The 57,483-nt window shown below is 58.8% G+C and carries 51 protein-coding genes (2 of these 51 cut by a window edge); 27 read left to right on the forward strand and 24 right to left on the reverse strand.

Features of this window, described 5'->3' with window-relative positions; genetic code table 11:
• Positions 1-245, forward strand: partial view of a DUF2623 family protein gene (locus tag ACEQFP_RS03695; protein ID WP_005283322.1) — the 3' portion only. It extends 40 nt beyond the left edge of the window; only the last 245 of its 285 coding nucleotides appear in the window; its start codon lies off the left edge, out of view; the stop codon is at positions 243-245.
• 95 nt (positions 246-340) lie between these two features.
• Entirely contained in the window at positions 341-769 is a 429-nt protein-coding gene (locus tag ACEQFP_RS03700) for a molybdopterin-binding protein (RefSeq protein ID WP_005283325.1), read from the forward strand.
• Positions 770-839: 70 nt separating this feature from the next.
• Here ACEQFP_RS03700 and ACEQFP_RS03705 read toward each other — a convergent pair whose 3' ends face one another.
• From ACEQFP_RS03705 to ACEQFP_RS03725, 5 genes are all read right to left on the reverse strand, one after another.
• On the reverse strand, positions 840-2,207 hold the full coding sequence (locus ACEQFP_RS03705; protein ID WP_005296749.1) for an APC family permease: 1,368 nt from the start codon (positions 2,205-2,207) through the stop codon (positions 840-842).
• Between the two features lie 608 nt (positions 2,208-2,815).
• Entirely contained in the window at positions 2,816-4,168 is a 1,353-nt protein-coding gene (gene yegD, locus ACEQFP_RS03710; protein ID WP_005296752.1) for a molecular chaperone, read from the reverse strand.
• Positions 4,169-4,201: 33 nt separating this feature from the next.
• Entirely contained in the window at positions 4,202-7,210 is a 3,009-nt protein-coding gene (locus ACEQFP_RS03715; protein ID WP_370546917.1) for a diguanylate cyclase domain-containing protein, read from the reverse strand.
• Between the two features lie 165 nt (positions 7,211-7,375).
• Entirely contained in the window at positions 7,376-8,818 is a 1,443-nt protein-coding gene (locus ACEQFP_RS03720) for a magnesium transporter MgtE N-terminal domain-containing protein (protein WP_279508669.1), read from the reverse strand.
• Between the two features lie 131 nt (positions 8,819-8,949).
• Positions 8,950-9,135, reverse strand: coding sequence for a YfgG family protein (locus tag ACEQFP_RS03725; protein ID WP_005296757.1), 186 nt, complete (start codon positions 9,133-9,135; stop codon positions 8,950-8,952).
• Between the two features lie 306 nt (positions 9,136-9,441).
• On the opposite strand from ACEQFP_RS03725, the gene ACEQFP_RS03730 reads away from it, so the two are divergent.
• The 3 genes from ACEQFP_RS03730 to proY all read left to right on the forward strand — a co-directional run bounded on the left by ACEQFP_RS03730 (position 9,442) and on the right by proY (position 15,203).
• Complete coding sequence (locus ACEQFP_RS03730) at positions 9,442-11,676, forward strand: EAL domain-containing protein (protein WP_370546916.1); 2,235 nt, start codon at positions 9,442-9,444, stop codon at positions 11,674-11,676.
• 672 nt (positions 11,677-12,348) lie between these two features.
• On the forward strand, positions 12,349-13,668 hold the full coding sequence (brnQ, locus tag ACEQFP_RS03735; RefSeq protein WP_035602175.1) for a branched-chain amino acid transport system II carrier protein: 1,320 nt from the start codon (positions 12,349-12,351) through the stop codon (positions 13,666-13,668).
• Positions 13,669-13,811: 143 nt separating this feature from the next.
• Entirely contained in the window at positions 13,812-15,203 is a 1,392-nt protein-coding gene (gene proY, locus ACEQFP_RS03740) for a proline-specific permease ProY (RefSeq protein WP_005283365.1), read from the forward strand.
• A gap of 73 nt (positions 15,204-15,276) precedes the next feature.
• On the opposite strand, the gene ACEQFP_RS03745 is transcribed toward proY, so the two are convergent.
• Together ACEQFP_RS03745 and ACEQFP_RS03750 are read right to left on the reverse strand one after the other, a co-directional pair.
• On the reverse strand, positions 15,277-15,543 hold the full coding sequence (locus tag ACEQFP_RS03745) for a hypothetical protein (RefSeq protein WP_005296766.1): 267 nt from the start codon (positions 15,541-15,543) through the stop codon (positions 15,277-15,279).
• 131 nt (positions 15,544-15,674) lie between these two features.
• Positions 15,675-16,952, reverse strand: coding sequence for a mechanosensitive ion channel family protein (locus ACEQFP_RS03750; RefSeq protein ID WP_005296769.1), 1,278 nt, complete (start codon positions 16,950-16,952; stop codon positions 15,675-15,677).
• Positions 16,953-17,202: 250 nt separating this feature from the next.
• Between ACEQFP_RS03750 and malZ the strand changes: the two genes are divergently transcribed.
• Entirely contained in the window at positions 17,203-18,993 is a 1,791-nt protein-coding gene (gene malZ, locus ACEQFP_RS03755; protein WP_097364060.1) for a maltodextrin glucosidase, read from the forward strand.
• 67 nt (positions 18,994-19,060) lie between these two features.
• Here malZ and ACEQFP_RS03760 read toward each other — a convergent pair whose 3' ends face one another.
• Both ACEQFP_RS03760 and ACEQFP_RS03765 read right to left on the reverse strand, forming a co-directional pair.
• On the reverse strand, positions 19,061-19,663 hold the full coding sequence (locus ACEQFP_RS03760) for a peroxiredoxin C (protein ID WP_005283378.1): 603 nt from the start codon (positions 19,661-19,663) through the stop codon (positions 19,061-19,063).
• Between the two features lie 256 nt (positions 19,664-19,919).
• The gene (locus ACEQFP_RS03765) at positions 19,920-20,501 is read right to left on the reverse strand and encodes an ACP phosphodiesterase (RefSeq protein ID WP_005283381.1); all 582 of its coding nucleotides are present in this window, start codon (positions 20,499-20,501) and stop codon (positions 19,920-19,922) included.
• A 163-nt stretch (positions 20,502-20,664) separates the two neighbouring features.
• Between ACEQFP_RS03765 and queA the strand changes: the two genes are divergently transcribed.
• The 11 genes from queA to pgpA all read left to right on the forward strand — a co-directional run bounded on the left by queA (position 20,665) and on the right by pgpA (position 30,808).
• Positions 20,665-21,738: a tRNA preQ1(34) S-adenosylmethionine ribosyltransferase-isomerase QueA gene (queA, locus tag ACEQFP_RS03770; RefSeq protein WP_005283385.1), complete on the forward strand. Its 1,074-nt coding sequence runs from the start codon at positions 20,665-20,667 to the stop codon at positions 21,736-21,738.
• 143 nt (positions 21,739-21,881) lie between these two features.
• Positions 21,882-23,018, forward strand: a complete 1,137-nt coding sequence (gene tgt / locus ACEQFP_RS03775; RefSeq protein ID WP_005296778.1) for a tRNA guanosine(34) transglycosylase Tgt — start codon at positions 21,882-21,884, stop codon at positions 23,016-23,018.
• A 138-nt stretch (positions 23,019-23,156) separates the two neighbouring features.
• Positions 23,157-23,489, forward strand: coding sequence for a preprotein translocase subunit YajC (yajC, locus tag ACEQFP_RS03780; RefSeq protein WP_005296781.1), 333 nt, complete (start codon positions 23,157-23,159; stop codon positions 23,487-23,489).
• Between the two features lie 27 nt (positions 23,490-23,516).
• Positions 23,517-25,373, forward strand: a complete 1,857-nt coding sequence (gene secD, locus ACEQFP_RS03785; RefSeq protein ID WP_005296784.1) for a protein translocase subunit SecD — start codon at positions 23,517-23,519, stop codon at positions 25,371-25,373.
• 10 nt (positions 25,374-25,383) lie between these two features.
• Positions 25,384-26,352, forward strand: a complete 969-nt coding sequence (secF, locus tag ACEQFP_RS03790) for a protein translocase subunit SecF (RefSeq protein ID WP_005283397.1) — start codon at positions 25,384-25,386, stop codon at positions 26,350-26,352.
• A 281-nt stretch (positions 26,353-26,633) separates the two neighbouring features.
• Complete coding sequence (gene nrdR, locus ACEQFP_RS03795; RefSeq protein ID WP_005296787.1) at positions 26,634-27,083, forward strand: transcriptional regulator NrdR; 450 nt, start codon at positions 26,634-26,636, stop codon at positions 27,081-27,083.
• Positions 27,084-27,118: 35 nt separating this feature from the next.
• Entirely contained in the window at positions 27,119-28,225 is a 1,107-nt protein-coding gene (gene ribD / locus ACEQFP_RS03800; RefSeq protein ID WP_097364693.1) for a bifunctional diaminohydroxyphosphoribosylaminopyrimidine deaminase/5-amino-6-(5-phosphoribosylamino)uracil reductase RibD, read from the forward strand.
• An 87-nt stretch (positions 28,226-28,312) separates the two neighbouring features.
• Positions 28,313-28,783 carry a 6,7-dimethyl-8-ribityllumazine synthase gene (ribE, locus tag ACEQFP_RS03805; RefSeq protein ID WP_005283409.1) on the forward strand — a complete coding sequence of 157 codons (471 nt, stop codon included), beginning with the start codon at positions 28,313-28,315 and terminating at the stop codon, positions 28,781-28,783.
• A 21-nt stretch (positions 28,784-28,804) separates the two neighbouring features.
• Positions 28,805-29,224 carry a transcription antitermination factor NusB gene (gene nusB, locus ACEQFP_RS03810; RefSeq protein WP_005283412.1) on the forward strand — a complete coding sequence of 140 codons (420 nt, stop codon included), beginning with the start codon at positions 28,805-28,807 and terminating at the stop codon, positions 29,222-29,224.
• Between the two features lie 110 nt (positions 29,225-29,334).
• The gene (gene thiL / locus ACEQFP_RS03815) at positions 29,335-30,306 is read left to right on the forward strand and encodes a thiamine-phosphate kinase (RefSeq protein ID WP_005283415.1); all 972 of its coding nucleotides are present in this window, start codon (positions 29,335-29,337) and stop codon (positions 30,304-30,306) included.
• A gap of 1 nt (position 30,307) precedes the next feature.
• Positions 30,308-30,808 (forward strand): phosphatidylglycerophosphatase A, encoded by a 501-nt coding sequence (gene pgpA / locus ACEQFP_RS03820; RefSeq protein ID WP_005283418.1) that lies wholly within the window; start codon positions 30,308-30,310, stop codon positions 30,806-30,808.
• 82 nt (positions 30,809-30,890) lie between these two features.
• On the opposite strand, the gene dxs is transcribed toward pgpA, so the two are convergent.
• The 3 genes from dxs to xseB all read right to left on the reverse strand — a co-directional run bounded on the left by dxs (position 30,891) and on the right by xseB (position 33,980).
• Complete coding sequence (dxs, locus tag ACEQFP_RS03825; protein WP_396463889.1) at positions 30,891-32,756, reverse strand: 1-deoxy-D-xylulose-5-phosphate synthase; 1,866 nt, start codon at positions 32,754-32,756, stop codon at positions 30,891-30,893.
• 72 nt (positions 32,757-32,828) lie between these two features.
• Positions 32,829-33,734 carry a (2E,6E)-farnesyl diphosphate synthase gene (ispA, locus tag ACEQFP_RS03830; protein ID WP_047060285.1) on the reverse strand — a complete coding sequence of 302 codons (906 nt, stop codon included), beginning with the start codon at positions 33,732-33,734 and terminating at the stop codon, positions 32,829-32,831.
• A 3-nt stretch (positions 33,735-33,737) separates the two neighbouring features.
• Complete coding sequence (gene xseB, locus ACEQFP_RS03835; protein ID WP_005283425.1) at positions 33,738-33,980, reverse strand: exodeoxyribonuclease VII small subunit; 243 nt, start codon at positions 33,978-33,980, stop codon at positions 33,738-33,740.
• 211 nt (positions 33,981-34,191) lie between these two features.
• Between xseB and thiI the strand changes: the two genes are divergently transcribed.
• Entirely contained in the window at positions 34,192-35,640 is a 1,449-nt protein-coding gene (thiI, locus tag ACEQFP_RS03840; protein WP_005283428.1) for a tRNA uracil 4-sulfurtransferase ThiI, read from the forward strand.
• Here thiI and ACEQFP_RS03845 read toward each other — a convergent pair.
• The 7 genes from ACEQFP_RS03845 to panE all read right to left on the reverse strand — a co-directional run bounded on the left by ACEQFP_RS03845 (position 35,637) and on the right by panE (position 40,846).
• Positions 35,637-36,392: an energy-coupling factor ABC transporter ATP-binding protein gene (locus tag ACEQFP_RS03845; protein WP_097364058.1), complete on the reverse strand. Its 756-nt coding sequence runs from the start codon at positions 36,390-36,392 to the stop codon at positions 35,637-35,639. The two genes, thiI and ACEQFP_RS03845, sit on opposite strands and share 4 nt — an antisense overlap.
• Positions 36,370-37,140: an energy-coupling factor transporter transmembrane component T gene (locus ACEQFP_RS03850; protein ID WP_098143369.1), complete on the reverse strand. Its 771-nt coding sequence runs from the start codon at positions 37,138-37,140 to the stop codon at positions 36,370-36,372. Before ACEQFP_RS03850 ends, ACEQFP_RS03845 begins: the two co-directional genes overlap by 23 nt.
• Positions 37,140-37,745, reverse strand: a complete 606-nt coding sequence (cbiM, locus tag ACEQFP_RS03855; RefSeq protein WP_396463891.1) for a cobalt transporter CbiM — start codon at positions 37,743-37,745, stop codon at positions 37,140-37,142. The genes ACEQFP_RS03850 and cbiM overlap by 1 nt, the downstream gene beginning before the upstream one ends.
• Positions 37,732-38,214 (reverse strand): hypothetical protein, encoded by a 483-nt coding sequence (locus ACEQFP_RS03860; protein WP_396463892.1) that lies wholly within the window; start codon positions 38,212-38,214, stop codon positions 37,732-37,734. The genes cbiM and ACEQFP_RS03860 overlap by 14 nt, the downstream gene beginning before the upstream one ends.
• Before the next feature lie 73 nt (positions 38,215-38,287).
• Positions 38,288-39,073, reverse strand: coding sequence for a DUF4198 domain-containing protein (locus tag ACEQFP_RS03865; RefSeq protein WP_109579145.1), 786 nt, complete (start codon positions 39,071-39,073; stop codon positions 38,288-38,290).
• A gap of 305 nt (positions 39,074-39,378) precedes the next feature.
• The gene (gene yajL / locus ACEQFP_RS03870) at positions 39,379-39,969 is read right to left on the reverse strand and encodes a protein deglycase YajL (protein WP_005283450.1); all 591 of its coding nucleotides are present in this window, start codon (positions 39,967-39,969) and stop codon (positions 39,379-39,381) included.
• A complete protein-coding gene (panE, locus tag ACEQFP_RS03875; protein ID WP_005283454.1) occupies positions 39,929-40,846 on the reverse strand; it encodes a 2-dehydropantoate 2-reductase in 918 nt (305 codons plus the stop codon). Before panE ends, yajL begins: the two co-directional genes overlap by 41 nt.
• A gap of 200 nt (positions 40,847-41,046) precedes the next feature.
• Here panE and ACEQFP_RS03880 point away from each other — a divergent pair, with 200 nt between their 5' ends.
• Complete coding sequence (locus ACEQFP_RS03880) at positions 41,047-41,538, forward strand: YajQ family cyclic di-GMP-binding protein (RefSeq protein ID WP_005283457.1); 492 nt, start codon at positions 41,047-41,049, stop codon at positions 41,536-41,538.
• A gap of 25 nt (positions 41,539-41,563) precedes the next feature.
• Here the strand turns inward: ACEQFP_RS03880 and ACEQFP_RS03885 are convergent, their stop codons facing one another.
• Genes ACEQFP_RS03885 through ACEQFP_RS03895 form a run of 3 tightly spaced genes read right to left on the reverse strand, consistent with a single transcriptional unit; the run spans position 41,564 to position 45,086 of the window.
• The gene (locus tag ACEQFP_RS03885; RefSeq protein WP_068869970.1) at positions 41,564-42,961 is read right to left on the reverse strand and encodes an MFS transporter; all 1,398 of its coding nucleotides are present in this window, start codon (positions 42,959-42,961) and stop codon (positions 41,564-41,566) included.
• Between the two features lie 23 nt (positions 42,962-42,984).
• Positions 42,985-44,466, reverse strand: a complete 1,482-nt coding sequence (ampG, locus tag ACEQFP_RS03890; protein ID WP_005296821.1) for a muropeptide MFS transporter AmpG — start codon at positions 44,464-44,466, stop codon at positions 42,985-42,987.
• 41 nt (positions 44,467-44,507) lie between these two features.
• The gene (locus ACEQFP_RS03895) at positions 44,508-45,086 is read right to left on the reverse strand and encodes a lipoprotein (RefSeq protein ID WP_005296824.1); all 579 of its coding nucleotides are present in this window, start codon (positions 45,084-45,086) and stop codon (positions 44,508-44,510) included.
• A 417-nt stretch (positions 45,087-45,503) separates the two neighbouring features.
• Here ACEQFP_RS03895 and bolA point away from each other — a divergent pair, with 417 nt between their 5' ends.
• The 8 genes from bolA (at position 45,504) to ACEQFP_RS03935 (ending at position 55,621) form a co-directional block, all read left to right on the forward strand.
• Complete coding sequence (gene bolA / locus ACEQFP_RS03900) at positions 45,504-45,830, forward strand: transcriptional regulator BolA (RefSeq protein ID WP_005283468.1); 327 nt, start codon at positions 45,504-45,506, stop codon at positions 45,828-45,830.
• A gap of 469 nt (positions 45,831-46,299) precedes the next feature.
• Entirely contained in the window at positions 46,300-47,601 is a 1,302-nt protein-coding gene (tig, locus tag ACEQFP_RS03905; RefSeq protein ID WP_005283471.1) for a trigger factor, read from the forward strand.
• 230 nt (positions 47,602-47,831) lie between these two features.
• Positions 47,832-48,452, forward strand: a complete 621-nt coding sequence (clpP, locus tag ACEQFP_RS03910; RefSeq protein WP_005296829.1) for an ATP-dependent Clp endopeptidase proteolytic subunit ClpP — start codon at positions 47,832-47,834, stop codon at positions 48,450-48,452.
• A gap of 183 nt (positions 48,453-48,635) precedes the next feature.
• On the forward strand, positions 48,636-49,907 hold the full coding sequence (clpX, locus tag ACEQFP_RS03915; protein WP_005283476.1) for an ATP-dependent protease ATP-binding subunit ClpX: 1,272 nt from the start codon (positions 48,636-48,638) through the stop codon (positions 49,905-49,907).
• Between the two features lie 224 nt (positions 49,908-50,131).
• A complete protein-coding gene (lon, locus tag ACEQFP_RS03920) occupies positions 50,132-52,486 on the forward strand; it encodes an endopeptidase La (RefSeq protein ID WP_005296832.1) in 2,355 nt (784 codons plus the stop codon).
• 215 nt (positions 52,487-52,701) lie between these two features.
• The gene (gene hupB / locus ACEQFP_RS03925; protein ID WP_005283482.1) at positions 52,702-52,974 is read left to right on the forward strand and encodes a nucleoid-associated protein HU-beta; all 273 of its coding nucleotides are present in this window, start codon (positions 52,702-52,704) and stop codon (positions 52,972-52,974) included.
• 282 nt (positions 52,975-53,256) lie between these two features.
• Positions 53,257-55,137, forward strand: coding sequence for a peptidylprolyl isomerase (ppiD, locus tag ACEQFP_RS03930; RefSeq protein ID WP_370546912.1), 1,881 nt, complete (start codon positions 53,257-53,259; stop codon positions 55,135-55,137).
• A 142-nt stretch (positions 55,138-55,279) separates the two neighbouring features.
• Positions 55,280-55,621: a helix-hairpin-helix domain-containing protein gene (locus tag ACEQFP_RS03935; protein WP_068869968.1), complete on the forward strand. Its 342-nt coding sequence runs from the start codon at positions 55,280-55,282 to the stop codon at positions 55,619-55,621.
• Positions 55,622-55,659: 38 nt separating this feature from the next.
• Here the strand turns inward: ACEQFP_RS03935 and queC are convergent, their stop codons facing one another.
• The gene (gene queC, locus ACEQFP_RS03940; RefSeq protein WP_005283491.1) at positions 55,660-56,349 is read right to left on the reverse strand and encodes a 7-cyano-7-deazaguanine synthase QueC; all 690 of its coding nucleotides are present in this window, start codon (positions 56,347-56,349) and stop codon (positions 55,660-55,662) included.
• Between the two features lie 48 nt (positions 56,350-56,397).
• On the reverse strand, positions 56,398-57,483 hold the 3' portion of the coding sequence (locus tag ACEQFP_RS03945; RefSeq protein ID WP_370546911.1) for an SgrR family transcriptional regulator. Its footprint extends 627 nt past the window's final position; 1,086 of the gene's 1,713 nt are visible here — the last part of the coding sequence; its start codon lies beyond the right edge, outside the window — the gene reads right to left on this strand; the stop codon is at positions 56,398-56,400.

Genomic DNA, 57,483 nt, shown 5'->3' on the forward strand with positions numbered 1-57,483 from the left:
AGTGTTACGAACCCTGCGCTGTTGGCGATATGCAACGCTATTGTTTGGATTACCGGCGTGGTTATGTCTGTGGCTTTGCGTATAGCTTAGGAAAACGCATCGATGATCGCTATCTGGCGGCGTGTCGAGCGGGGGAGTTGGCGCGCCAGTACGGTCTCGCACGCGAGGCGATCGCCGAGTTTTTCCTCAGCGGTGAAGATAGCCAGTTGCAGCGTTACTACTACCATGGCTATGAGCGAAACTGATCCAGATCGTACTCTGCGGTGATGCTCTTCCTCTCTCTCGCCGCTCTCTGGTAGGCTAGCCGGGTCCATATAGTCTGATTCGAAAGGAGAAGAACATGAGCGTATCGGCTCGCAATCAGTTGCAGGGAACCATTTCAGCCTTAGCAGAAGGTGCGGTCAACGATGAGGTGGAGTTGACGCTGGAAGGGGGGGAGAAGCTCGTCGCCGTGGTGACCAGCGCCAGCCGTGAGGCGATGGGCCTCGCTCAGGGCAAAGAGGCGATCGCCCTGATTAAGGCGCCTTGGGTGGTATTGGCGTCGGAAACCTGTGGATTGAAATTCTCGGCGCGTAACCAGTTTGCCTGTGCGGTGACCGCGTTGCAGCACGGTGCCGTGAATACCACCGTCGAGTTGACCAGCGATAGCGGGCTGCGCCTGGTGTCGATCATCACCAATGAGAGCGCCGATAGCATGGCGTTGCGTCCGGGGAGCCGGGTCATCGCCTTGGTGAAAGCCTCGAGTGTCCTGCTGGCGGTGCGTCAGTAAGCGTATCCAGATCAGTCAAAAAAAGCGCCCGAGGGCGCTTTTTTTCGTGGCAAATCCAGTGGATTACGCCTTACTGAGCGGCTTCTGCATCCTGATACTGCGGAGGCGGCTGGCGGAAACGACGCGTCAGCACCGCCAGGTAGCCCAGGCCGATGGCGGCCCATACCAGACCCAGCGTCATGGAGCTGGCCTCCAGGTTCATCCACAGTACGCCGACGGTCGCCGCACCGATTAACGGCAGGATCAGGTAGGCGATGGTGTCCTTCAGTGTCCGGTTACGGCGTTCACGAATATAGAACTGCGAGATCACCGACAGGTTGACGAAGGTAAAGGCGACCAGCGCACCGAAGTTGATCAGCGCCGTTGCCGTGACCAGGTCGAAGGAGACCGCCGACAAGGCGATGGCACCGACTAACAGGACGTTGAAGGCAGGGGTACGCCACTTCGGATGGATATAACCGAAGAAACGCTCCGGGAAGACGCCATCGCGGCCCATCACATACATCAGGCGAGAAACCCCGGCGTGTGCCGCCATGCCGGATGCCAGCACGGTGACGCAGGAGAACACCAGAATGATGGACTGGAAGAACTTACCGGCCACATACAGCATGATCTCCGGCTGCGAGGCATCCGGATCCTTAAAGCGAGAGATATCCGGAAAGTAGAGCTGCAGGAAGTAGGAGACCACGATGAAGATAATGCCGCCGATCAGCGCCGTCAGGAAGATGGCCTTCGGGATCACGCGGCCAGCATCCGGCGTCTCTTCCGACAGCGAACTGATGCCGTCGAAGCCAAGGAACGAGAAGCAGAGGATAGTTGCTCCGGTGATCATCGGGATCAGGTGGGCATCCTCCGAGACGAACGGACGGCTGCTGAGCAGGGTGCCGGCGCCTTCGCCCTGCGTGATGCCATGCACCACCAGGCCGAGGAAGATCACCATGATGGCGACCTGGACGATCACGATGCCGGTGTTCAGGTTGGCCACCAGGTTGATGCCACGCAGGTTGAACAGGGTCATCATGGTGACCAGAGCCATGACGAAGATCCACGACGGGACGCCGGGGAAGATCGCTTCCAGGTAAATTTTGGCCAGCAGAATGTTGATCATCGGCATAAACAGATAATCAAGCAGCGAGGACCAGCCCACCATGAAGCCGACGTGCGGGCTGATCGCCTTCTGCGCGTAGGTGTAGGCGGAGCCGGCGGACGGGAAGCGTTTAACCAGCTTTCCGTAACTGATCGCCGTAAACAGGATGGCAATCAGCGCAATAGCGTAGGAGGTGGCAACGTGACCATTGGTCAGTCCACTGACGATGCCGAAGGTATCGAAGATCGTCATCGGTTGCAGGTATGCCAAGCCCATCATGACGACCTGAACCAGGGTCAGGGTCTTGCGTAGCTGAACGCGATTTTGTGCGGTAGCGGTATTAGCGGCCATGACGCAGTCCTCCCATGCTCTCGACGTTTTGATTTGATGAAGCGCAAAGCGGAGAGGTCACAGGAAAACTTCGTGTGAAGCGGTATGCAGGATATTCAAAGAGGGGATGGGATAAAGAAGCGCGTGCGGAAAACGGCGCGCCTGCCCCATAGTCGCTGCTGCTGCAGCGCATACCGGTAAAGCCCGGTGCGAAAGCGAATGATTGCCCCATCTAGGTTTCCTCAGTCAACATGCGGGGGACCGCATAAATAGCTATTTATCATGTCCGGTCGAAGGCCGGCCTCAGTCATCTACTTAATTTTCTGCACTACAAAAAAATAACCGACGTCCATTGGTCTTTACTTACTGACACAACGTAAAACATCGGCTATTCGCAGGGCGCGTATTTTGCCCCAGTCAAATCGTGATGACAAGCCAATAATCACATTTATTAAATTTATTTTTGTTTAGTGAAGGTCATGCATAACTAATTGTTTTTATTTTATTTTTTATGTTACTTGCTCGCAATAGCGCGCAGGAGGGGCGTTTGTTGGGCGGATTTGAAACAAATTGACATAAAACAGTGTTAGTCCGGTCTTTTTTCGCCGCCCATGGGGCGGCGAGGGGGATCAGGCATAGAGGCGCTGAGCGGCACGAGCCAGACCGGCGGTGACCGAACCGAAGTCATCGCCACCGACCAGAGGAATACCGGGAAGTTGTTGTGATAAGGCTTGGCGAATCAAGGGCGATCGCGCGCTGCCGCCGGTCAGATAGATGACATCCGGGGTGATGGCGCTGACGGCCAGTGCGGCGGCGACCTGCTCCTGGATACGGGCTAACGGTTGGCTGATGGCCGCCGCCAGATCGTCTTGGTGCAATGTAGTGGCCAGTCCCGCCTCAAGAAATGCCAGGGCGGCCTGGCAGTGCGCCTGCTGAGAGAGGGCGATCTTGCTCTCTTCGGCGCAGCGAACCAAACGATAGCTGAGGCGCTGCTGGTAGACGCGTAACAGACGCTCCACCTGTTGCGGCTGGCTGGCGTCGCGCACCAACTCGCGCAGCAGGCGGCCATTGGCGATACTGTAGAAGTCGCTCTGCGCCGGGACGTCATTGATGGCAACGGCATTCCAATAGGGGAGCGACGGCAAGGCGATCCCCTTGGCGTTGCTACCGCCAGCGCCCAGTAGTGGCATCAGTTGACGGAAGGCCAGCATGATGTCCAGATCGTTACCGCCGATGCGGCAACCGCTGTGGCCGAGCAGGCTCTGACTGCGGTCTGCCAGGGCGCGCCAGTGTGGACCCATCAGCAACACTGAACAATCCGTGGTGCCTCCGCCAATGTCGACCACTAACACGCGCTGCTCTTGTGTCAGGGTGGCTTCGTAGTCGAGCCCGGCGGCGACCGGTTCAAATTCGAAGCTCACCTCGCGTAACCCGGCGCGGTGCGCCGCTCGCTCGAGGATCCCCTGTGCCTGCGCGTTGGCGTCATCGCCGCCGCTGCCCTGGAAATTGACGGGGCGGCCAATCACGGCCTGGTCGATAGGCTGTTGTAGCGTGGCCTCGGCCTGGCGGCGAATGTGGACCATCATGGCGCAGACCAGATCTTCAAACAGGGCGATTTGCTGGCTCTTCAGGCCATTGGCTCCGAGGAAGGACTTGGGTGACTTGACGAAGTACACCTCCTGCGGATCGCAGTTATAGCTGTGTAGCGCCTGTAGGCCAAACTGGAGGCTCTGGGCATCGACGCGAATGTCCTCTTCGCGGTTGGCGGCGATGGCGCGCCGTAACAGCCGTTGGTTCTCTTCGCTGATCGTCGGGATCTGCCAATGGAGATGTAAGCATTCGCTTACGGCATCGCGCGATGGCGCGCAGAGCATGGAGGGAAGATAGGGGGAGTCTTGCTCCAGCGGCAGCATCCGCACCTGTTCATCCACCATCATCGCTACCGAACAGTTGGCGGTACCATAGTCAAAACCAATATACATCGTCGTCTCCCATGCCGGTGAAGGGCGGCGACTTTACTGCATTGTGACGTCATCGGCAATGGTTGCGCGCTGATCCACCGACGCGGCGCCGGATGGGGCGGCGAGTCGTTTCAGCTGTTGCGTCAACGTGATGGTGGGATGGAGACAGCTGCCGAAGAGTAAATCGATCCCCAGCATATTTAAGGTCGCCAGTGTTGCCGGTAGTTCGGCGGGGCCGGCGATCGTTTGAATACCGTAGCTGTGCGCCTGGGTATGTAGCAGCGAGAGCATCATCTCATCCATACGATTCGCGTGGGCCTGGGCGACTAACCCGCTGCTGGCGATCAAGTAATCGATCTGACAATGCTCCAGGCGGGCGATGTTCTCGAGATGGCGCTCGAATCCCTCGGCGATCAGGCGGCAGCCGTAGCGGCGTAATGCCGCGAGGGCCGGTGCGGTCTGCGTCTGCTGTTCGATCAGCGCACTCTCTTCTAGGCGCAGCCAGAGTCGATCGGCGGGTAGGGGGGAGCGTTCCAGCGCATCGCAGAGCCAACGGACAAACGCCGGTTGACCTAGGCTGGCGGTAGAAATGGCGACGGCTAGCGCCTGAGGTTGCTGGCTTAGGCATTCGGCGTGTTGCTCCAGTACCTGGCTCAATAGCCAGTGCTCGACCTCCTGTTGGCGCTGGTGGCGCAGGCAGGCGGTGGTAAAGGCCTGGGAGGTGTAGGGGGTGCCGTCGTCCTGGCAGGCCTCGAGGTCTAGCAGATAGAAATCGATCTGCTGTGGGGTATCGCGCGGACAGACGGCGCGTAGCAGCAGGGTAAAGCGGGCATCCGCCAGCAAGGCGCTGAGTTGATCGGCCGTCGGTTCACTCCTCGCGGCGGCGGAATGGGGGCTGCGTTGCGGGGAGTGGCAAAAGGCCCGCCCGCGCCCACGGTGTTTGGCCTGGTAACAGGCCGCGTCGGCCTGGTTGATCGTCTCGTCGGCCAGGGCGTTATCATGTTGTAGCTGGGTTAATCCGGCACTGGCGCCGATATGGTACTGCTGGCCCTGCCAGGGGAACGGGTAGGCGGCGATCTCATGGATCAGCTGATCCACCATGAGTTTCCCCTGGCTCAGCTCACAGTCGCAGAGGATCAGCGCGAACTCATCGCCGCCGAGACGGGCGAGGGTATCTTGAGGACGTAGCAGCGAGCGCATCAGTTGCGCCAAGTCTTGCAGCAGCCGATCGCCAGCGGCATGGCCCGCGTTATCGTTGATGGACTTGAAGTAGTCGAGATCGAGAAAGACCAGCACATGGCGCTGATGATATTCGATGGCGCCGCGCAGTGCGCGTCGCAGCGCCTGTTCGAAGCTGACTCGGTTTGGCAGGCCCGTCAACGGATCATGCAGCGCGCTGTAGGAGAGTTGGCGTAGCAGGGTGCGTGTCTCGCTGACGTCTTGGAAGACCACGACATATCCCATCAGGATGCCATCGCCGTGACGCAATTCGGCCACTCGGCTCTGAACCTCATAACGGCGCCCCTCGCGACTGTGTAGAGAGAGTGGCTCGTTCTCATCGTCGCCCTCATCCTGTGCGCCGGCGCGTAATACCGATCGCGCCTTTCCGCTATTACTCTCCTGTAACTGGATCACCGTATCGAGCGGTTGACCGATGGCCTCACCCTGCGGCCAGCCAGTCATCTTTTCCGCACTGGGGTTCATAAAGCGGATGATCTGCTGGGGGTCGCTGCTGATCACCGCCTCGCCGATGGCGCTGAGGGTGGTATGCAAGCGCTCACGCTCTTGATGTAGCGTATCCAGCAAGCGCTGTTTCTGGCGCTGATTGTTTTTGATGTCGTTGATCTCTTTTACCTGCATCACGAAGTAGAGCGGCTCCGCGCGTGGATTGCGTACCAACGAGACCGTCAAGAGGGTCCAAATCGCCTGGCCGTTGCGGTGCAGGTAACGTTTTTCCAGGGTATAGCTGTCGAGATAACCGGCGAGTAATGCGGCCTGCTGGCGCTTGTCGCTCTGGCGATCCTCGGGATGCACTCGTTGCTGATAGGGCATGCTCATCAGGGTCGATGCCTCATAGCCCAACATTTGGCAGAGCGCGGGATTACACTGGATCCACTCCCCCTGTAAGTCGATCAAGGCGGTGCCGATGGCTGAATACTCCATGACGTTACGCAGCCGGGTCTCATTCTCTTGTAACCGTTGACGTTCACGGCGATAGGCTTGTGTCTGGATGGCAATGGCATGAGCGGGTAACAAGACCAGCAGGATCGGCATATATAACAACAGGGGATCGGGCGTGTGCGTGCCGAGCGACAGGTGGTTCATTTGTGCACAAAGCAACAACGCCGAGCAGGCGAAGATCAGGAAGGCAGGCCAGAGTGGCAGCGCGATGGCAGCCCAGAGCAAGGGAATCAGTACGATGGTAAAAGGATAGGGCAAGCGCGGCAAAGCGAAGTAATCGCTTAGCAAGGTGAGCACGAGGATCGGCAACGTGAGGCAGGGGATGCGTCCCCGCGTCGGCCATGCCGGTCCGGCCAGTAGACCCAGTGGGGTAAGCGCTAACATACCGAGCGCGTCCGAGAGGAAGTCAGAGGAGAACTGGGTGATGAAGGTATTCGTGGATGCCGTATGGCTGAGTGTGCTCAATACGGCGCACAGCAGCGGTATCGCGACCACGACGCTAAGGATGAAACGCAGCCAGTGCGCCAGCGTATCGAAGGGGCGTTGCGCCGGTAGTAGACGCCGGAGCACGGCGGCACCGAGCCAGGCCTGGCCCTGATCGATCAGGGCGTGCAGCAGACCATAATGCGCCGTGGTCAGGGGGAGCGGCAGCAGGCTACTCACCAGGGCGATCGCCAGCAATAATGGCCAGTAGCGGCGCGGAGTATGGAACAAGACGGCGCAGGTGAAGGCCGTCGGTAGCCAGAGCGCGGGCGATGAGGCATCGGGGCGGGCCAACAACAGGCTAAGGAGGGCCAGCAGACCGTTACTCAGGGCGAATAACGACAGACGCCATAGAGAAAGGCGAGCGTCATTTCCGCTACGATTCGGATTGCTTTCCATCTACTCGCCCCTGGCGATCATGTCCACAACGCGCACGAATATTGGCGACGCGCAAAATAAATAAGAAGGCTGCATCGGCAGCGAAACGTTTTTTTCCAGTATAGTGCTGGCTTGGCGTAAAGAAAAAGTCCCCTAGACTTTGGTCGAAGCCATTCACTAGCGCCATTAAATCAAAAAGAGTGCGCTTAAGAGGAACAGTAGGGCACAGACCAGGCTAGCGGCCAGGGCACCGAGTTGTGTCCGGTTTACCTCACGCTGGGTCGGCGATAAGCGCGCCGCCAGGCGTGGCCATTCGACGCCAAGCAACGCACAGAGCATCAGGCTGAGTACGGTGAGCAAGACCACCAGGCTACCCAGCTGCGCATCTCGATAGTAGATCCCCCCGCAGAGTCCCAACAGGCTACCGATGATCAAGCCACTGAGCAGCGCCACCCCCAACTCACGAACCAACACCAATGCCGCGCTGGTCGCTGGCAGGTGATGGCGTCTGAGCGCACGTTGGGTGATGGCGGCGCTCTGTTGTGCCGTGTTGCTGCCGAGCAAGATCAGCAGTGGCATCAGTAGGGCCAACATCGGCCAACGTCCCAGTGCCGAGCTGAAGTAGGCCGCCAGTAAGGCGGCAGGAAGCGTGGCGACGATGATACCCAGCACAGGGAGCGCGCGGTCACGCAGACTGCGCGTGATGGGGGCGAAGAGATCTTCATCCCGCTGTAATCCGACCTGTAGAAAACGTTCTCGCTCTTGCTGGCGTTGTTGATAACGGCTGGCTTGCATCAGGCTAAATTGTCCGAGCAAATAACCTTGCTCATCGACGACCGGGGCGCAAGGCAGCCGTTCATGCAGTAGCCGTTGGCCAGCGTCGAGGGCATCCTCGGCGGGATGTAGGCGCAGGTGCGTCGCATGCATGAGGTCGGCGACCCGGCCATCGGGGGAGGCGGCCAGCAGCTCGCCTAGCGGCAACTCACCGCATAAACGCCCCCGTTCGTCGGTGACCCACAACCGATCGCAGCCGCTGGGCAACGCAGGCCGTTGGCGTAACCATTGCAACAGGAGCAGCAATGGCATATCCCGTCGTACGCTGCCTTCGCTGCTATCCAACGTCATGAGCGCGCCGACACTGTGTAGATCGTAACTCAGTAGGGTGCGCGCCTGATTACGCTGCTCCCCCTCCATCAAGGTAAGGAGACGCCCGCTGAGTGCGCGCGGTAACTGTCGACCCAACATGACACGGCGCTCCAGCGGCAAGGCTTGTAGCGACTGGAGTAGGCTCTTATCGCTCAGGGTCGCGGTGAGCTCTGGCCACAGGCAGGGATCACACTCGGCGAGTACCGCCGCGCGTTGCGGTAGATCGATCAGCGACCACAGCGCCAGGCGTCGATCGCAGGGCAAGGCGGCCAACACATCACCAAGATCGGAGGAGGATAGCTGGCGGACGGCGTGCTTCAACTCGGCGCTCTCATCTAACAACTGCGGGTCGTCGAGTAGTTGGGGATCGTCGAGACGACCGAGCAGTCCGTCGCTGATGATCTGCTCATTCAGCAAGATATGAAGGATGCGTGCGCGCATCTGGGCGCGCGACACGGCACGGGGGGTAACGGTGACGGACATCGGGGTCAATCCTTGTGCTGATTCGGCGCTACGTTCAGAGTAAAACGGCTACGGACAGGCGGCGATCTACCATTATCGGGTGGTTGGGCGCCGTACGCAATGGGGCGTTAAGCGCAGGTACGCATCGTGATTCAGTCGCGCGGGCCGTTATCACTGCGAGAGGAGGCTTGGCTCTGTTCGCTAGCGGGTGTTTGACGGAGTTGATCTTGGTGGTGGCTAATGGCACCGATGGAGGCGTAGAGCAGGCGGCCAAACAAAATGATAAAGCTGATCAGCAGGACGATTCGAGTCATGTGTCCGTTGGTTCGTCGTTTCATTCTGTGGGTCATCATGATTAGAGCGTAGGGTCTCATATTAGAATAATAGAGAGATTTAGGCATAGGAACGGGCGGGCGTCAATGGTGAAAAGGGGGAGGTGAGACGGCAAGAGGGCGCCGTGCCGCGGAACGGCGAGAATATCCCCCCTCTTTAGCGGCCGCCAGCGCTGCGGACGACGCGTTTTTCTCTCCCCCGTTTCGTGCTAACATCCCCCCACTTCAGTTAGCGTGACAGAGGCGTCGTATCGGGGGCGCTATTTTCTCCTGCTGCGCGCAGTAATAAGGTGTAGTGATTAATTCGGCCCCATGAAAGTAGATAAGCATCGCACAATCTTGGCATTGCAGTGTTCACGCTGGGGCGTGCCGCTTCTGTTGACCCTCCTGGTTATCCCCCTCAGCATCCTGTACTCCCCGCGTGTGATCTTGCCACATGGTCAGGCTTATCTGATCGCGCTTTTACCCGCGGCGGCACTTTCTCTGCTGTTCTTATATGGGACGCGGCTGTTGGCGGCGATCGTGCTGGTCACCCTCGGGACACTCTATCTGGCCTATGGCCTGACGCCGCTCTTCGCGGTCGGTGGCCCTTTTAGCCTGACGCTATTGCTCTGTTGCTGGGGCTATACCCTACAGAGCGGCGAACGCTGGCGCGCCGGTCTGGCGCGGCCAAAACTGTTATGGCCCCGGCTCTTCTGGCTGGCGGGCATGTTTCCGTTGCTGTTCATCCTGTTGACGCAGATTATCGTCACCATGGGGATGTTTTCCGGTCATCCCTTCTTCGCCGAACGCATTCCCTTCTCGCTGAGTACCTTAACCAACTATCAGGCGATGGTCTTGGGTGTCCTCGCCGCGACCCCTCTCTATTACCACCTGCTGCGGCTGTTGCATCACCCGCAATATTGGCGAGTAATGCGTCAACGTTGCCGTAACGAACAAGCCAGTGACGTTGCGCGCTGGGAGCGTCCTCTCTGGGGCGCGGTCGTGGTGGTGATGATCGCGCTGTTGTGCATTCGCGCCCAGGCCCAGGGCAGTATCCTGTTTACCGATTACACCCTGGCTCTGCTGTTGCCGGTGATGATCTTTGGCGCCATGCGTTACGGTTATCTGCTGAGTACTCTGGTCTGGTCGTCGGCGGTCATGGTGTTGCTGTTTAACTACGAGGGCTATGTCGAGCTGGACGATCTGAGCCGTAACATCTGCTTCATCACGGCGATGATGATTGTCTTCAGTTTGACGGTGATCCTGATGGCGGCGATCAACAGTCGTCAGCGGCGTCTCTACCAACAGATGCGTCGCGCGGCGATGATCGATCCGTTGGTCCATCTGCCCAATATGCGTTGTCTCGAGCGCGATCTACGGCGGCATGGCGGGTCGGTACTCTGCTTCGTCCGCATCGCCAACTTGGATTCGTTGTGTCGAACGTATGGCATGCAGGTGCGACTGGCCTATAAACAGCGCTTGGCTTCGGCGTTGCGCACGGTGTTGAGCGCCGAGGAGCAGGTCTATCATCTACCGGGGTATGATCTGCTGATCCGTCTGCGACCGGCGACCTCCTCATCCAGCTTGCGCCGGATAGAGCGCGCGGTACGGAGTTTTCGTTTGCAGTGGAGTGGTCTACCGCTGAAACGCCAGCATGGCTTGTGCTATTGCCGCGTGCCAGGGGCGTTCGAAGGGCTATCCGACCTGATCGGCGAGCTGAGTGCGATGGCCGAGCACTCTTTAGATAGCGGACGGGTGGAGTGCTTGGCGTTAAATCAGCGTCGCTTGCAGCGGGGTATCGCGCGCAAGAGTGGGATGTTACGTCAGTTACAGCAGGCGCTGGAGCAGCAACGCCTAGTCTTGCTGGCTCAACCGATCATCGGCTTTCGCGGGGAGCGTTATCAGGAGATTGTGCTGGCGTTGCGCGATGATCAGGGGGCATTACTTTCCGCCGACCGCTTCTTGCCTATCGCCGATGAGTTTGGCCTACGCGCCACGATCGATCGTTGGATTGTCACGCAGACACTGGCGTTTATCGCCAACCATCGCCACGCCTTGGCAGGGATCCGCGTGGCGATTTCGTTGTCCGGCACCACGCTAAGCCCTCCGACGCTACCAGGCTGGCTGGCCACAGTATTGCAGCAGGCGCATATCGAGCCTTGGCAGTTGATTCTGATTTTCGATGCGACGGAATTGGCGGCATTGGCGCCCGCGCGTTCTACCTTGGAGGCGCTGCGCACGATGGGTTGCCACCTCGCTCTCGATGGCGTCGATGGCGTACACGCCGGCGAGGGGCTGTCGGGCGAGGCGCAGGCCGATATCCTGCTGATGACCCCGTCACTGAGTCGCCGGGCACAGCCCGAGTCGCTGGAGCGCCACATCGTGGCGGCGTTGTGCCAGGTTGCGCATCTGCGGCGTCAGCGCGTGGTGGCGAGAGCGGTGGAGGGGGATGCGCAGCGCCAGCATCTGAGGCAACTGGGGATCGATGCGGTCCAGGGGCGTGATGCGGGGCAGGCGATTCCGCTGGCGGAGCTGCTGTCCTCGGAGGGGGAGAAGAAAGAATAACCGGTTATGGTGGATTATTTCATATATTGGCTAAAAATTGGATTTTGAGTGGCCTATCTCCCTCATCAGTCATGACTTTTTATCTAAAAAAGTAGCTGTATTGAGTAGGATCGTCGATGATGAGTGGTCGGTCGAGAGAATAGCGGAAAATCCTTGCGTCTGTCGGTTTTTTGTCCGTCTTACCGCAGGGTTCACCAGGGAGTAGGGCAATTTATCTATGGTTATACTCCAATAACTCCAAATCATTCTCTATGCTAATATGTTTCTCTGGAGGATGATTCCGTCGCTGCATTTTGTGCTTGTCTTTTGCCATGGCTAACGTGTTTACTGTCACCGTTGTCGCCATACTGCGCCTGTCGTGGATGGGGATCGGTGCTGTCGCCGTTGGCAAGGGGCGGCAGGCGCGCACGGCGTTGGCCGGGCGTGGTGCGATCTCCCCGTGGTGCGGTGTGTGTGGATGTTTATGCGCCGTATGGACCCGGGTAAAGTGCTGCCTTGGCGCGATTCTGTGGTAAGCTCCCCCAGACTCCTGAGAGTGATCTCGTTTGTCATCCGCAAGGATTTTTCCCCCGCGATATCAACCATGCTGCCGAGCGGTGCGGCGTGCCATTGGCCGTCTCTTACGCGATCGGCGGATATATTCTAAGTATTAAGGCCACACAACATCATATTATGACGCATCGTTTAACCTCTAAAGATATCCTGGCGCTGGGATTTATGACCTTCGCGCTGTTTGTCGGCGCGGGCAACATCATTTTCCCGCCGATGGTCGGACTGCAATCCGGCGAGCATGTCTGGATCGCGGCCTTAGGCTTCCTGATCACGGCGGTCGGTCTGCCCGTGGCGACGGTGGTGGCGCTGGCTAAGGTCGGCGGAGGCATCGATACGCTCAGTTCACCGCTTGGCCGTCGGGCAGGGCTGTTACTGGCGACCATCGCCTATCTGGCGGTGGGACCACTATTCGCCATTCCGCGCACCACGACGGTCTCCTTCGAGGTCGGCATCGCGCCGCTGAGCGGCGAAGGGGCGTTACCCTTATTGGTATACAGCCTGATCTACTTCGTTTTAGTGATCGGTATCTCGCTCTATCCGGGCAAACTGTTGGATACCGTCGGTCACTTCTTGGCACCGCTGAAGATCGTCGCCTTGGCGATCCTCGGTATTTCTGCTCTGTTATGGCCGGCGGGCGACTTCGCGCCAGCGACGGAGCTGTATCGCCAGATCCCGTTCTCAAGCGGCTTTATCAATGGGTATTTGACCATGGATACCTTGGGCGCGATGGTGTTCGGCATCGTCATCGTCAATGCGGCGCGTTCACGCGGTGTCAGCGATGCGCGCCTGTTGACACGCTATACCATCTGGGCCGGACTGATCGCCGGTATCGGCTTGACCCTGGTCTACCTGAGCCTGTTTAAGCTGGGATCTGACAGTGGGATGTTGGTTCCGGGCGCCCAGAATGGGGCGGTGATCCTCCATGCCTATGTGCAGCATACCTTTGGCAACATGGGGTCGATTTTCCTGGCCGCGTTGATCTTCATCGCCTGCATGGTGACGGCGGTTGGCCTGACCTGCGCTTGCGCTGAGTTTTTCGCCGAATACCTGCCGCTGAGCTACCGTAGCCTGGTCTTCATCCTCGGGCTGTTCTCGATGGTGGTCTCCAACCTAGGATTGAGCCTGTTGATTCAGATTTCGATTCCGGTGCTGACGGCGATCTATCCGCCGTGCATTGTGTTGGTGGTGCTGAGTTTTACCCGCCGCTGGTGGTGCAGCGCGCCGCGTGTCTTCAAGCCGGTGATGGTGATCAGCCTGCTGTTCGGCATCCTGGACGCCGTGAAATCATCGGCCTTGGCGGCTCAGTTACCGAGCTGGATCGAGCAGCTACCGTTGGCGCAACAGGGGCTGGCCTGGTTGCCGCCATCGTTGGCGATGATGGTGCTGGCCGGACTATACGACCGCGTTCGCGGGGAGCGTGGGCGCGTCATGTCGTCGTAAGCGAGTTGTAAAGGGCGCCGTCATGAAATTGTTACAGTTGATGAGGTGAACTCATCCGGCGCTCACCCTATAATCACACACATTTTTTAGCACGGGCGCTCGCGCCCGTGTTTTTTTGACAGGCAAGATGGGTAACTAACAAGATGCAACAACAAGCCAATAAGTTAAAACGGGGGCTGAATGCGCGCCATATCCGTTTTATGGCATTGGGGTCGGCGATTGGCACCGGCCTGTTCTATGGGTCGGCCGATGCCATCAAGATGGCGGGGCCAAGCGTGTTGCTGGCCTACCTGATCGGCGGTATCGCGGCCTTTATTATCATGCGTGCGCTGGGAGAGATGTCGGTCAACAATCCGCAGGCCAGCTCCTTTTCGCGCTATGCCCAGGATTACCTGGGGCCGATGGCGGGCTACATCACCGGCTGGACCTACTGCTTCGAGATCTTGATCGTCGCCATCGCCGATGTGACGGCGTTCGGTATCTACATGGGGGTCTGGTTCCCGGCGGTGCCCCACTGGATCTGGGTGCTAAGCGTGGTGTTGATCATCGGTGCCGTCAACCTGATGAGTGTGCGGGTCTTCGGCGAATTGGAGTTTTGGTTCTCCTTCTTCAAGGTCGCCACCATCGTGGTGATGATCCTGGCGGGGTTCGGCATCATCATCTGGGGTATCGGCAACGGCGGGCAGCCGACCGGGATCAGCAATCTGTGGAGTCACGGCGGCTTCTTCAGCCATGGCGTGATGGGGATGATACTGTCGTTGCAGTTGGTGATGTTCGCCTACGGTGGGATTGAGATCATCGGTATTACCGCCGGCGAGGCGGCCGATCCTAAGAGGGCGATTCCCAAGGCGATTAACTCGGTGCCGCTACGTATCCTGGTGTTTTATGTCGGTACGCTGTTTGTCATCATGTCTATCTACCCCTGGAATCAGGTGGGAACGCAGGGTAGCCCCTTTGTGCTGACCTTCCAGCATATGGGGATCACCGTGGCCGCCGGTATCCTGAACTTCGTGGTGATCACCGCCTCGCTATCGGCGATCAATAGCGATGTGTTCGGTGTGGGGCGTATGTTGCATGGCATGGCGCAGCAAGGGCATGCGCCGAAGATGTTTGCCCGGGTATCGCGTCACGGTATCCCCTGGGTCACGGTGGTGGTGATGGTGCTGGCATTGCTGGTGGCGGTCTACCTGAACTACATCATGCCGCAGAATGTCTTCCTGGTGATCGCCTCCTTGGCGACCTTCGCCACGGTGTGGGTGTGGATCATGATCTTACTGTCGCAGATCGGCTTCCGCCGGGGCCTCACTCCCGCGCAGGTGAAGGCGCTGGACTTCCCGTTACGCGGGGGGATCTACACCTCGCTGCTGGGGATCGTATTCCTGGCCTTTATCATCGGCTTGATCGGCTACTTCCCCGATACGCGCATCTCGCTGTACGCAGGGGCGATCTGGATCGTGGCGTTGCTGATCGGCTACCGTTTTGTGCGCCGCCCGGCGGCCCCAGATTTGCAGCAGTCCCTACCGCCGGAGGAGTGATCGGCGATCGGGCTGATGAGGGGTAAAAAAACGGAGCCGTTTGGCTCCGTTTGTTTTTGGGCTGGCTGATGGGTCAATAGGGACGACTGCGGGCGCGAACTTCGGCGCCGTTGGCGATAGGATCGCCGGGGGCCTCCTCTTGCTCATCGCGCCCGGCGCCATTGACGCGTTGACGCAGTGCGTCGCGGACGTCGTGCAAGGTGCTGACCACCTCTTCATAGTGTTGCGCGGCGTGCAGGCGATCGGGCGCCATGCGTTCGCCGTCGACGCTGTGCAGGCCGGCCACCAAGATCAGGGCGGACAGCAGCGGCAGCAGGTGTGCGCGTAGCCGTGTAAACACAACAAACTCTCCCGGTTAAAAACGTGCGTGTTCTTTGTAACCCAGTCACGACGGGGCGAGAACCCCGCATTCATATTGTGAGAGGGATGGGTGGGGTTTGTTACGCGCCGATACATCCGCGTCGGTAATTGTCAATCGGCGGTAAGGTTACGCGACGGTGCCGCGGTGAGATGATGCGCGATGGCGCGTACATCGGTACCGGTTGGCGTCTGGTGAATGCGTAGACCAAACTGCTCAATCACCGCGAAGGTGTGATCGAAGATGTCCGCCTGGATCGCTTCATACTCCGCCCAGACGACGGTATTGGTAAAGGCATAGATCTCGATGGGCAAGCCATCGGGCGTCGGGGCCAGCTGGCGCACCATGAGGGTCATGTCCTTACGGATACGAGGGTGTTGGGTCAGGTAGGCCTGGAGATAGGCGCGCAAGGTGCCCAGGTTGGTCATACGCCGCCCGTTGAGCGGTGAGCTCAGATCACTCTGGACCTGCTGGTTGTAGCGGGCGATCTCCAGCGTCTTGTCGTGTAGATAGGGTTGCAGTAACGCACTGCGCTGCAGTGAGGTCAGATCCGCCTCGCTCAGGAAGCGAATGCTGGTGGTGTCGATGTTCAGGCTACGTTTGATGCGTCGGCCACCGGACTCTGACATCCCACGCCAGTTCTTGAAAGAGTCGGAGACCAGCGCATAGGTCGGGATTGTGGTGATGGTGTTATCCCAGTTGCGCACTTTCACCGTGGTCAGCCCGATGTCGATCACCGCGCCATCGGCACCATATTTGGGCATCTCCAGCCAGTCACCGAGGTGTAGCATGTCGTTGGCGGAGAGCTGGATGCCGGCCACTAAGCCGAGAATGGGATCTTTAAAGACCAACATTAACACGGCGGCCATGGCACCCAGGCCGCTGATCAGAAAGATGGGCGACTGGCCCATCAGCAGCGAGATCATCAAGATACCGATGATGATCGCCGCCAGCAGCTTGGTTCCCTGGAAGATACCGCGCAGAGGCAACTGGGTGGCGACAGCCAACTGATGCGACAGATCCAACAGAATGTCGAGCAGGGAGAAGAGCGAGAGCAGGGCGTACAGCAGGATCCACAGCTGAGCGGCGATGATCAGCGCATTGCCCGCATCGGTGCCGGGATGAAGCCAGAAGACAGCCTGAAGATTGACAATCACCCCTTGAAACAGCAGCGCCAGGCGGTGAAACAGGTTGTGCTGCGTGAGGACCTTGAGCCACATGTTTTCGCTCTGCAGGCCACGGCGACGCAGGCGAGAGAGCAACAGGCGGTGTAATAGCAGATGGATGACGACCGCCGTCAGTGCAATCAGGGTCAGCACCAGTACCAGCGAGGTCATATGGGTAAATTCAAGGCCGAACTGTTCCAGCCAGCGCATCACTATTTTTTGCATGCAGGCTCCTTTATCTTCTCATGATGCATCGTGGGGAATATGGCGGGATAGCATCCCTGCGCATAGGCTAACGGCTGTTTAGCGTCAGTCAACCCATTTTCTCTTTACTTGACACTGACTTACAAAAAATTATTGCCCATTATCGTCTCTCCTCCCCCCGGCTCCTCCCTCGAAAAGGAGATAATAGAGGAGGCGGCGTGAGAAAGAGCTGCCATGATCGGCCTATCTGAGCGAAAAGGGAGAGGGAAGTATGCTGAATGCCTGGCACTTACCGGTCGCGCCTTATCTGCGCCGGCATGGAGAGGCGTTGGAGGTGACGTTGTGGCTGGCGGGCGCGACGCTGCCGCAACACGTCTTACTGCGTTGCGAACCGGACAATGAAGAGTGGCTGCTGGCGATGAGCCCGCGGCAACATCCGCCGTATGTCGTGTATCGCGCCCGTTTGACGCTGGCGGAGGGAGAGGCGTTGCGGCGCTACTGCTTTAAGCTGTTGTGGGCCGATCGCCAGTGTTGGCTGACGCCAACCGGTCTCCAGAGCATCCCGCCGGGACAGACGGAGCAGTTTGCCGTGAGTGACCCCTCTCCCTATCCCCAGTGGGTCGCGGATCGCCTGTTTTACCAGATCTTTCCCGACCGTTTCGCCCGCGCCTCCGGCCAGCGAGATGAAGCGGCGCAGGGCGTGCGGGCCTGGGATGCGCCATTGGATGAGTCGACGGATGGTTATACCTGCTACGGCGGTGATCTCGACGGGATCATCGAGCGGCTCCCCTATCTCCAGGCGCTGGGAGTCGATGCCTTATACCTCAATCCCATCTTCACGGCGCCGAGCAACCATAAGTATGACACGGCCGACTATGACCATGTCGATGCGTGTCTCGGTGGGGATGCGGCGTTGATTCGCCTACGCCAGGCGACCCACGATGCCGGCATGCGTCTGATCCTGGATGGCGTCTTCAATCACACCGGGGATAGCCACCCGTGGTTTGACCGTCACCGACAGGGGGAGACGGGGGCGTGCCATCACCCCGACTCTCCACAGCGTGAGTACTATACCTTCGATAGCGCGGGGCAGGCGTTAGGCTGGAAGGGCGAAGCCTCGTTGCCCAAGCTGGATTATGCCAGTCCTGGGGTCGTCGATCGTATCTATCGTGATCAGGATAGTGTGGTGCGTTATTGGCTGCGTCCGCCCTATGCCATCGATGGTTGGCGCTTAGACGTGGTCCATATGCTGGGCGAGGGGGGCAGCGCGCGCGCTAACCTTACGCATCTGGCGGGGATTTATCAGGCCGTGAAAGCGGAGAATCCTCAGGGCTATGTGCTGGGCGAACACTTCGGTGATGCGCGCCGTTGGTTACAGGCCGGGGTTGAGGATGGGGCGATGAATTACATGGGCTTCGCCTTACCGCTCCGCGCCTTTCTGGCCGGTATAGACGTCGCCTATCAACCGATACAATTGACGGCGGCGGATTGCGCCGAATGGATGGAGCGTTATCGCGCCGGGTTGAGTCAGCAACAGCAGTTGTGCCAGTTTAACCAATTGGATAGCCACGATACCGCTCGCTTCCTCACCCTTCTACAGGGCAATCATGCGCGGATGCGCTTGGCGCTGACTTGGCTATTCACCTGGATCGGGGTGCCTTGTCTCTACTACGGTGATGAGATCGGCCTGGCGGGGGGCAACGATCCCTATTGTCGCGCGCCGTTTCCCTGGGAGACGTCCCGTTGGGATATGACCTTATTGACGTTGTGCCGTCAGTTGGCCGCGCTGCGTAGGCAGTATACCGCGTTACGTCGTGGTGGTTGCCGGGTGATCCATGCCGATGAGGAGTCGTTGCTATTCATTCGTCAGTGGCAAGATGAGCATCTGCTGATCGCCATTCGGCGCACCGGGCGCGCTACGTTGAGCGTACCGTATACGCCTTTGTTGCCTCATGGCACGTGGCGTTTGCTCTGTGGCGAGGGAAAACTCGACGCTGGCGCGCAGGGGATGGCGCTCGACCTTGCCGCCGAGAGCGCGAGCCTGTGGTTACTGCGCCATTGAGTGAGCGGGCGGGGAATAGCAAGAAAGCGGCCATAAGGCCGCTTTCTTTACTCACCGATAGGATGGATTACAGCTGATCGGCGTTTTCAGTCAGGTATTTGGCGACGCCGTCCGGAGAGGCGCCCATGCCGGCTTTGCCTTTTTCCCACTGAGCCGGGCAAACATCGCCGTGCTCTTCGTGGAACTGCATGGCATCGACCATACGCAGCATCTCATCGACGTTACGTCCCAGCGGCAGATCGTTGACTACCTGGTGGCGCACGATACCGTCTTTGTCGATCAGGAAGGAGCCACGCAGTGCGACGCCCTCTTCCGGATGTTCGATGCCGTAAGCACGCATGATTTCATGCTTCACATCGGCAACCAGCGGGTATTGAACTTCGCCGATACCGCCTTTGTCGACCGGTGTTTTACGCCAGGCGTTGTGGACAAACTCGGAGTCCATAGAGACGCCGACCACTTCGACGCCGCGCGCCTGGAATTCTTTATAACGGTGATCGAAGGCGATCAATTCTGACGGGCAGACGAAGGTGAAGTCCATCGGCCAGAAGAACACCACGGTCGGTTTACCCTGGGTGAATGCTTTAAAGTTGAATTTATCAACGATTTCGCCGTTACCCATCACGGCGGCAGCGGTAAAGTCAGGTGCTTGACGAGAAACCAGGACCATAATAACTCCCGTTAAATAGTATTCAATAGGTTATATAATCTTTAACTGGCAACAACTATACGAAGTCGGTGTTTGTAAATAAAGCGTGAAACATCAATCGATATGATAGCCTGCACCAATCATCCTTTGCGTTTGATGGCTAGATTGCCGTCAATCTAGGCCTAACAGTGCTAAAACCATAACGCAACGTCGTATTTTAGCAATCCTTTCTGTGTGAATTCTGTTATCAAAATGTCCTTTCGATGTCAGGCAAGGATTACAGCGCGCGTTCTCGCGCTTGTTGCATCATTTGTGGATAGAAATCCCAGAATTGTCGCTCGAGTTGGCTGTAGTTGCGTTCGATATCGCTAAAGGAGTCGCTGAGGGCGGCCAAGCGAGGGCGGCGTTGCGCCATCCCATGCAGCACGCGTGCGAGGAAGGGTAACTCGGCGTAACGCAGTAGCCAGCGCTCCTGCCAGAGATGGTGATTGAGCCGTTGAAAGCTCTCGGGGGTCCCCTCTAACTGGGGCAGGATGGTGTGCGCCGCGTGAGCGACAAAATGATCCAGCGATTGCTGCGGTTCCAGGCGTGTCCAATGGCGAGCCAGGAAGTGGTCCCAGACGATATCCAGCGTGATCGGTGCGACGCGCCGACAGGCGTCGCTAAACCCGGTTCGTGCGGCGCGCACTTGCGGCAGCCCATCCGTGATGCGATCGATGCGACGATGCATGCGGATACCGGCGCAGACGTCGCCGTCGTAATAGGGCTGGGGATCGCCGCGCACGAAGTCGGCTAACAGATTGCCGAGGAGTGAGCTGTCCGCTAGGGCGGCAAGGTGAAGATGGGCGAGGAAATTCATCCGCCGAGTATAAGGGAGGGGCGGGCGCTGAGCCAGTCCGCGTTGGTTTTTCACGCTAATTTGTCGTGGGGCGGCATCTGCGGTTGCAGCCTATCGCTGCCGGCTCTAGACTAAGCCGCCTGTCTTCGGCGTATTACTGTCAATTATATAGTGAAACCAAACCATGCGTGTGTCCGACTTTACCTTTGAATTGCCCGATGAATTGATTGCCCGTTATCCGCAAGCACAGCGTAGCGCCTGCCGTTTGCTGTCGTTGGATGGGCCGACGGGTAAGCGGGAGCATGGGGTATTCACCGACATCGTCGACAAGCTGCAACCGGGCGATCTGCTGGTCTTCAACAACACCCGGGTGATCCCGGCGCGTCTGTTTGGCCGTAAGGAGAGCGGTGGCAAGATCGAGGTGCTGGTTGAGCGAGTGCTGGATCGCGCGCGCGTATTGGCGCATGTGCGGGCCTCTAAGGCGCCGAAGCCCGGTGCCGCGTTGTTGCTGGGCGACAACGAGGAGATCCGTGCCACCATGTTGGCGCGCCACGATACCTTATTCGAATTGGGTTTCGAGGATGAGCGTGATGTGTTGACCATCCTCAATGCTGCCGGTCATATGCCGTTGCCGCCCTATATCGATCGTCCCGACGACGAGGCGGATCGCGAACTCTATCAGACGGTATACAGCACCCGCCCGGGCGCGGTGGCGGCGCCGACCGCCGGCCTGCACTTCGATCAGCCGTTGCTCGATCGTCTGCGTGCCAAGGGGGTGGAGATGGCCTTTGTGACCCTGCATGTCGGGGCGGGCACCTTCCAGCCGGTACGGGTGGAGAGCATCGAAGATCACGTGATGCACTCGGAGTATGCCGAAGTCCCACAGGCGGTGGTCGATGCGGTGCTGGCCTGTAAGGCGCGCGGTAACCGTGTCATTGCCGTCGGCACTACCTCGGTGCGCTCATTGGAGAGCGCGGCGGCGGCCAGTCAGTCGGCCTTGATCGCCCCTTTCTTTGATGATACGCAGATCTTTATCTATCCGGGCTATCACTATCAGGTGATCGACGCGCTGATCACCAACTTCCACCTGCCGGAGTCCACGCTGATCATGTTGGTCTCGGCCTTCGCCGGTTATCGCCATACGCTGGATGCCTATCATGAGGCGGTGGCGCAGCAATATCGTTTCTTTAGTTACGGGGATGCCATGTATATTACCCGTAATCCGCAGGCTGAGCAGGAGACGATCGTATCAGCCTGATCGTTACGCGGCCCGCCTTGCGGCGGGTCATTTTTCGCCTGAATGCAGCGCCGAACGGCGCTGGCAGGCCGGTTTCCCGCTGAGTCGGGTGTGCCGGTAGGGCATGACACCATCAGACTGTCTTTCTGATGACGGAGGTTTACGTGAAGTACGAGTTAGTCACTACGGATGGGCGCGCGCGTCGTGGCCGCCTGATTTTCGAGCGCGGTGTGGTTGAGACCCCGGCATTTATGCCGGTGGGGACTTACGGCACGGTGAAGGGGATGACTCCGGAGGAGGTGGCGCAGACTGGCGCACAGATCCTGCTGGGCAACACTTTCCACCTGTGGCTGCGCCCGGGGCAGGAGATCATGAAACTGCATGGCGATCTGCATGACTTCATGCAGTGGCCGGGGCCCATCCTGACCGACTCCGGCGGTTTTCAGGTGTTCAGCCTGGGAGCGATGCGCAAGATCAAGGAGGAAGGCGTCTACTTCCGTAATCCGATCAACGGTTCACCGATCTTCCTTAGCCCCGAGAAGTCGATGGAGATTCAGTATGATCTCGGCTCCGACATCGTGATGATCTTTGACGAGTGTACGCCCTATCCGGCGGATTGGGATTACGCCAAGCGTTCGATGGAGATGTCGCTGCGTTGGGCGAAGCGGAGCCGCCAGCGTTTCGACGAGCTGGGTAATAAGAACGCGTTGTTCGGCATCATTCAGGGCAGTGTTTACGAAGATTTACGAGATGTATCATTAAAAGGGCTGGTAGAGATCGGCTTTGATGGTTACGCTGTGGGCGGCCTCGCGGTGGGAGAGCCCAAAGAGGACATGCATCGCATCCTGGAGCATGTCTGCCCGATGATTCCGCAAGATAAGCCACGCTATCTGATGGGCGTGGGTAAGCCGGAAGATCTGGTGGAGGGGGTTCGCCGCGGCATTGACATGTTCGACTGTGTCATGCCGACGCGTAACGCGCGTAATGGCCATCTCTTCGTCACCGGCGGGGTGGTGAAAATCCGCAATGCGAAATATAAAGAGGATACGCTCCCGCTGGATCCTGAATGCGATTGTTACACCTGTCGCAATTATAGCCGTGCCTACTTGCATCATCTCGACCGTTGTAACGAAATTCTGGGTGCCCGTTTGAACACCATCCATAACCTACGTTACTACCAGCGTCTGATGGCAGGTTTACGCCAGGCTATCGAGGAAGGTAAATTAGAGACGTTCGTGGCCGATTTCTATGACCGTCGCGGTCGTACGGTTCCACCGTTGGGCGAGGTCGCCGCCTCCTGATGCCGATCGGGCAGAGGGATAGGCAGGCCGCGTAAAAAAGTTAGATCGGTCGGGAAATGGATCCGGCCGATTTAATGCACTTACAGTGCTTTGGCAGTGTGTTGTTGCTATCTATAGTAATTAATGAGGGATATTTCGATGAGTTTATTCATTTCTGACGCTGTTGCATCTGCAGGGGCTCCGGCGCAGGGTAGTCCGTACTCTCTGGTGATCATGCTGGTGGTATTCGGCCTGATTTTCTACTTTATGATCCTGCGTCCGCAGCAAAAACGCGCCAAGGAACATAAGAAACTGATGGATTCCATCGGCAAGGGTGATGAAGTGTTGACCAACGGTGGTCTGATCGGCCGTGTGACCAAAGTGGCTGAAACCGGCTACATCGCCATTGCGCTGAATGACACTACCGAAGTGATCATCAAGCGTGACTTCGTGACCGCTGTCCTGCCGAAAGGTACGATGAAAGCGCTGTAATTTTCGATTTTCCCTAAGGGAACTGCCGTGTTAAACCGTTATCCTTTGTGGAAGTACATCATGCTGATCGTGGCGTTGGTCATCGGTCTGCTATATGCGCTCCCTAACCTTTATGGCGAGGATCCGGCTGTTCAAATCACTGGCGCGCGCGGTGTCGCCGCCAGTGAGTCAACACTGGTCCAAGTCCGTGATGTGCTGGAAAAACAGCATATCCCCAGCAAATCCATTGCGCTGGAAAATGGTGCCATCCTGGCACGCTTTACTGATACCGACATTCAGCTGCGGGCGCGCGAGGCGCTGGTCGACACGCTGGGTGACAAATATGTCGTGGCGCTGAACCTGGCTCCCGCTACGCCGAAGTGGATGGAGATGATCGGTGCTGAGCCGATGAAGTTGGGTCTCGACCTGCGTGGTGGTGTGCATTTCTTGATGCAAGTTGACATGGATACTGCGCTGAGCAAGCTGCAAGAGCAGACCATGGACACCCTGCGCAGCGATCTGCGTGAGAAAGGCATCGCCTATTCCACCATTCGTAAGCTGCCCGATCCCTCCAGCGGTGGCGTAGAGATCCATTTCCGCGATTCCGCCGCGCGTAACCAGGCCAACGACTACCTGTCGTCACGCCATCGCGATCTGGTCTTCAGCAATGTGGGTGATACCACGCTGAAGGCGGTGATGAGCGACGATCGCCTGCGTGAGGCACGCGAGTACGCCGTACAGCAGAACATCAACATCCTGCGTAACCGTGTGAACCAGTTGGGCGTCGCCGAGCCGTTGGTGCAGCGTCAGGGCGCCGACCGTATCGTCGTCGAACTGCCGGGGATCCAAGACACCGCGCGTGCCAAGGAGATCCTGGGGGCCACCGCCACCTTGGAATTCCGTCTGGTGAACGGCAACGTAGATGCTCAGGCCGCTGCGAGTGGGCGTGTTCCGGGCGACTCCGAAGTGAAGTATACCCGCGACGGTCGTCCGGTGGTGCTGTACAAGCGTGTGATCCTGACCGGTGACCACATCACCGACTCGACCTCCAGCCAGGATGAGTTTAACCGTCCGCAGGTTAACATCTCTCTCGATAGCGCTGGCGGCAGTACCATGTCTAACTTCACCAAGGACAACATCGGTAAGCCGATGGCGACCCTGTTCGTGGAGTATAAGGACAGCGGCAAGAAAGATGCCAACGGCAAGCCGATCCTGGTGAAACAGGAAGAGGTGATCAACGTTGCCACGATCCAGTCGCGTCTGGGGAATAGCTTCCGTATCACCGGTATCGATAACCCGGCCGAGGCGCGTCAGCTCTCTCTGCTGTTGCGTGCCGGTGCGTTGATCGCGCCGATTCAGATCGTAGAAGAGCGGACGATTGGCCCAACCTTGGGGATGCAGAACATCCAACAGGGGCTGGAAGCCTGCCTGTGGGGTCTGGTGGCCTCCATCATCTTCATGGTGGTGTTCTACAAGAAGTTTGGCCTGATCGCCACGACGGCGCTGCTGGCTAACCTGGTGATGATCGTCGGGGTGATGTCGCTGCTACCGGGGGCAACCCTGACCATGCCGGGCATCGCGGGGATCGTGTTGACCTTGGCGGTGGCGGTGGATGCCAACGTGTTGATTAACGAGCGTATCAAGGAGGAGCTGCGCAACGGGCGAACCGTGCAGCAGGCGATCCATGAGGGCTACAAGGGCGCGTTCTCCAGTATCATCGACGCCAACGTGACCACGCTGATCACCGCCGTGATCCTGTACGCTGTGGGTACCGGCTCCATCAAGGGCTTCGCTATTACCACCGCAATCGGTGTGGCGACCTCGATGTTTACCGCCATTGTCGGTACGCGCGCCATTGTCAACCTGCTGTACGGCGGCAAGCGCATCAACAAGCTGTCTATCTAAGGGGTAGGGAATGGCACAAGATTATAGCGTTGAACAACTTAACCACGGGCGTAAAGTCATCGACTTTATGCGCTGGGACTACGTTGCCTTCACTATCTCCGGGTTGTTGCTGCTCGCTTCCTGCCTGGTGATGTATGTGAAGGGGTTCAACTGGGGCCTGGATTTCACCGGCGGTACGGTGATTGAGCTGACGGTGGAGAAAGCGCCGGATCTCAATGCGATGCGTGCGGCATTGGTCAAGTCAGGCTTCGAAGAGCCCGTCGTGCAGAACTTCGGCAGTAGCCGTGACATCATGATCCGCATGGCACCGATTAGCGGCAACGAAGGCCAGGAATTGGGCAATCGTGTCGTGGCGGTGGTCAAGCAGGTCATCGATGGCGACGCCTCGGTCAAGCGTATCGAGTTCGTCGGTCCGAGCGTGGGCAGCGATCTGGCGCAGGCCGGCGGCATGGCGTTGCTGGTGGCGCTGATCAGCATCCTGATCTACGTCGGCTTTCGTTTCGAGTGGCGTCTGGCGCTCGGTGCGGTGTTGGCGTTGGCGCATGACGTGGTCATTACGCTCGGGGTACTGTCGTTGTTCCATATCGAGATCGACCTGACCATCGTGGCATCGCTGATGTCGGTGATCGGTTACTCGCTCAACGACAGCATCGTGGTTTCCGACCGTATCCGTGAGAACTTCCGTAAGATCCGCCGCGGGACACCGTACGAGATCGTGAACGTCTCGCTGACACAGACCCTGAGCCGTACCATCATGACCTCGGCGACGACCTTGGTGGTGGTGCTCTGCCTCTACATCTTCGGTGGCGCGATGCTGAAAGGCTTCTCACTGACGATGTTGATCGGGGTCTCCATCGGTACCATCTCCTCCATTTATGTGGCATCCGCATTGGCGCTGAAGCTGGGCATGAAGCGTGAACACATGCTGCAGCAGAAGGTGGAGAAAGAGGGGGCCGATCAGCCTTCACTGTTGCCATAAGCGGCGCGGCAGGCTAAATAGGGCCTAGCTTAGGCTAGCGAATCCGCCATGGGGGGCACCGCATGGCGGATTTTTTTATTGCGGAGCCAGGGGAATCACCCGCTGGCTTTTCGTGTATTCCGTGGCGAGCAGAGCGGGGAGAGACGCAGGATGAGGGTGGGGAAAAGCCGATTTTCGTGCCATTCGTTGTGATTTTCCCTACAAAGCGGGGGATGTCGCCCTTTGTTGTCAGCGGCGTTGAGGGTACACTATGGCGACCCCGAAGCCGTTCAGGAAGAGTTATGCACTGTCCGTTTTGTTCCGCTGTCGATACCAAGGTCATCGATTCACGCCTGGTGGGCGATGGCTCACAGGTACGCCGCCGCCGTCAGTGTCTGGTTTGTAACGAGCGTTTCACCACCTTCGAGGTGGCCGAGTTGGTCATGCCGCGCGTGGTCAAGAGCAACGGTGTGCGGGAACCTTTCAACGAAGAGAAGCTGCGTAGTGGCATGCTAAAGGCGCTGGAGAAGCGTCCGGTTAACTCCGACGATGTCGAGATGGCTATCAGCCAGATTAAATCACAATTGCGCGCGACCGGTGAGCGCGAGGTGGAGACCAAGATGGTCGGTAATCTGGTGATGGATGCGTTGAAGCGGCTCGATAAGGTCGCCTATATCCGTTTCGCCTCCGTTTATCGCAGCTTTGAGGATGTACGCGAATTCGGCGAAGAGATCGCCCGTTTGCAGGAGTAGCGCCCCGAGCGCTGGAGATCGTAACGATGTCGGCTATCCATCCTGATGAATTCTACCTGGCGCGCGCTTTCGAGCTGGCGCGTCGCGGTCGTTTTACGACGACCCCTAATCCTAATGTCGGTTGTGTTTTGGTGCGTGACGGGCAAATCGTCGGCGAAGGGTTTCACCTGCGTGCCGGAGAGCCACATGCCGAGGTGCATGCGTTACGCATGGCTGGCGAACGCGCGCGTGGCGCCACGGCTTATGTCACCCTGGAGCCCTGTAGTCACCATGGCCGGACTCCCCCCTGTGCCGACGCGCTGGTCGCCGCCGGCGTGAGCCGCGTAGTGGCGGCGATGCAGGATCCCAATCCACACGTGGCGGGGCGCGGGCTGTATCGCTTGCAGCAGGCGGGCATCGAGGTGCGCCATGGCCTGATGCTGGCCGAGGCCGAGGCGGTCAACAAGGGCTTCCTGAAGCGTATGCGCACCGGTTTTCCCTATGTCCAATTGAAGCTGGGCGCGTCGCTGGATGGGCGTACCGCCATGGCGTCTGGCGAGAGCCAATGGATCACCTCTGCCGCCGCCCGTGCCGACGTGCAGCGCTATCGGGCGCAGAGCTCGGCCATCTTAAGCAGTAGCGCTACGGTGCTGGCCGATGATCCGTCGCTGACGGTGCGCTGGGATGAGTTAGACGACGAGACACAGCGTCACTACCCGCGTGAGTGGTTACGCCAGCCGTTGCGGGTGATCGTCGATAGCCATAATCGCGTAACGCCGCAACATCGGCTGATCTCTCAACCGGGGGAGACCCTGCTGGCGCGCGAGACGCCCGATACACAGGCTTGGCCGTCGGCGGTAAGTCAGTTGTCGCTGCCGCGCAATGGCGCGGGATTGGACCTGGTGTTGCTGATGATGCAGCTGGGCAAGCGGCAGATCAACAGTGTGTGGGTCGAAGCGGGTCCACGCCTGGCCGGTGCGCTGTTACAGGCGGGTGTGGTCGATGAATTGATTGTCTATCTGGCGCCGAAGCTGTTGGGCGATGCGGCGCGAGGACTATGTCACTTACCCGGGCTGGAGCGCCTGGGCGATGCGCCGTCGCTGGCTTTTAGTGAGGTCACGCGCGTCGGCGACGATTTGCGTCTGACGTTGCGCGTTGCCTAAATGGCAACGGAGCTGAGCAGAAGCGCAAAGAGTATGATAGAATCCGCCCCCCTGCGGGGTATAACTTACGTATGTTAAGGAAACCGTATGAAAACGATTCAAGGCGTTGTTGCTGCCCCTCAAGCGCGTGTGGCCATCGCGATCGCGCGTTTTAACCATTTCATCAATGACAGTTTGTTGGAAGGGGCGATCGACGCGCTGAAGCGTATTGGTCAGGTTTCTGACGACAATATCACCGTAGTCTGGGTGCCGGGTGCCTACGAGCTGCCGTTGACCGTACGCGCGTTGACGGCGACCGGTCGCTATGACGCCGTCGTGGCGTTGGGCACCGTGATCCGCGGTGGCACCGCCCATTTTGAATTCGTTGCCGGTGAGTGCAGCTCTGGCTTGGCCAGCGTCGCGCTGAATAGCGAAGTGCCGGTCGCCTTTGGCGTACTGACTACCGAAACCATCGAACAAGCCATTGATCGTGCAGGGACTAAAGCGGGGAACAAAGGGGCGGAAGCCGCGCTGACCGCACTCGAAATGATCAATGTACTGACAGCCATTAAAGCCTGATTTATTAGTAAGGGGAATTCCGTGAAACCTGCTGCCCGTCGCCGCGCCCGTGAGTGTGCCGTCCAGGCACTCTACTCTTGGCAGATCTCTAAAAACGATATCGCCGATGTCGAATACCAGTTTCTGTCTGAGCAGGACGTGAAAGACGTTGATGTAAACTACTTCCGTGAGCTGCTGTCCGGTGTGGCAAGCAATGCGGACTATCTGGATGGTTTGATGGCCCCGGTGCTGTCACGTCAACTGGATGAGCTGGGGCAGGTGGAAAAAGCTATCCTGCGCGTCTCTATCTATGAACTGAGCAAGCGCCAGGATGTCCCCTACAAGGTGGCAATCAACGAAGGCGTCGAGCTGGCCAAAACCTTTGGCGCCGAAGATAGCCACAAGTTCGTCAATGGCGTGCTGGATAAGATCGCACCGCAGGTGCGCCCGAATCGCAAATAATCAGCGCGGCTTGCCCGCCCGGCCCGAGAGGGACTGATAGCTACGCAATAGGCCGGATTTCCGGCCTTTTTTTCGGCTATGGCGGGCGTGCCGCCCGTAGGAAACTTGTTATGGCATACGGTGAGTTTGACCTGATCGCCCGTTACTTTAACCGCCAGCGCACGCTGCGCCACGATGTTCAGCGCGGCATCGGCGACGATTGCGCGTTGTTGTCCGTCTCGGAGAAACAATGGGTGGCCGTCAGTAGCGATACGCTGGTTAGCGGCCTGCATTTCTTGCCGGACATCGATCCGGCCGACCTCGGTTATAAGTCTCTGGCGGTCAATATCAGTGATCTGGCGGCGATGGGGGCCGATCCGGCGTGGGCATCATTGGCGTTGACCCTACCCGCAGTAGACGAGCCTTGGCTCCAGGCCTTCAGCGATGCGCTCTTCGAGCAACTGGACTACTATGGCATGCAGTTGATCGGTGGCGATACTACGCGCGGCCCATTGAGCATGACTTACACCGTGCAAGGGTTGGTACCGGCGGGGCGGGCGCTGCAACGCAATGGGGCGCGCGTCGGCGACTGGATCTACGTCACCGGGACGCTGGGGGATAGCGCCGCCGGTTTGGCACTGTTACAGCAGCGGCTGGCGATCGGCGACGAGGCCGATCGGCGCTACCTGTTGGCGCGTCATCTGCGTCCGCAGCCGCGCGTCTTGCAGGGTCAAGCGCTGCGCGATTTGGCGAGCGCTGCCATCGATATCTCCGATGGTTTGATTGCCGATCTCGGCCATATCCTCAAGGCCAGCGGCTGTGGCGCCAATCTGTATCTGGATAAGTTACCGCAGTCCGAGGCGCTACTGCGCCAGGTGGATGCCGAGACGCGCCAGCGCTGGTCCTTGGCGGGCGGTGAGGATTATGAGCTGTGCTTCACCGTGCCGGAGATCTCGCGCGGCGCCCTGGATATGGCCCTCGGTCAGCTCGGGTGCCGCTTCACCTGCGTCGGTCAGGTGGTCCCGGCATCGGAGGGCATCTGCCTATGGCGCGGCGATCGTCAGGTTACACTGGATCTACAGGGGTTTGATCACTTTGGCTAAGATGAGCAAGACACAACGGCAGGCGGCGAAGGCGCGCCTGCGCATGGGGAATCCCTTTCATCTGCTGGCGACCGGCTTCGGGAGCGGATTGAGTCCGGTGGTGCCGGGGACGATGGGCTCCATCGCGGCGATCCCTTTCTGGCTCCTGTTGACGCAGTTACCCTTGGCGCTCTATCTGGCCTTTCTGCTCCTAAGCATCATTCTGGGCACCTACCTATGTCACCGCACCGCGCGCGACATGGGGGTCCATGACCACGGCAGCATCGTCTGGGATGAGTTCGTCGGCATGTGGATCACCCTGTTGGTGGTACCCGCTGTCGAATGGCGCTGGGTGTTGGCGGGCTTGATCATTTTCCGCGTGCTCGACATGTGGAAGCCGTGGCCGATCCGTTGGTTCGATCGCAACGTGCATGGCGGCTGGGGGATCATGGTAGACGATATTGTCGCCGGGGTGCTGTCGGCGATCCTATTGTGGCTGGTTGGCTACTATGGGTTAATCTGAGTGGATACCGGGCTATCCATTGTTCCGATAACACACAGGGGGCCATCAGGCCCCCTTTTGTCGTTCATGGCGCATGCGCGCATTAGCGTGCTCGCCACGCCTCGAACTGAGCGATGATACCGTCGGCGTCGAGGCGCAGATCGTGGCGTATCTCCTCCTGACTCCCCTGGGGAACGAAGCTATCCGGCAGACCGATATTCAGCACCGGACAGGGTAGGCATTGTTGCATCAGCAGTTCGTTGACGCCGCTCCCGGCTCCCCCCATCACCGCGTTCTCCTCCAGGGTGATCAGGTAGTCATGCTCGCGCGCCAGCTGGCACACTAACGCCTCATCCAACGGCTTGACGAAGCGCATATCGGCGACGCTGGCGTTGAGCCGCTCGGCGGCGGCCAGGGCCTCCGGCAGCAGGGTACCGAAGTTGAGGATAGCGATGCCTTCGCCACGGCGGCGCATGACACCCTTGCCGATCGGCAAGGCTGCCAGTGGCTCCAATGCCGCACCGGTCCCGGTACCGCGCGGATAACGCACCGCTGAAGGGCCTTCACGGTAGAGATAGCCGGTCTGCAGCATCTGGCGGCATTCGTTCTCGTCGCTCGGCGTCATGATCAGCAGATTAGGGATGCAGCGCAGGAAAGAGAGATCGAAGGCACCTTGGTGGGTTTGCCCATCGGCACCGACGATGCCGCCACGATCGATGGCAAACAACACCGGCAAGTGTTGGATGGCGACGTCGTGGATCACCTGATCGTAGGCGCGCTGCAGGAAGCTGGAGTAGATGGCGACCACCGGATGATACCCACCGATGGCGAGGCCCGCACCGAAGGTGACGGCATGTTGTTCGGCGATGGCGACGTCGAAGAACTGTTGCGGGAATTCGCGCGAGAAACGCACCATACCGGAACCTTCACGCATCGCCGGGGTGATCCCCATCAGTTTCTCGTCATCGCGCGCCGCCTCGCACAACCAATCGCCGAAAATCTTGGAGTAGGTCGGTAGGGTGGCATTGCTCTTAGGGAGCGTGCCAGAGGCGGGATCGAACTTGGGCACCGCATGCCAGCTGATGGGATCTTTCTCTGCCGGCGCGTAGCCTTTCCCCTTCTTGGTCATGATGTGCAGTAGCTGCGGACCCTTCAGGTCGCGCATATTCTTCAGCGTCGCCACCAGCGCCTGCACATCGTGGCCATCGACCGGGCCGATGTAGTTAAAGCCCAGCTCTTCAAACAGGGTACCCGGTACGACCATGCCTTTCAGATGCTCTTCGGTGCGCTTGACCAGCTCTTTGATCGGCGGGAGGCCGGAGAGTACCTTCTTGCCCCCCTCGCGCAGGCTGGCATACAGCTTGCCGGAGAGCAGTTGTGCCAGATGGTTGTTCAGGGCGCCGACGTTTTCTGAAATCGACATCTCGTTGTCGTTTAACACCACCAACATGTCGGCCTTGATGTCACCGGCGTGGTTCATCGCCTCGAAGGCCATCCCGGCGGTCATCGCGCCGTCGCCGATGACGCAAACGGTGCGCCGCCCCTCTCCCTCGCGCTCGGCGGCAACCGCCATACCCAGGCCGGCGCTGATCGAAGTAGAGGAGTGACCGACGCTCAGCACGTCATACTCGCTCTCGTCGCGCCAAGGGAAGGGGTGGAGCCCCCCCTTCTGACGAATGGTCGCGATGCGATCGCGCCGTCCCGTCAGGATCTTATGCGGATAGGCTTGATGGCCGACATCCCAGATCAGTGAGTCGAACGGGGTGCGGTAGACATAGTGCAGCGCCACGGTTAGCTCGACGGCACCCAGCCCAGAGGCAAAGTGCCCGCTGGAACGGCTGACGCTATTCAGCAGGTACTGGCGCAGCTCATCACACAGCGTCGGCAAACTCTCTTTGGGCAGCAGACGCAGATCGTCGGGATCCTGCACCAGCGCCAGCGTGGGGTATTTGGCAATATCAAAACTCATTAGCGGCTCATGTCGACTTATTCGGGACAACCTTGTCGCTTCGTGGGGGAGGACAAGGTTGTTAGTATGGCGTTAATTATCGCGCTCAATGATAAAACTGGCTAAGGATTTTAGCGCTTGTGTATTCAGGTTGTGCTGTTGTTCAAGCTCTGTCAGCGCGCGTAGCGCCTCCTGTTGGAGGTCGGCCGCTTTTTGCCGCGCCTGATCCAGCCCCAGTAGGGCCGGGTAGGTGCTCTTATCGAGCTGTTGATCGGCGCCTTGGCGCTTGCCAGTCTTGCTGCTGTCGCCGACCACATCCAAGATGTCGTCTTGGACCTGAAACGCCAAACCGATGGCATCGGCGTAACGGTCGAGCAGGGTGAGCGCCGCGTGGCCCGCGTTACCCCCGGCCAGCGCGCCCAGGCGCACCGCACAGCGGATCAACGCCCCGGTCTTGTGACGGTGGATCTGCTCCAGCGCCGCCAGATCGACGTGCTGCCCCTCGGCCGCCAGATCCAGCGCTTGCCCGCCACACATGCCGGCAACTCCGCTGGCGTGTGCCAGTTCGCTCAACATGCACAGTCGATCGCGATCGGCAACGCCAGGCATCGGGCTGTCGGTCAAGAGGGTGAAGGCGAGGGTCTGCAAGGCGTCGCCGGCCAGAATGGCGTGCGCCTCGCCGAATTTGATGTGGCAGGTTGGCTGCCCGCGGCGGAGATCGTCATCATCCATCGCTGGCAGATCATCGTGCAGCAATGAATAGGCGTGGATACACTCGATGGCGGCGGCCGGGGCATCCAGCGCGCTGAGGTCGCAACCGAACAGGCGACCGGTCGCATACACCAGGTAAGGGCGCAGACGTTTACCGCCTAACAGGGCACCGTAGCGCATGGCGCCGACCAAGGGCCCATCACCAAAGGGTTGGTTATCCAACGCCTGAGACAAGGCGGCATCCGCTCGCTGACGGTAGGCTTTCAACTGTTGTTCAAAGGTCGCCATGACTCACTCTTGCTCTGCGTTGAAGGGCGATAACGGCGCATCTTGATCGTCGCTCAGCAGAATCTTCACGCGTTGTTCCGCCTGCTGTAGCGTCTGTTGCCCCTGACGAGCCAGTTGGACGCCGCGCTCGAACTCGTTGAGCGCCTCCTCCAGAGGCAGATCGCCAGACTCCAGGCGCACCACGATCTGTTCCAATTCGCTGAGTGCCTGTTCAAATGCCGGTGCGGCGGGTGCTTTCTTGGCCATAATCTCTTTACTTGGTTACTGGCAAAACGAGGGTGACGTCCGTGACACGGCAAGATTCTGCACCTGCCTGCGTACATTCGCACCGTTTTGGCTAACTTAGTGGTATACTGCGCGCCCTGTACTCGGTACGGTGCGCAACACCCTAGCGGATGCGCCCGTGCAGTGTAAGCCCTTTTAACGCATATCTCGACGACTATTAGCCACGACCGCCATGAAGTTTATCATTAAATTATTCCCGGAAATCACTATCAAAAGCCAGTCCGTCCGTCTGCGCTTTATTAAAATCCTTACTGGGAATATCCGCAACGTGTTGAAACCGTTGGTTGAAGATGTGGCGGTAACGCGCCATTGGGATCATATCGAAGTTCGGGCCAAAGAGGAAAGCCGTCGCGACGTCGTGCGCACCGCCTTAACCCGAATCCCGGGTATTCATCACATTTTAGAGGTGGAGGATCACCCCTTCACTGACATGCACGACATCTTCGAACAGACGCTGGCGATGTACCGCGAGCAGCTGGAAGAGAAGACTTTCTGCGTACGCGTGAAGCGGCGTGGTAAGCACGAATTCACCTCGATTGAGGTGGAGCGCTACGTCGGCGGTGGACTGAATCAGAACATCCCCAGTGCCCGCGTCCGTCTGACACACCCCGAGGTAACGGTTAACCTGGAGATCGAAGACGATCGCCTGCTGTTGGTGCGTGGCCGCTTCGAAGGCCAGGGGGGTTACCCCATCGGTACCCAGGAAGATGTGTTGTCGTTAATCTCCGGCGGCTTCGACTCTGGGGTTTCCAGCTACATGCTGATGCGGCGTGGGTGTCGCGTACACTACTGCTTCTTCAACCTAGGCGGCTCCGCCCATGAGATTGGGGTTAAGCAGGTGGCGCATTATCTGTGGAACCGCTTCGGTAGCTCGCACCGCGTCCGTTTTGTCGCCATCGACTTTGCGCCGGTGGTGGGAGAGATCCTGGAGAAAGTCGACGATGGGCAGATGGGCGTGGTGCTGAAGCGCATGATGGTGCGCGCCGCATCACGTGTCGCGGAGCGTTACGGTATCCAGGCGTTGGTGACCGGTGAGGCGTTGGGGCAAGTGTCTAGCCAGACGCTGACCAACCTGCGTTTGATCGATGGGGTAAGCGATACGCTGGTGCTGCGTCCGCTGATCGCCCACGATAAAGAACACATCATTCGTCTGGCGCGTGAAATCGGTACCGAAGATTTTGCGAAGACCATGCCGGAATTCTGCGGCGTGATCTCGAAGAGCCCGACGGTGAAGGCGGTGAAGGCGAAGATTGAGGCCGAAGAGGAGCACTTCGATTTCGCCATTCTGGATCGCGTGGTCGACGAGGCGCAGACCATGGACATTCGCGACATCGCGCGTCAGAGCGAGGCCGACGTGGTCGAAGTCGAGACCATCGAATCGCTGGCCGAGGGCGATGTGGTGCTGGATATCCGCGCCCCCGATGAGCAGGAGCGTAAGCCGTTGCAGCTCGAAGGGAGCGAGGTGATCTGCCTGCCGTTCTATAAACTGGCCAATGCCTTCGCCGATCTGGACCAAGGCCGTCGTTACGTGCTGTATTGCGAGCGTGGGGTCATGAGTCGTTTGCAGGCCCTCTATCTGCAAGAGCAGGGCTACCACAACGTCCGCGTCTACCGCCCCTAAGCGTTTCCCTCCACCATGTTGCCGCTCAGCCTCGCTTGCAGGCTGAGCGGCAACGTCAAACCATACGCCTCCAGTAGCGCCTCATCGCGCAGGATCTGTGCCGTCTCGCCCTGGGCGGCGATGCGCCCAGCGCAGAGCACCAGCGTTCGTTGCGTCGTCTGTAGGGCTAAATCGAGATCGTGAGTGGCCAGCAGTAGGGCGTTATTCAATCGATTCAGATGATGGATCAGGGTCCGCCGTGCCTGGGGATCGAGCGCCGCGCTGGGTTCATCCAACAGGAGTAAGGCTGGGTGGGTGATCAATAAGGTGGCTAGCGCCGCCCGTTGCTGCTCGCCCCCCGAGAGGTGGTGCGGAGGGCGATCGAGTAGCGGCAGCAGGCCGAAGGTGGTGGCGATCTGTTGGATCTGTTGTTGCCGCGCCGCCTCATCCAGCGGGCTGTCGCAGAGCGATAAGGCGAGCTCTTCACGCAGCGAGGGCAGCAACAGTTGGCACTCTTGGCGTTGAAACAGTAATCCCATCTTGCGCCCCGCGCGTCGGGGCTGTCCGATGCACGACTCCCCCTCGACGAGAATACGCCCGGCGCGGGGAGTCAGGCAGCCACTTAGGTGTAACAAGAGCGATGACTTACCGCTGCCGTTGGCGCCGACGAGGGCCACCTTCTCGCCATGGCGCAGAGTCAGGTTGACATTACGGAGTACCGCTAATGCCTGGTAGGCGACGGTGAGATGTTCAACCTGCAGCAAGATAGACACGTTCCCCTCCGATGAGTAATAGCAGTGTCAGCACGATGAAGATCAGGGTCATGCTGTCCCGCCGACGCCAATGCAGATAGCGGCGGATGTCATAGCGCGGCATCGCGGGCTTGCAGCATAGGGCGAGACGCACCTCTTCTGCGTGGCGAGCGGCGTAGACCAATACGGAGCCGAGCATACAGGCGTAGATCCACATCTTGGTACTGAGCGTTAGGCGCTGGCGGGCCGGCGCGCGTAGCTGCAAGGCTTGCAGGCTAGCACGGAGATAGCGTGCTAAGGTGCTGAGGTGGCGGAAGGTGAGTAGCAACAGCGAGATGACCTGAGGGGGGACACGCATCCCCTGTAATGCCGCCCCCAACGCGCGGGTATCGAGGCCGGCGCAGAAGAAGAGCAGGAACGCCAGCGAGACGTTGGATTTGAGCGTTAACAGGAAGGCGAGCGTGACGCCTGGCGATGAGCGTGCTGCCAGGCTGGGGCTCTGGACCTCCGTGCTGCTAAAGGGGAGGGTGAGCCAGAGAAATAGCATCAGGATATTCAAGGGAATAAAGGCGCGATAGGCACCGCGTGGCAGCGGGGTGATCAACAGCGCGAGCGCGGCCAGACAGCCCCAGATGGCGACGCATTGCGGGCTAAGCGTTTGTACCACGCCGCCGCTGGCTAACAACGCGCCCGTGAGCCGGCAGCGCGGATCCCAACCGTAGCGCGGCTTGGCCGAGGGGGTAGATCGGGGAAGATGAAACGAGAACATTAACGGGACTCACCGGCGAGCAGTTCGGGGGCGACCCGCTTCAGAAACAGGAAGGTAAACAGGGTGATTCCCCCCTCCAGCAATGCTAACGGTAGATTGGCAATAAACAGCAGCGTGGCCGTTGAGGCGAGAGCGGCATGACTCCAGCTCAGCGCCAGATAGACGAGTGTGGCGGCGATGACGATGGGCAAGGCACCGCAGAGAAAGGCGATACCCAGCGCTAGGCGGCCGGAGCGCCGCAACCCCGCGTGCAGCGGCAGGCAGCCCAGGAGTGCCGCGCCGCCCATGATGCTGGCATTGACCCCCAGCGACAAGAGCCCGCCAAACTGAAAGAGGATGGCCTGGAGCGCCAGGGCAATGAAGATGGCGGGGAAGGCGCCCCAGCCCAAGATGATCCCCATCACGCCGAGCAGGGTAAAGTGTACCGAGCTGGCCCCTAGCGGGATGCGTACCAACGAGGCCAGGAAGAAGGCGCTACTCAGGACAGCGATGCGCGGCAGCTGTTGCGCAGTGGTGCGTCGTAGCGTCAGTGTCGCCAGTAGGGCGCTACCCCCCCAGCCGCTGAGGATCACCGGCAGCGTTAGGATCCCTTCACTGATGTGCATGCGCGTTTTTCCGCCTATGCTGATGCGCCACATAGCCTGCGGCGGCGTAGAGGTTAATAAGTAAGCTAACGCCGAGTAGCGCGCGTAAAGGCAGGGCGAAGCGGGAGAAGAGGTCATGCTTGATCGGCTGGGAGGCGGCCTGGCCCGACGGCGCGCTCACCGTGATGGGGTGGCTGAGCGCATGCCCCATGCCATCGCGCATCTCCAGGCGCCATTCACCGCGCTGATTGGGGACGAAGGCGAAACGCCCCAAACGATCGGTGCGCCCATTCTGATATTCGGTGACGGCATCATTGGGGGCATAGACCTTGATCTGGGCGAAGGGGGCGTCGTCGCCGGTCGAGTAGCCAAACTGTACCACTCGCGCCTGATCGCTGCTCAGATCGTGCGCTAGAACGCTATGCGCGCCGACCGGCGCGGCCAGCCACCCCGCCAGGGGAAGGAGTACCCAGGTTATGCCAGAGCGCATGATCATTGACCTCCTATGCCCCGTCACCATTTGCGGAGTGCGTCACATCATTAATTCGGCGCGCGCTGATCGCTTATTCTGTGATAGGGAAGACTAACGTTGCCCGCAGATCATATTTATTAATATCCGGTTGAGGCTGTGATTGCGTTACTCCGGTGCGTAATAACCATAGCCCGGGTTGCGTAATTGCAAACTCGGTGATCCCTTGAGCGTCACTCTGTTGATTAGCCAGATAGGCATCGTGCGCCTGTGAATAACCATCGTAGGTAATATTGATTGCGCTCTGCAGTGGTTGACCATCTAATAAGGCTTGAACTTTTATTTTCCCATTGCCTTTAATATCGGCGGGATTGGTGAGTAGAACTAATTCTAATTTTTGCCCTAATACTTGCTGATAGGTGGTATCCCCAGCGCTCGGGTTGAGTAAGGTCTTGGCGAATTTCTCATAACGGTTAACGTTGATGACGTTTTTCCCTTGCGCCTCCAGGGTAGCGCGATCGCCGGGCAACATCCCTTCGGTGGTTTCGCTCCAGGTCTGCGCTAGGCGGTGGCCGACTAACAGGGCACTGCCCGCTTGCGGCAAGACGACCTCGCTGTCCAGGGTGTTGCGCTGGGGTTGCTCGTGCAGGGTCAGGGGGGTATTCGCCCCACCTTGGTATAGGGCTAAGGTGACGTCGCTAAGATTCTCCATCTCCTCATTGACCATAAATACATGGGAGGACATCGCTTCGACGCGGACAGCCTCACCGACGTTGAGTTGGCTCTTCTCGGGTTTAATCATAAACTCGTGAGCGGAGGCGGTATTCAGGGCCAGGAGTAGTCCTAAGGGAATAAGTAAGCGAGTGGCTTTAGCGAGCATGGTCATCTCCCGAGGTGGTGTTGGGGGTTAATAAAAATAGAATGATAGAAATGCTAAAATAAGCCGCGCTGAATAACGCGATCCTTTTAATATAAATGATGGGGCGGCGCAACCATCCTATCGAGCGGAATCGGCAGGGTGAGTCGAGGAAAATAACGTTTTGTGATCGCTCAGGAAGTATGATGAATTAATAAAAACTGCATACATAGATGAGGTGGATATTTCCGGGTGATTCTATTTATTTTCCCTAGGGGATTGCGTACCACTACGGCGGCGCCCCCGAGGAGGAGGGGAGCGCCATACGCTTAGTGGTGATAATCGTGGATACCTGCGGCCGTGACCAGCTGCGCCGCGACGGCGGCCGCTTTCTCTCTGCCCAGCAGAATATCGATGATCTTCAGGGCAAAGTCGATGCTGGTACCCGGACCCTGGCTGGTCAGTAGGCGAACGCGTTCATCGTAATAGGCGCGCTTGTCCATCCACTTCTCGGCGGGGATCTGTGCTTTCATTCCCGGATAGCCGGTCATATTGGCGATGGGGAATAGGTTGTGGTGTTGCAGGACCACCGCCGGTGTGGCACAGATCGCGGCGACGAGTTTTCCCTCCAGATGCATCTGGCGGATCTTCTCGATCACCAGATCGCTATCGCGCAGGCATTCGGCGCCCGCTAGCCCACCGGGCAGGACAATGACGTCGAACGGCTCATCGGCCACCTGAACCAGCGTGGTGTCAGCCAGCAGACGCACACCGCGTGAGCAAAGAATTTCCCGGTTACCGTCCGGCGCGACGCTGGCGCTGACCACATGGATGCCGGCTCGCACCAGCAGATCGATCGTGGTGACCGCTTCGGTCTCTTCACTGCCAGGCGCCAGACACACCAAGGCCGATACGCTCATAGGTTTGTTCCTTTCGTTTTATCAGATCAAAAAGTTGGCGGTTTTCCGCGAGAGCCAGACCATGGCTGCGGCCACGGCGGATCAGATAGCCGGTGATATAGTCGATTTCGGTATGGCGCTGAGCCTGCACATCTTGCAACATGGAGGAGAGATTGTCGGCGGTCAGATGAATGACCTGCATCACATAGCTGTAGAGCGTTTGGGCGCTGGTACGGTAGCCCTCCGCCTCCATCACCTCGACGATCTCGGCGATCAGGGCGTGGATGTGTTCTTGGTGTTGGACCAGTGCGCCGTTGTGACAACCATACAGTACGCTCAACGGATTGATGACGCAGTTGATCGCCAACTTATTCCATAGCGCGGGTTGAATATTATCGTGCCAGGCGACGTCAGGTAATGCCCGGTGCAAGGCGTCGGCCAGCCCGCTACAGGCTTGCCCCGCCTCGTTAAGCGGGCCGATATGGGTGATGCCGTTGGCGACGTGCCAGACGGTATGTCCCTCACGGCGCGCGGCATGGGTGGTGCTGCCCTGTAACAAGGGTTGCGTGGGCAGTGGCATGAGTTCGTCCAGGGCGCCCATGCCATTGTGTAGCAGCAAAATGGTGCAGTGGGGCGCGAGACGGGGCAACAAGGGGGGCAGTGCGTTGGCGATCTGCCACGCTTTCAGCGTGACCAGCAGCAGGTCACTCTGCGCCAATAGGGCATTATCGTTAGCCGGCAGGCGACGTTGGTCGGTGAGGCCCTGTGGCGTGATCAGATGTACATGACACTCCGACTGAGGGACGCGTAGCCAACCCTGCACCTGGTGCCCGCGCCGCACCAGCGCTGAGAGCCATAATTTGCCCAACGCCCCACAACCTAAAACGGTTATCTTCATTACACCTCCAGTGGCGTTTCCGTGCGCGCCGAAAACGCAGCTTATCTCTGTTCAGTATAAACTTTTCTCCCGCTGATTCGCAGTGCTGTGCGGGGAAATCGCTGCCATCTGTTCAGGGAAAAGACAGGGGAACGTCTGCGCCTTGCATCATGGCGCCGAGCCGCTATGATGCTCGGCATCATAGTGAGAGGAGAAGTAGCATGCCGTCATTCGATATCGTATCCGAGGTGGATTTGCAGGAAGTACGCAACGCAGTGGAGAACGCCACGCGCGAGTTGGCTTCACGTTGGGACTTCCGCAACGTCGAGGCCAGCATCGAGCTGAATGAGAAGAGCGAGAGCATCAAGCTGACGACTATCTCTGACTTTCAGGTTAAGCAGCTGGTGGATATCCTGCGCGAGAAGCTGGTGAAGCGGGGCATCGAGGCCGGGGCTCTGGAGATCCCGGAGGAGTGTGAGCACAGTGGCAAGCTGTACAGCGTGGAAGCCAAGCTACAGAAGGGCATCGAGTCGGCGATGGCGAAGAAGCTGGTCAAGTTGATCAAGGATAGCAAACTGAAGGTACAGGCGCAGATCCAGGGCGATCAGTTGCGCGTGACCGGGAAGTCACGCGACGATTTGCAGGGGGTGATGGCGCTGGTGCGTGGCGCCGATCTGGGGCAGCCCTTCCAGTTTAATAACTTCCGCGACTGATCGCCGGCGCCTGCGCGCAACGGCCTTACATCGGCTTCGGCGTGCTGGGTGCCGTCTCGGCACAGCATTGCAGGAACTGCTCAATGGCGGCGCGGCTGGTCACGAGGTTATCGATCTTGATGTAGGCCGTGTGCTCGTCGGCGACCAGGATCGCGTCGCTTACCCCCGCCTGTTGGCGTAGCTGCTGTGCCAGGGCCGCATCGGCTGCCAGCGTAGGCGGGAGTACGATGCGTAAGCTGCTGACATAGGGCGGTTCACGCATCGTCAGGCTGATCACAAACCACATTACCGCTAACACGGCACAGCCGGTAAATACCGCCTCGGCCCCGCCGCGCGCGTACACCAAGCCACCGAGAATGCCACCGATGGCGACGCCGATGAACTGGCAGGTGGAGTAGACGCCCATAGCCGTTCCCTTATAACCGGGCGGTGATTCCTTGCTGATCAGCGACGGCAGCATGGCCTCCATCATGTTAAAGGCGCAGAAGAAGAGCAGGATCCCGAGGATGATGCCGGTCAGATGTAACCCGGCATACCACAGCACTACCTCGGCGGCGATCAATATCACCACACAGAATTGAAATACCTGCTTCATGCGCCGCTGCTTTTCGGCATAGATGATGCCGGGCACCATGGCGATAAAGGCCACCAGCATGGTACCCAGATAGACCTTCCATTGTTCGCCACGCGCTAGCCCAGCCTGCTCCATCAATGGCGGTAAGGCGATAAAGCTGGACATCAACAGGATATGCATACACATGATCCCGGCGTTGAGACGCAACAGTGCCGGGTTGACCAATACTCGACCAAAGGCGCCGCGTACCATGCTGGCTTCGCGATTCAGGCGGTGCGCCGTCGGGACGGGGATCAGATAGAGGGTGATCAGCACACCGAGCAAGGCGAGTAGGGCGATCAGCGCGAAGAGACCGGAGAGGCCCAGGGTATGGGTGATCAATGGGCCGGCGACCATGGCGATGGAGAAGGTGACGCCAAAGCTGACGCCGATAAAGGCCATCGCCTTGGTGCGATTCTGTTCGCGGGTGAGGTCGGACAAGAGCGCCATCAGGGCCGCCGCGATGGCACCGGCACCCTGTAGCGCTCGCCCAAGGATCACTCCCCAGATACTGTCGGTCAGCGCGGCGATGACGCTGCCGAGGGCGAAGATCAGCAGGCCTCCGACAATCAACGGTTTGCGGCCTAGACGGTCGGAGAGAATACCGCAGGGGATCTGTAATAGCGCCTGGGTGACGCCGTAGATGCCGATGGCTAGGCCGATCAGCGCCTCGCTGGCGCCGCTGAGGGACATGCCATAGGTGGTCAGTACCGGCAGCACCATGAACATCCCCAGCATGCGCAGGGAGAAGACGGCACCCAGCCCCCAGGTGGCCTTACGCTCGTTGGGGGTCATGCGAAAATCGTTCATTACAACCTCGAATCGGTCGAGCCTCACGCCTGGGGCGTCGGCAGTGCCTGCGCACGGTAGTCGAGCCAAGCGCCCCAGAGCACCCCGGCCACACAGAGGGCCAGCGCCAGCATAAACAGCGGTTCATCCAGCGGGGATAACGCCGTCATCCCCAGGTAGCCCGCCAGCAGCGTCAGCAGCCAGAGGGCGATGAGCAGCACGCCGCCGAGTAACAGGCGCAGCGCGTAGCGATAACCTTGGGCATAGGCGTGGCGTTGGCGGAATGTTCCGGTCGCTTGGACATATTCCAACGTGCGACGGCATAACAGTAGCAACGCCAGCCCGGGTAGGGCGGCGATCACCGAAAACAGGTAGAACAACGGCCAGCCATGCAGTTCGACGAACCAGCCGGCGAGGGGGCCGACATAGACGCGGCCGACGGCGGAGAGGGCGGAGAGCAGGGCGAACTGCGTGGCGGAGAAGGCGCGGTTGCACAGCGTCATCAGCAGCGCGACGAAAGCGGCCGTTCCCATGCCGCCGCACAGGTTTTCCAGGAAGATGGCGCTCCCCATGGTTAGCAGGCTCTTATCCGTGACGGCCAGCAACCAGTAACCAAAGTTAGAGACCCCTTGCAGAATACCGAACAGCATCAGGGCGCGAAACAGCGACAGGCGTTGCATCAATACCCCACCCCACAGGGCGCCGATGATGGTGGCGAGCAGCCCCAGGGTCTTATTGACCAGGCCAACCTCGCCGGCGTCGAAGCCGACACCCCGGATCAGGAAGGTGGTGCTCAAGCTACCGGCGAAGGCGTCCCCCATCTTGTACATGACGATTAATAGCAGGATCAGCCAGGCGTTATCACGTTGAAAGAAGTCGCGTAGCGGGGCCAATACCGCCTGTTCCAGGGTGCGTGGCACCGGCACATCGCTTTGCGGCTCTGGCGCCCAGAGGGTGGCGGCGATGCCGATCAACATCAGGCCCGCCATCAGCCAGTAGGTCGCCTGCCAACCGAGGTAGCGATCCGCCAGCCACAGGGCCAGCCCCCCAGAAACCAGCATCGCCAGGCGGTAGCCGAGTACCGAGATCGCCGCCCCGGCACCGCGCTCCTCGGCGCTGAGCAGATCGGTTTTGTAGGCATCGAAGACGATATCTTGTGAGGCGGAGCAGAAGGCCACCAGCACCGCCAATAACGCCAGCCACCACAGATGGCGCTGCGGATCCAGCAGCCCCATGGCGAAGATGGTTGCCAATAGCAGGATCTGACTTAACAACAGCCAGCCCCGACGCCGGCCGAGTAAGGGCGGCGTGTAGCGATCCATCAGCGGCGACCAGAGAAACTTGAAGACGTAAGCCTGACCGACCAGCGAGAAGAAGCCGATGGTCTTCAGATCGACGCCCGCGACGGTCATCCAGGCCTGGAGAGTGCCGGAGGTCAAGGCCAACGGGAGCCCCGAGGCGAAGCCGAGCAACAGCAGGATGGCGCTACGGCGTTGGGTGAAAATGGCGAAGTAGGCTGTTGGCATAAGGATATTGGCCGGTACGGCGTGCCGTACCGGCATTAGGGTTAACGAGCGTTGGCTTTAATGAAGTCGCTGATGCTGGAGTCCTGCGCCATGGTGCTGACGATATCCGTCAACGCATTGTTGACCGCATTGGTGATCTTGCTATTGCTGGCGGTAAAGGCGCCCTGCTCGTTATAGCTGGCACGGTAGGTTTTCACCAGCTTGCTGCCATTGCGCGCGGTGGCGATGATGGAGACATCGGCGTGCGTGGTGATGTTGTAGCGTAGGTTCCCCTCGCTGACATCGGCGTACAGGCGGTTAACCACGATCTGCAAGTCGACGGCCCCGTTGGCGCCGATCATATAGCCGCGGGCGGTCATCTGTTTTTCCAAGATTTCTTGCAACAGGAAACGCAGATCGCGCTGAGGCATCAGGGTGACCAACTGCCCGTCGCGGTTGACCTTCGCCAGCGCCTTATCAGGGCGAACGTCGGCGCCGTTAATGCTGATGGTGATGCCTTGTAGCGTAGGGTCTTGCTGCGGCAGGGCCATCTGCGGATTGATATTTAGGGTATTGCTTTGGCTAGCGCAGCCGGCCAGGGCGAGCAGAGCCAGCAGCGGAAGAAACAGTTTTTTTAGCATAGTCATTGTGATAGCCATTTTCTGGTGTTGAGTGATAACAGGCACTGCATCGGCTGTGCAGGAGATGGACAGGTATATCATACCATTGCCCTGCCGGGCGAGGGATCCCCGGCGGGGGATTTTCTTCCCTGGTCGGTCAACGCGGGATCATCCGCAGAAAATCATGATTTACCCTATTGATTATAAGGATATATTTGTAGTTGAAAGCCGATGGATCGTGACGTTAAATTAACGTTAGGAGTGCGTAGAATGGCAAAAAGCGGCTACGCTTTAGGATAAGGAGGCGGAAAGATAGGCTTGGCCCCCCGATGGGGAGCGAGGACTATCGGATGCGAGTGCGGTGCCTGCCGCCGCGATGTGCTCCCGACGCGTTAGCGTGTCATGTACCACTGCCGTTGCCGGATAAGGGGATGTCGTATGATGAGAGAGCAGATAGAAGCCAAGCTGCGCGCGGCTTTTGAGCCGGTCTATCTTGATGTGGTTGACGAAAGCTATCGGCACAATGTGCCTGCAGGATCGGAGACCCATTTCAAGGTGGTCATGGTCAGTGACCGCTTCCAGGGCGAGCGTTTTTTGCAACGTCACCGCGCGATTTATGGCGCGTTGGCCGAAGAGATGGCGGATGGGGTCCATGCCCTGGCGCTGCATACCTATACCCGTAAAGAGTGGGCCGGTTTGCAGGATACGGTGTTAGCCTCGCCGGTTTGCCGCGGTGTCGGGAACGGTAGCGCTAGCCTCGCGTAAACGGAACTTTTTCAGCGCGCGGCGGCCAAAGAGAGGCGAGTGCCGCGACGGAGATGGCCATTAGGCCATCTTTTTTTGTCTGTGTCGCCGGGACGAACGGCGGGGCGTTCGGGGTGAAAGTGTGAGGCGCCGCGTGACTTAATCCCGCGGGTTCTCGACTCCCAGTGCGCGCATCGCTATAATGTCGCGTCTATTTTTCCGGAATGGTATTCGGGACGCATCTGAAAACAGGGAATGCAATATCGGCCCAATGAATTTCGAGCAGCATCGAGGCGGCGACGCGCTAGCGTCTCCCGAGCTTACCGCGGTAAGCGCGGGGAGGGGCGGCGATAACGGCTAAGATGGCACTTGAAAGGCGGCGGGCGTGACTCTTGCGCCGTCCCGCTTCAGAGTAAGTTGCGGCTCTCAGGCATGATGCAGAGAACGGCTTCTAGCGTTGACCGAGCACTGTGATTTTTTGAGGTATAAGATGCAAGTTTCTGTTGAAACCACCGAAGGCCTGGGTCGTCGCGTAAATATTACTGTTGCTGCTGATAGCATCGAAAAAGCAGTAGAAAGCGAACTGCGTAATGTTGCCAAGAAGGCACGCATTGACGGTTTCCGTAAGGGCAAAGTGCCGATGAACATCGTCGCTCAGCGTTATGGCGCATCTGTACGTCAGGACGTGCTGGGCGATCTGATGCAGCGTAATTTCGTCGACGCGATCATCAAAGAAAAACTGAATCCGGTCGGTGCGCCGAAGTATGTACCGGGCGAATACAAACTGGGCGACGACTTCACCTACGCGGTAGAGTTCGAAGTTTACCCGGAGATCGAACTGAAGGGTCTGGATACCATCGTGGTTGAGAAGCCGCTGGTAGAGGTGAAAGACGCCGACGTTGACGCCATGGTTGAAACCCTGCGTAAGCAGCAGGCTTCCTGGGTGGCGAAAGAGGGTGAAGTGGCTGGCGAAGATCGTGCAACCATCGATTTCACCGGCTCTATCGACGGCGAAGTCTTCGAAGGTGGCAAGGCTACCGATTTCGTTCTGGCCATGGGCCAGGGCCGCATGATCCCGGGCTTTGAAGACGGTATCCTGGGTCACAAAGCGGGTGAAGAGTTCGTCATCGATGTAACCTTCCCGGAAGATTACCACGCTGAAAACCTGAAAGGTAAAGCGGCTAAATTCGACATCGTGCTGAAGAAAGTCGAAGAGCGCGAACTGCCGGAAATGACTGCCGAGTTCATCAAGCGTTTCGGCGTGGCTGATGGCTCCCTGGAAGGCCTGAAGGCTGAAGTTCGTAAGAACATGACCCGTGAACTGAAAAATGCCGTGCGTAACCGCATCAAGGCGCAGGTTCTGGACGGTCTGGTGAGCGCGAACGAAATCGACGTGCCGGCAGCCCTGGTCGACGGCGAAATCGACGTGCTGCGTCGTCAAGCCGCACAGCGTTTCGGTGGCAATGAGCAGCAAGCGATGGAGCTGCCGCGTGAACTGTTCGAAGAGCAGGCTAAGCGTCGTGTCATCGTCGGTCTGCTGCTGGGCGAAGTGATCAGCAAGAACGAGCTGAAAGCAGACGACGCTCGCGTTAATGCGCTGATCGAAGAGATGGCTTCTGCCTACGAAGATCCGCAGGAAGTGATCGAGTTCTACAGCAAGAACAAAGAGATGATGAACAACATGCGCAACATGGCACTGGAAGAGCAAGCGGTTGAACTGCTGCTGGCCCAGGCCAAAGTGAGCGAGAAAGAGACCACCTTCAACGAGCTGATGAACCAGCCGCAGGCCTAAGTTGTTCGCCTGATTGATTAAGGTCATCTGAAAAACCTTCGCCGTAGGGCGAAGGTTTTTTTTTAGTGGGCGCCTTTATTTTGCCGTGTTCACCCCCAAATGAGTGAAATACTGTCTTCCTGAGGCGCAGGGACAGCAGAGGAGGGCCCGATTGTGCATAGTCAATCCGGCCTATCTCAAGTAGAATCAAAACGTACCACTGCTGAAGAGATTTCTATAGGAGACGGTTAATGTCATACAGTGACCAGCGTGAGTTAGCACCGCACATGGCGTTGGTGCCCATGGTTGTTGAGCAGACTTCGCGCGGCGAGCGTTCATACGATATTTTTTCCCGTCTGCTCAAAGAACGCATTATTTTTCTGACAGGGCAGGTCGAAGATCACATGGCCAACCTGATCGTGGCCCAGATGCTGTTCCTGGAAGCAGAAAACCCGGAAAAAGACATCCACTTATATATCAACTCACCGGGTGGGGTGATCACCGCCGGGATGTCTATCTATGACACCATGCAGTTTATCAAACCGGATGTCAGCACCATCTGCATGGGGCAAGCCTGCTCCATGGGATCGTTCCTGCTGGCTGCCGGGGCGCAGGGCAAGCGTTTCTGCCTGCCTAACTCTCGGGTCATGATCCATCAACCGTTGGGCGGTTTCCAAGGTCAGGCGACCGATATTGAGATCCACGCGAAAGAGATCCTCAGTATCAAGGCACGCATGAACACCCTGATGGCCAAGCACTCCGGTCAGCCACTGGAGGTGATCGAGCGTGATACCGAGCGCGATCGCTTCATGTCTGCACAGGAAGCGGTCGATTACGGTCTGGTCGATGCCGTGCTGACCCAGCGCGCCTGATTTGTGCGGCGAACCGCCCCACATGCTGCCACTCTGGCCATTCGCCGATATACTAGAGCGATAAAAGCGCCCACGGGCGCTTTCGTGTGGATAGGCTGTGTGCCGCGCGGATCAGCGCCAAGGTCATGATAGGGCCTACGCCCGCCGCGGGTGGGACAGCAATTAAATGAAAGAGGTTTACTGATGACAGATAAGCGCAAAGACGGCTCTGGCAAGCTGCTGTACTGCTCTTTTTGCGGCAAAAGCCAGCATGAAGTTCGTAAGCTGATCGCCGGTCCGTCAGTGTATATCTGCGATGAATGTGTCGATCTGTGTAACGACATCATTCGCGAAGAGATCAAAGACGTGACGCCGCACCGCGAGCGTAGCGCACTGCCGACTCCCCATGAGATCCGTCATCACCTGGATGACTATGTCATCGGTCAGGAGCAGGCGAAGAAGGTGCTGGCGGTGGCGGTGTATAACCACTATAAACGCCTGCGTAACGGCGACACTAGTAACGGCGTCGAGTTGGGTAAGAGCAATATCCTGCTGATCGGCCCGACCGGTAGCGGCAAGACCCTGCTGGCAGAGACGTTGGCTCGTCTGCTGGATGTGCCGTTCACCATGGCGGATGCGACGACCCTGACCGAAGCCGGCTATGTCGGTGAGGACGTCGAAAATATTATCCAGAAGCTGTTGCAGAAGTGCGACTACGACGTGCAAAAGGCCCAGCGCGGCATCGTCTACATTGACGAGATTGACAAGATCTCCCGTAAGTCGGACAACCCGTCGATTACCCGTGACGTATCGGGTGAAGGGGTGCAGCAGGCGCTGTTGAAACTGATCGAAGGGACGGTCGCGGCCGTTCCTCCGCAGGGCGGACGGAAACATCCGCAGCAGGAGTTCTTGCAGGTGGATACCTCCAAGATCCTGTTCATCTGTGGTGGTGCCTTCGCCGGGTTGGATAAGGTGATCGGTCAGCGTGTGAATACCGGCACCGGTATCGGCTTCGGCGCGAAGGTGAAAGGGAAGGCGGATAAGGCCAGCGAGAGTGAGCTGCTGGGCCAGGTCGAGCCGGAAGATCTGATCAAGTTTGGTCTGATCCCGGAGTTCATCGGTCGTCTGCCGGTGGTCGCCACCCTGAAAGAGTTGGATGAAGCGGCGCTGATCCAGATCCTGAAAGAGCCGAAGAACGCCCTGACCAAGCAGTATCAGGCGCTGTTTGGCCTGGAAGGGGTCGAGCTAGAGTTTCGCGACGAAGCCTTAACCGCCATCGCGAAGAAGGCGATGGCGCGTAAGACCGGTGCGCGTGGCCTGCGTTCGATCGTCGAGGGGACGCTGCTCGATACCATGTACGATCTGCCCTCCATGGAGAACGTGGAGAAGGTGGTCGTCGATGAGCAGGTTATCGAAGGGCAGAGTAAGCCGATGCTGATTTACGGACAGCCCGAGGCGCAAGCTGCCGGCGAGTAACTCGCCACCCTCGGTGGCACGCGTTCGCCATCGGCGTGCTGAGTAGATGGGACAGTAGGAGAAATGGGGGATGGCATCCCCCATTTTTTTTCCGTAGATCGTGGCGTTGAATCCCGCCAATATAGCCCCATATACTCTAGTAATCCTTTGGTGAAACAGTCTTTACTCATGATGTGGCGCTGTTTCGCCATAACCTGGCGGAAGCTAAACAAAGAGAGAGCTCTATGAATCCTGAGCGTTCCGAACGCATAGAAATCCCCGTATTGCCGTTGCGCGATGTGGTGGTTTATCCGCACATGGTGATTCCGTTGTTTGTAGGCCGGGAAAAGTCGATCCGCTGCCTGGAAGCCGCAATGGATCACGACAAGAAGATCCTGCTGGTGGCACAGAAAGAGGCGTCGACCGACGAGCCGGGCGTCAACGATCTGTTTACCGTCGGGACGGTGGCCTCCATTCTGCAGATGCTGAAGCTGCCGGATGGTACGGTAAAAGTGCTGGTGGAGGGGATCCAACGTGCCCGCATCACCACGCTGTCTGATGGTGGCGAACACTTTGCCGCCCAGGCAGAGTACCTGGCGACGCCGGAGATGGACGAACGCGAGCAGGAGGTGCTGGTACGTACCGCCATCAATCAGTTTGAAGGCTATATCAAACTGAACAAGAAGATCCCGCCGGAGGTGCTGACCTCGCTGAACAGCATCGACGATGCCGCTCGCTTGGCCGATACCATCGCCGCCCATATGCCGTTGAAGCTGAACGACAAGCAGACGGTGCTGGAGATGTTCGACGTGGCCGAGCGTCTGGAATATCTGATGGCGATGATGGAGTCCGAGATCGATCTGCTGCAAGTCGAGAAGCGCATCCGTAACCGGGTGAAGAAGCAGATGGAGAAGAGCCAGCGCGAGTACTATCTGAATGAGCAGATGAAGGCCATTCAGAAAGAGCTGGGTGAGATGGACGATACGCCAGACGAGTTCGAGGCGCTGAAGCGCAAGATCGAAGCCGCCAAGATGCCGAAAGAGGCGCGTGAGAAGGCGGAAGCCGAGCTGCAAAAGCTGAAGATGATGTCGCCGATGTCGGCGGAAGCCACCGTGGTGCGCGGTTATATCGACTGGATCGTGCAGGTGCCGTGGCATGCTCGCAGCAAGGTGAAGAAAGATCTGCGTAAGGCGCAGGAGACGCTGGACGCCGACCATTATGGTCTAGAGCGCGTCAAAGATCGCATCCTGGAATACCTGGCGGTGCAGAGTCGCGTCAGCAAAATCAAGGGACCGATCCTGTGCCTGGTCGGGCCGCCGGGGGTAGGTAAGACCTCGCTGGGGCAATCCATTGCCCGCGCTACCGGGCGTCAGTATGTGCGTATGGCGCTGGGCGGCGTGCGTGACGAGGCGGAGATCCGCGGTCATCGTCGGACTTACATCGGCTCCATGCCGGGTAAACTGATCCAGAAGATGGCCAAGGTGGGTGTGCGTAACCCATTGTTCTTGTTGGATGAAATTGACAAGATGTCTTCCGACATGCGCGGCGATCCCGCCTCGGCACTGTTGGAGGTCTTGGATCCGGAGCAGAACGTCGCCTTTAACGATCACTACCTGGAGGTCGATTACGATCTGTCCGATGTGATGTTTGTCGCCACCTCAAACTCGATGAACATCCCGGCGCCGCTGTTGGATCGTATGGAGGTGATCCGTCTGTCCGGCTACACCGAGGACGAGAAGCTCAACATCGCTCGCCAGCATCTATTGCCGAAGCAGATCGAGCGTAACGCGTTGAAGAAAGGCGAGTTAACGGTGGACGACAGCGCGATCGTCGGCATCATCCGTTACTACACGCGTGAGGCGGGGGTGCGTGCGCTGGAGCGTGAGATCTCCAAGCTGTGCCGTAAGGCCGTCAAGCAGCTGTTGTTGGACAAGTCGCTGCGCCACATCGAGATCAATGGCGATAATCTGAAGGATTATCTGGGAGTACAGCGTTTCGATTATGGCCGGGCCGACAGCGAAAACCGTGTCGGGCAGGTGACAGGCTTGGCCTGGACCGAGGTGGGCGGCGATCTGCTGACTATCGAAACGGCCAGCGTACCGGGTAAGGGCAAGCTGACCTATACCGGCTCGCTGGGTGAGGTGATGCAGGAGTCGATCCAGGCGGCGTTGACGGTCGTCCGTGCGCGTGCCGAGAAGTTGGGGATCAATCAGGACTTCTATGAGAAGCGCGACATCCACGTCCACGTACCGGAAGGGGCTACACCGAAAGATGGGCCGAGCGCCGGTATCGCGATGTGTACGGCACTGGTCTCTTGCCTGACGGGTAATCCGGTGCGCGCCGATGTGGCGATGACCGGGGAGATCACGCTGCGTGGTCAGGTGCTGCCGATCGGTGGGCTGAAAGAGAAGCTGTTGGCCGCGCATCGTGGCGGTATCAAAACCGTCCTGATCCCGGATGATAATAAGCGGGATCTGGAGGAGATGCCGGAGAACGTCCTGCGCGATCTCGACATCCATCCGGTGAAGCGCATCGACGAGGTTTTAACCTTGGCGCTGCAGAATGCGCCGTTTGGCATGGACGTTGTCACCGCGAAATAGTGACATATCGCAAAGTACGTTGATAAAACATCGGCTGGCGGCCCATTTCGGGCTTGCCAGCCTTTTTTTGTGCCGCTAACGTAGAGCCCTGTCAGCCGTAGCGAGCGCCGTAGATGCGTTGGCCGGTCATGACAGGCTTGAGATAACTGCTGCGCGGTCGTACGGTAGGGAGACTCGTTTCCTGTGCGACCGGGATTTTTAAAGGGGATGAGAGAGTGAATAAATCACAACTGATCGACAAGATTGCCGAGGGTGCTGATATTTCCAAGGCGGCAGCCGGTCGTGCGCTGGATGCCTTCATTGCCTCCGTGACCGAAAGCCTGCAACAGGGTGATGCCGTCGCTCTGGTCGGTTTTGGCACCTTCGATGTGCGTGAACGTGCTGCGCGTACTGGCCGCAACCCGCAGACGGGGAAGGAAATCGAGATTTCCGCTGCGAAGGTACCGGGTTTCCGTGCGGGTAAGGCGCTGAAAGACGCGGTGAACTAAGCGTCGAGCGCGATGCGCCTGGCATCGGTAGTGGCGATTTCTGCAAATCGCAAACAATCGACTGACGCCATGGCGTAGCTAAGGTAAAATACAAGGCGCATCATGTTGATGCGCTTTTTTTATGGCTGGCAACTGCCTTCCCTGCACATCGTGGCATGATGCCTCGTCAGGGTAGCCTGAAGCAGTTAATCTATAGCGTGTGCTGTGCATAGCCGGGCGAGTCCCGGCACGACGCGGAGTCACAACGTATTACCAACAATCACAGCGGAGTGTTGCCACACTATGATGGACAATTTACGCGCGGCCGCCAATCACGTCGTGCTCAAGGTTATCCTGGCTCTGATCATCATCTCGTTTGTGCTGACCGGGGTAGGTAATTATCTGATCGGTGGTTCCGGCGACTATGCGGCCAAAGTGGATGGTCAGGAGATCAGTCGGGCCCAGTTGGAGCAGGCGGTACAGAATGAGCGTAGCCGTTTGCAGCAGCAGCTGGGCGATCAGTTCTCGGTGCTGGCAGGCAACGAAGGGTATATGAAGGAGCTGCGTCAGCAGGTGCTGTCACGCATGATCGACGATGTGTTGCTCGATCAGTACGCCAAGAAATTGAACCTGGCTATCAGCGACGCCCAGGTGAAAGAGGCGATTCGTACCCTGCCTTATTTCCAGACGGATAACCACTTCGATAACGCCAAGTATCTGGAGATGGTGGCGCGTCTGGGGTTGACGCCAGATAGCTATGCACAACTGATGCGCCAGCAACTGGTGACGCAGCAACTGATCCAGGGCTTCACCGCCACCGGTTTCACGTTGCCGAGCGAAGTCTCCTCCCTGGCGGCGTTGACCATGCAGCAACGTCTGATCAATCTGGCAACCATCGACATCAAGCAATTGATGCCGCAGCAGAAGGTGAGCGATGCCGAGCTGCAAGGTTACTACCAGCAGCACCAGAATAGCTTTATCGCCCCTGAGGCGGTACGTGTGAGCTATATCGAGATGGATGCCGCCGCGATCAATGACAAGATGACCGTCAGCGATGCGGAGATCAGCGCCTATTACGATCAGCATAAGCGCAGCTTCACCCAACCGGAGCGCAATAAGTACAGCGTGATCCAGGTGAAGAGTGAGGCGGAAGCCAAGGCGATCGCCGAACAACTGTCCAAGGGGGCCGACTTCGCCACCCTGGCGAAAGAGCACTCTAGCGATATTATTTCCCGTAAGAATGGCGGGGAGTTGGGCTGGATGGAGCCGGAGAGTACGCCGCAGGAGATCCTGAACGCCAAGCTGACGACCAAGGGGCAGGTTTCTGCGCCGATCGCCTCTAGCGTCGGTTATCTGATCGTACGTCTGGATGACATGCAGCCGGCGGTGATTAAACCGCTGTCAGAGGTGCGTGCCGCCATCGCCGATAAGGTGAAGCAACAGAAATCGCTGGATGCCTTCTATGCGATGCAACAGAAGGTGAGCGACGCCGCTACCAGCGATAACGACTCGTTGGCTGGTGCGGAAGAAGCCGCCGGGGCTAAGGCGACCGAGACCGCATGGTTTACCCGTGATAGCGTACCGGCTGCATTGAACTTTAAGCCGGTGGTGCAGGCGATCTTCGATGGCTCGCTGTTTGGCGAGAATGGCACGCCGGGTAGCAACTCCGACGTGATCAGTGTCGAGGGCGATCGCGCCTTTGTCCTGCGCGTCAGCGCGCATAAGCCGGAGGCGGTCAAGCCCTTCGACCAGGTACGCGATCAGGTGACCGAGCTGCTGAAACGTCAGAAGGCGATCGCTCAGGCGCGTAGCGAGGGTGAAAAACTGTTGGCTGCGTTGCAGGCGGGTAAAGGCGATGCCGCGTTGCAGGCCGCCGGGTTGAGTTTCGGCGCCGAGCAGACGTTGACGCGCGCCTCCGATGACCGTCAGCTGGTGGATACGGTGTTTGCACTGCCACATCCGCAGGCGAATAAGCCGGTATATGGCCTCTCGGAAGATCGTCAGGATAACATCGTGCTGATCCGCCTGAATGCGGTGAAAGCGGGCCAATTGACGGCGGAAGAGCAGAAAGCCTTCGCTTCGCAGATGCTGACCGGCGAGACCGGGATCACCTTCGAGGCATTGATGGATAACCTGCGCGCCAATGGCAAGATTAAGCTGGGCGCAGCGGCGGAAATGCAGTAATCACCGCAGTAGTACGAGAAACAATGTAACGTATCAAGGCCGCGTCAGCGGCCTTTTGCGTCTCTGGCGGCGAGCTTTTGTCAGCGGATGCACCTTCGGGCATGGTAAGCGAGTTTGCTAACCGATCAGAAGGAGAACTGTCATGTCTTTATTTACCTTATTGTTATCCTCCCCGCTGTGGCTCTCTCTGCTGTTTTTTCCCCTCCGTCCCCAGGCCGCGCCGGTCATTTCATCGACCACCACCACGATGCCCGCCTCTGGCGCACGGGGGAGCACGGCGCCCCAGGGAGAGCGGCTGAATATTAATCAGGCCTCGGCACAGGCCCTGGCGGCGGGAATGACGGGGGTGGGACTGGATAAGGCGCAGGCGATCGTCGACTTTCGGCAACAGCACGGCGCCTTCTCTAGCCTTGAGCAACTGTTGCAAGTGAAGGGAATCGGCCGGGCGCTGTTAGAGAAGAATCGCGCACGCTTGGCGTTATAGCTCCCGCCGTCGTGCGGCGGGAGGCGATGAGCGGGGGGTTAGGCCAAGCCGCTCTTCTGGCGCAGGGAAGCCATCACACCCGCCGGGTCGGCCTGGTATTGTTGCAGGCCGTGCGCCCGGAGGTGGCAGGCGGCGCAGTGGCCACATCCGTCGCCCTGGATGCCGTTATAGCAGGTCAGGGTATCGTGACGTACCCGCTCTAGCTGGCCGTAATAGTCGGCTAACGCCCAGGTCTCCGCCTTATTGAGCCACATCAGCGGCGTCTCGAAACGAATGTCTCTGGCCATCCCCAGGCTCACTGCGTGATGCAGCGCCTTGACGAACGCATCGCGGCAGTCGGGATACCCCGAGAAGTCCGTCTCACAGACCCCGGTGATCACCGCCTCGGCCTCGACCTGGTAGGCGTAAATCGCCGCCAGGGTGAGGAACAGAATATTGCGCCCCGGTACGAAGGTATTCGGAATCCCCGTTTCACTCTGGGTGGGCACCGGGATGTTGTCCCGGGTCAGGCTGCTGATCGCGAGCTCATTTAATAAGCCGACATCTAACACCTTATGGGCACTGGCACCGAGTTGATGGGCCAGATTACGGGCGACATCGATCTCGGCGCGGTGGCGCTGCCCATAGTCGAAGGTGATGCAATGGACATCGTCGTAGCGTTGCAACGCCTGGATCAGGCAGGTGGTTGAATCCTGTCCGCCACTGAAAACCACAACGGCGCGTTTCATATAAACCTCGATAATCTATTCAAGAGAGCATGAGGTTATGGTAGCGGCTCAATCGGACGATGAACAGTCTTCATCCGGCGCCGGCACCCATGCTTGGCAAAAGTCGAACCAGCCGTGGGCGGTCAATACGATGCCGTTGACGCGAGGCGGGACGCTAACCTGATAGCGGTAGTTGAACAGCGGCGCCATGTAACCCTGAGTCATCAGCGTGTGGTAGAGGCGCTGGAGCGCGGCCAGGCGTGACGTCTCGTCGGCCATTTGCTGCTGGCGGTTAAGCTGCTCCAACGTATCCCGGTAGCTGGCCGAAGGGAGGATCGCCGGCCACAAGCGATCGGTACGCGGCCAGTTGTCTAACGTGGCGCCGGGGGATTCGCCGATGCGCTTATCACCCAGGATGATATCGGCCTGGGCCAACAGCGCGTCATCGAGCCAGCGTTTACCGGCGAAGAAGCGCAGTTCCAGGATACAGCCGAGGCGCGCCAGGCGGGATTGGAGGCGGCGCGCCAACTGATGCAGCGGCGCCGCTGGCTGCGTCAACAGGACCAGTTGGGGAGGTAAGGGGCAAGGCGTGGCGGGGTAGTCGGGGAGCGGCCAGTCGGGGAGCAGCTCCTCGCAGCGTAGGGTGATCCCCTCCTCAAGAGGGAGGGCGCTAAAGCTCTCCGCGTCGCGCATCAGTCCCAGGAGATAACGCGCCTGGGGGGATGTCAGCCTTCCCTGGCGCTGATTAATGGCCATATAACCGAAACCCAAGCTGGTGCTGGTCTTGAGCCGACGGCTATCTTGAATCCCCTCATCGGGCCCGATCTGGATGCGTACCGCATCCAGACAGGCGCGTAACGCCGCATGTGGTCCGGCGGTGATCCAGTATTCGATGGCGTGCAGATAGGGGCGCTGCAAATGGTATCCCGGGTATTGTTCCAGACGCAGCAACGTCGGATGGGCGTTCGCTAAGCGAAATGGCCCGGCCCCGATATCGGCCAACTGTGGATGGGGCAGTAGATAAAGCAGATTAGCCAGTCGGTGCGCCAGCCAATAATCGGGGCGCCTGAGGAGGAAGCGTAAGCACAGCGGATGAGGCTGATCGATCGCCGACACGCTGGCTAAAAGGGCTCCGGCCTGCGGATGCGTGCGCCG

Source organism: Edwardsiella sp. A.80236, from assembly GCF_044540725.1.
GTDB lineage: Bacteria > Pseudomonadota > Gammaproteobacteria > Enterobacterales > Enterobacteriaceae > Edwardsiella > Edwardsiella tarda.

What these genes read in the sequence shown, in the direction of transcription:
- yajC (WP_005296781.1), top strand. Translation starts at nt 23,157, where the DNA reads ATGAGTTTATTCATTTCTGACGCTGTTGCATCTGCAGGGGCTCCGGCG.
- dxs (WP_396463889.1), bottom strand. Translation starts at nt 32,756, where the DNA reads ATGAGTTTTGATATTGCCAAATACCCCACGCTGGCGCTGGTGCAGGAT.
- ACEQFP_RS03700 (WP_005283325.1), top strand. Translation starts at nt 341, where the DNA reads ATGAGCGTATCGGCTCGCAATCAGTTGCAGGGAACCATTTCAGCCTTA.
- ACEQFP_RS03885 (WP_068869970.1), bottom strand. Translation starts at nt 42,961, where the DNA reads ATGAACGATTTTCGCATGACCCCCAACGAGCGTAAGGCCACCTGGGGG.
- ACEQFP_RS03750 (WP_005296769.1), bottom strand. Translation starts at nt 16,952, where the DNA reads ATGCAAAAAATAGTGATGCGCTGGCTGGAACAGTTCGGCCTTGAATTT.
- ACEQFP_RS03730 (WP_370546916.1), top strand. Translation starts at nt 9,442, where the DNA reads ATGAAAGTAGATAAGCATCGCACAATCTTGGCATTGCAGTGTTCACGC.
- ACEQFP_RS03705 (WP_005296749.1), bottom strand. Translation starts at nt 2,207, where the DNA reads ATGGCCGCTAATACCGCTACCGCACAAAATCGCGTTCAGCTACGCAAG.
- proY (WP_005283365.1), top strand. Translation starts at nt 13,812, where the DNA reads ATGCAACAACAAGCCAATAAGTTAAAACGGGGGCTGAATGCGCGCCAT.
- malZ (WP_097364060.1), top strand. Translation starts at nt 17,203, where the DNA reads ATGCTGAATGCCTGGCACTTACCGGTCGCGCCTTATCTGCGCCGGCAT.
- xseB (WP_005283425.1), bottom strand. Translation starts at nt 33,980, where the DNA reads ATGGCCAAGAAAGCACCCGCCGCACCGGCATTTGAACAGGCACTCAGC.
- nrdR (WP_005296787.1), top strand. Translation starts at nt 26,634, where the DNA reads ATGCACTGTCCGTTTTGTTCCGCTGTCGATACCAAGGTCATCGATTCA.
- ACEQFP_RS03880 (WP_005283457.1), top strand. Translation starts at nt 41,047, where the DNA reads ATGCCGTCATTCGATATCGTATCCGAGGTGGATTTGCAGGAAGTACGC.
- ACEQFP_RS03850 (WP_098143369.1), bottom strand. Translation starts at nt 37,140, where the DNA reads ATGTTCTCGTTTCATCTTCCCCGATCTACCCCCTCGGCCAAGCCGCGC.
- yajL (WP_005283450.1), bottom strand. Translation starts at nt 39,969, where the DNA reads ATGAGCGTATCGGCCTTGGTGTGTCTGGCGCCTGGCAGTGAAGAGACC.
- ribE (WP_005283409.1), top strand. Translation starts at nt 28,313, where the DNA reads ATGAAAACGATTCAAGGCGTTGTTGCTGCCCCTCAAGCGCGTGTGGCC.
- ACEQFP_RS03935 (WP_068869968.1), top strand. Translation starts at nt 55,280, where the DNA reads ATGTCTTTATTTACCTTATTGTTATCCTCCCCGCTGTGGCTCTCTCTG.
- tig (WP_005283471.1), top strand. Translation starts at nt 46,300, where the DNA reads ATGCAAGTTTCTGTTGAAACCACCGAAGGCCTGGGTCGTCGCGTAAAT.
- bolA (WP_005283468.1), top strand. Translation starts at nt 45,504, where the DNA reads ATGATGAGAGAGCAGATAGAAGCCAAGCTGCGCGCGGCTTTTGAGCCG.
- queA (WP_005283385.1), top strand. Translation starts at nt 20,665, where the DNA reads ATGCGTGTGTCCGACTTTACCTTTGAATTGCCCGATGAATTGATTGCC.
- ACEQFP_RS03860 (WP_396463892.1), bottom strand. Translation starts at nt 38,214, where the DNA reads ATGCGCTCTGGCATAACCTGGGTACTCCTTCCCCTGGCGGGGTGGCTG.
- cbiM (WP_396463891.1), bottom strand. Translation starts at nt 37,745, where the DNA reads ATGCACATCAGTGAAGGGATCCTAACGCTGCCGGTGATCCTCAGCGGC.
- ACEQFP_RS03895 (WP_005296824.1), bottom strand. Translation starts at nt 45,086, where the DNA reads ATGCTAAAAAAACTGTTTCTTCCGCTGCTGGCTCTGCTCGCCCTGGCC.
- thiL (WP_005283415.1), top strand. Translation starts at nt 29,335, where the DNA reads ATGGCATACGGTGAGTTTGACCTGATCGCCCGTTACTTTAACCGCCAG.
- ACEQFP_RS03725 (WP_005296757.1), bottom strand. Translation starts at nt 9,135, where the DNA reads ATGAAACGACGAACCAACGGACACATGACTCGAATCGTCCTGCTGATC.
- clpP (WP_005296829.1), top strand. Translation starts at nt 47,832, where the DNA reads ATGTCATACAGTGACCAGCGTGAGTTAGCACCGCACATGGCGTTGGTG.
- ispA (WP_047060285.1), bottom strand. Translation starts at nt 33,734, where the DNA reads ATGGCGACCTTTGAACAACAGTTGAAAGCCTACCGTCAGCGAGCGGAT.
- ACEQFP_RS03765 (WP_005283381.1), bottom strand. Translation starts at nt 20,501, where the DNA reads ATGAATTTCCTCGCCCATCTTCACCTTGCCGCCCTAGCGGACAGCTCA.
- lon (WP_005296832.1), top strand. Translation starts at nt 50,132, where the DNA reads ATGAATCCTGAGCGTTCCGAACGCATAGAAATCCCCGTATTGCCGTTG.
- ACEQFP_RS03715 (WP_370546917.1), bottom strand. Translation starts at nt 7,210, where the DNA reads ATGGAAAGCAATCCGAATCGTAGCGGAAATGACGCTCGCCTTTCTCTA.
- pgpA (WP_005283418.1), top strand. Translation starts at nt 30,308, where the DNA reads ATGAGCAAGACACAACGGCAGGCGGCGAAGGCGCGCCTGCGCATGGGG.
- thiI (WP_005283428.1), top strand. Translation starts at nt 34,192, where the DNA reads ATGAAGTTTATCATTAAATTATTCCCGGAAATCACTATCAAAAGCCAG.
- ACEQFP_RS03865 (WP_109579145.1), bottom strand. Translation starts at nt 39,073, where the DNA reads ATGCTCGCTAAAGCCACTCGCTTACTTATTCCCTTAGGACTACTCCTG.
- ACEQFP_RS03720 (WP_279508669.1), bottom strand. Translation starts at nt 8,818, where the DNA reads ATGTCCGTCACCGTTACCCCCCGTGCCGTGTCGCGCGCCCAGATGCGC.
- secF (WP_005283397.1), top strand. Translation starts at nt 25,384, where the DNA reads ATGGCACAAGATTATAGCGTTGAACAACTTAACCACGGGCGTAAAGTC.
- ACEQFP_RS03760 (WP_005283378.1), bottom strand. Translation starts at nt 19,663, where the DNA reads ATGGTCCTGGTTTCTCGTCAAGCACCTGACTTTACCGCTGCCGCCGTG.
- clpX (WP_005283476.1), top strand. Translation starts at nt 48,636, where the DNA reads ATGACAGATAAGCGCAAAGACGGCTCTGGCAAGCTGCTGTACTGCTCT.
- ampG (WP_005296821.1), bottom strand. Translation starts at nt 44,466, where the DNA reads ATGCCAACAGCCTACTTCGCCATTTTCACCCAACGCCGTAGCGCCATC.
- yegD (WP_005296752.1), bottom strand. Translation starts at nt 4,168, where the DNA reads ATGTATATTGGTTTTGACTATGGTACCGCCAACTGTTCGGTAGCGATG.
- panE (WP_005283454.1), bottom strand. Translation starts at nt 40,846, where the DNA reads ATGAAGATAACCGTTTTAGGTTGTGGGGCGTTGGGCAAATTATGGCTC.
- brnQ (WP_035602175.1), top strand. Translation starts at nt 12,349, where the DNA reads ATGACGCATCGTTTAACCTCTAAAGATATCCTGGCGCTGGGATTTATG.
- queC (WP_005283491.1), bottom strand. Translation starts at nt 56,349, where the DNA reads ATGAAACGCGCCGTTGTGGTTTTCAGTGGCGGACAGGATTCAACCACC.
- ppiD (WP_370546912.1), top strand. Translation starts at nt 53,257, where the DNA reads ATGATGGACAATTTACGCGCGGCCGCCAATCACGTCGTGCTCAAGGTT.